This window comes from Mycolicibacter algericus DSM 45454 (assembly GCF_002086455.1).
GTDB classification, from domain to species: Bacteria; Actinomycetota; Actinomycetes; order Mycobacteriales; family Mycobacteriaceae; genus Mycobacterium; species Mycobacterium algericum.
Genome location: NZ_MVHC01000005.1, coordinates 168,601 through 225,603, shown reverse-complemented (window position 1 = coordinate 225,603; position 57,003 = coordinate 168,601). Strand labels below are relative to the sequence as shown.

The 57,003-nt window shown below is 68.6% G+C and carries 55 protein-coding genes, 1 tRNA gene and 2 riboswitches (2 of these 58 cut by a window edge); of the genes, 22 read left to right on the top strand and 34 right to left on the bottom strand.

Features of this window, described 5'->3' with window-relative positions; translation table 11 throughout:
- Together BST10_RS07685 and BST10_RS07680 are read left to right on the top strand one after the other, a co-directional pair.
- A protein-coding gene (locus BST10_RS07685) for an NAD(P)H-dependent amine dehydrogenase family protein (protein WP_083037299.1) crosses the window boundary here: on the top strand, positions 1-910 show its 3' portion. The gene continues 167 nt to the left of window position 1, outside the view; 910 of the gene's 1,077 nt are visible here — the last part of the coding sequence; its start codon lies off the left edge, out of view; its stop codon occupies positions 908-910.
- Complete coding sequence (locus BST10_RS07680; protein ID WP_041317201.1) at positions 910-2,145, top strand: Nramp family divalent metal transporter; 1,236 nt, start codon at positions 910-912, stop codon at positions 2,143-2,145. Before BST10_RS07685 ends, BST10_RS07680 begins: the two co-directional genes overlap by 1 nt.
- Positions 2,146-2,148: 3 nt before the next feature.
- Here BST10_RS07680 and BST10_RS07675 read toward each other — a convergent pair whose 3' ends face one another.
- Positions 2,149-3,066 (bottom strand): acyl-ACP desaturase, encoded by a 918-nt coding sequence (locus BST10_RS07675; RefSeq protein ID WP_013827815.1) that lies wholly within the window; start codon positions 3,064-3,066, stop codon positions 2,149-2,151.
- Positions 3,067-3,238: 172 nt separating this feature from the next.
- Entirely contained in the window at positions 3,239-3,667 is a 429-nt protein-coding gene (locus BST10_RS07670) for an SRPBCC family protein (RefSeq protein WP_083037298.1), read from the bottom strand.
- A gap of 77 nt (positions 3,668-3,744) precedes the next feature.
- On the opposite strand from BST10_RS07670, the gene BST10_RS07665 reads away from it, so the two are divergent.
- Complete coding sequence (locus tag BST10_RS07665) at positions 3,745-4,485, top strand: SDR family NAD(P)-dependent oxidoreductase (RefSeq protein WP_083037297.1); 741 nt, start codon at positions 3,745-3,747, stop codon at positions 4,483-4,485.
- 5 nt (positions 4,486-4,490) lie between these two features.
- Here the strand turns inward: BST10_RS07665 and BST10_RS07660 are convergent, their stop codons facing one another.
- Positions 4,491-5,702: an acyl-CoA dehydrogenase family protein gene (locus tag BST10_RS07660; protein ID WP_083037296.1), complete on the bottom strand. Its 1,212-nt coding sequence runs from the start codon at positions 5,700-5,702 to the stop codon at positions 4,491-4,493.
- A gap of 96 nt (positions 5,703-5,798) precedes the next feature.
- Positions 5,799-5,860: riboswitch (Fluoride riboswitch) on the top strand.
- Positions 5,861-5,887: 27 nt separating this feature from the next.
- On the opposite strand from BST10_RS07660, the gene BST10_RS23515 reads away from it, so the two are divergent.
- Positions 5,888-6,919: a PPE family protein gene (locus tag BST10_RS23515; protein WP_083037295.1), complete on the top strand. Its 1,032-nt coding sequence runs from the start codon at positions 5,888-5,890 to the stop codon at positions 6,917-6,919.
- A gap of 15 nt (positions 6,920-6,934) precedes the next feature.
- Positions 6,935-7,978, top strand: a complete 1,044-nt coding sequence (locus BST10_RS07650) for a PPE family protein (protein ID WP_371869076.1) — start codon at positions 6,935-6,937, stop codon at positions 7,976-7,978.
- A gap of 1 nt (position 7,979) precedes the next feature.
- Here the strand turns inward: BST10_RS07650 and BST10_RS07645 are convergent, their stop codons facing one another.
- The 5 genes from BST10_RS07645 to BST10_RS07625 form a co-directional block, all read right to left on the bottom strand.
- On the bottom strand, positions 7,980-8,342 hold the full coding sequence (locus BST10_RS07645; RefSeq protein WP_083037294.1) for a fluoride efflux transporter FluC: 363 nt from the start codon (positions 8,340-8,342) through the stop codon (positions 7,980-7,982).
- The gene (locus tag BST10_RS07640; RefSeq protein WP_083037293.1) at positions 8,339-8,689 is read right to left on the bottom strand and encodes a DUF190 domain-containing protein; all 351 of its coding nucleotides are present in this window, start codon (positions 8,687-8,689) and stop codon (positions 8,339-8,341) included. Before BST10_RS07640 ends, BST10_RS07645 begins: the two co-directional genes overlap by 4 nt.
- The gene (locus tag BST10_RS07635) at positions 8,686-9,135 is read right to left on the bottom strand and encodes a fluoride efflux transporter FluC (protein WP_083037292.1); all 450 of its coding nucleotides are present in this window, start codon (positions 9,133-9,135) and stop codon (positions 8,686-8,688) included. The genes BST10_RS07640 and BST10_RS07635 overlap by 4 nt, the downstream gene beginning before the upstream one ends.
- Before the next feature lie 27 nt (positions 9,136-9,162).
- A riboswitch (Fluoride riboswitch) is annotated at positions 9,163-9,223 on the bottom strand.
- A gap of 39 nt (positions 9,224-9,262) precedes the next feature.
- Positions 9,263-9,661, bottom strand: a complete 399-nt coding sequence (locus BST10_RS07630) for a nuclear transport factor 2 family protein (protein WP_083037291.1) — start codon at positions 9,659-9,661, stop codon at positions 9,263-9,265.
- 34 nt (positions 9,662-9,695) lie between these two features.
- Positions 9,696-13,928 carry a cation-translocating P-type ATPase gene (locus BST10_RS07625; RefSeq protein ID WP_371869075.1) on the bottom strand — a complete coding sequence of 1,411 codons (4,233 nt, stop codon included), beginning with the start codon at positions 13,926-13,928 and terminating at the stop codon, positions 9,696-9,698.
- A gap of 205 nt (positions 13,929-14,133) precedes the next feature.
- Between BST10_RS07625 and BST10_RS07620 the strand changes: the two genes are divergently transcribed.
- Positions 14,134-14,523, top strand: coding sequence for an ArsR/SmtB family transcription factor (locus BST10_RS07620; RefSeq protein WP_083037345.1), 390 nt, complete (start codon positions 14,134-14,136; stop codon positions 14,521-14,523).
- Between the two features lie 251 nt (positions 14,524-14,774).
- Here BST10_RS07620 and BST10_RS07610 read toward each other — a convergent pair whose 3' ends face one another.
- Positions 14,775-15,089, bottom strand: a complete 315-nt coding sequence (locus tag BST10_RS07610) for a DoxX family protein (RefSeq protein WP_235673699.1) — start codon at positions 15,087-15,089, stop codon at positions 14,775-14,777.
- 86 nt (positions 15,090-15,175) lie between these two features.
- Positions 15,176-16,390, bottom strand: a complete 1,215-nt coding sequence (locus BST10_RS07605) for a TetR/AcrR family transcriptional regulator (protein ID WP_083037288.1) — start codon at positions 16,388-16,390, stop codon at positions 15,176-15,178.
- Positions 16,391-16,472: 82 nt separating this feature from the next.
- Between BST10_RS07605 and BST10_RS07600 the strand changes: the two genes are divergently transcribed.
- The 5 genes from BST10_RS07600 to BST10_RS07580 are packed head-to-tail and all read left to right on the top strand — an operon-like array spanning position 16,473 to position 22,536.
- The gene (locus tag BST10_RS07600; RefSeq protein WP_083037287.1) at positions 16,473-17,246 is read left to right on the top strand and encodes an enoyl-CoA hydratase; all 774 of its coding nucleotides are present in this window, start codon (positions 16,473-16,475) and stop codon (positions 17,244-17,246) included.
- Positions 17,243-18,772, top strand: a complete 1,530-nt coding sequence (gene fadD5, locus BST10_RS07595) for a fatty-acid--CoA ligase FadD5 (protein ID WP_083037286.1) — start codon at positions 17,243-17,245, stop codon at positions 18,770-18,772. Before BST10_RS07600 ends, fadD5 begins: the two co-directional genes overlap by 4 nt.
- An 8-nt stretch (positions 18,773-18,780) precedes the next feature.
- A complete protein-coding gene (locus BST10_RS07590) occupies positions 18,781-20,010 on the top strand; it encodes an acyl-CoA dehydrogenase family protein (protein WP_013827794.1) in 1,230 nt (409 codons plus the stop codon).
- Entirely contained in the window at positions 20,011-21,150 is a 1,140-nt protein-coding gene (locus tag BST10_RS07585; RefSeq protein WP_013827793.1) for an acyl-CoA dehydrogenase family protein, read from the top strand. It abuts the gene before it with no gap.
- Positions 21,151-21,180: 30 nt separating this feature from the next.
- A complete protein-coding gene (locus BST10_RS07580; RefSeq protein ID WP_083037285.1) occupies positions 21,181-22,536 on the top strand; it encodes a TIGR01777 family oxidoreductase in 1,356 nt (451 codons plus the stop codon).
- 13 nt (positions 22,537-22,549) lie between these two features.
- Here the strand turns inward: BST10_RS07580 and BST10_RS07575 are convergent, their stop codons facing one another.
- The 3 genes from BST10_RS07575 to BST10_RS07565 are packed head-to-tail and all read right to left on the bottom strand — an operon-like array spanning position 22,550 to position 25,403.
- Positions 22,550-24,232: a GMC oxidoreductase gene (locus BST10_RS07575; protein ID WP_083037284.1), complete on the bottom strand. Its 1,683-nt coding sequence runs from the start codon at positions 24,230-24,232 to the stop codon at positions 22,550-22,552.
- Positions 24,229-24,654, bottom strand: a complete 426-nt coding sequence (locus tag BST10_RS07570; protein WP_083037283.1) for a hypothetical protein — start codon at positions 24,652-24,654, stop codon at positions 24,229-24,231. Before BST10_RS07570 ends, BST10_RS07575 begins: the two co-directional genes overlap by 4 nt.
- On the bottom strand, positions 24,651-25,403 hold the full coding sequence (locus BST10_RS07565) for an SDR family oxidoreductase (protein ID WP_083037282.1): 753 nt from the start codon (positions 25,401-25,403) through the stop codon (positions 24,651-24,653). The genes BST10_RS07570 and BST10_RS07565 overlap by 4 nt, the downstream gene beginning before the upstream one ends.
- A 110-nt stretch (positions 25,404-25,513) precedes the next feature.
- Here BST10_RS07565 and BST10_RS07560 point away from each other — a divergent pair, with 110 nt between their 5' ends.
- Positions 25,514-26,080 (top strand): ester cyclase, encoded by a 567-nt coding sequence (locus BST10_RS07560; RefSeq protein WP_083037281.1) that lies wholly within the window; start codon positions 25,514-25,516, stop codon positions 26,078-26,080.
- 8 nt (positions 26,081-26,088) lie between these two features.
- Here BST10_RS07560 and BST10_RS07555 read toward each other — a convergent pair whose 3' ends face one another.
- The gene (locus BST10_RS07555) at positions 26,089-26,235 is read right to left on the bottom strand and encodes a zinc-binding dehydrogenase (RefSeq protein ID WP_235673537.1); all 147 of its coding nucleotides are present in this window, start codon (positions 26,233-26,235) and stop codon (positions 26,089-26,091) included.
- Between the two features lie 455 nt (positions 26,236-26,690).
- A complete protein-coding gene (locus BST10_RS07550; RefSeq protein ID WP_083037279.1) occupies positions 26,691-28,958 on the bottom strand; it encodes a molybdopterin-dependent oxidoreductase in 2,268 nt (755 codons plus the stop codon).
- Between the two features lie 102 nt (positions 28,959-29,060).
- On the opposite strand from BST10_RS07550, the gene BST10_RS07545 reads away from it, so the two are divergent.
- Positions 29,061-29,576, top strand: a complete 516-nt coding sequence (locus tag BST10_RS07545) for a winged helix-turn-helix transcriptional regulator (RefSeq protein ID WP_083037344.1) — start codon at positions 29,061-29,063, stop codon at positions 29,574-29,576.
- Between the two features lie 126 nt (positions 29,577-29,702).
- Positions 29,703-29,778 (top strand) — tRNA-Arg (locus tag BST10_RS07540).
- Positions 29,779-29,861: 83 nt separating this feature from the next.
- Here the strand turns inward: BST10_RS07540 and BST10_RS07535 are convergent.
- Positions 29,862-30,629 carry a hypothetical protein gene (locus tag BST10_RS07535; protein ID WP_083037278.1) on the bottom strand — a complete coding sequence of 256 codons (768 nt, stop codon included), beginning with the start codon at positions 30,627-30,629 and terminating at the stop codon, positions 29,862-29,864.
- Between the two features lie 135 nt (positions 30,630-30,764).
- Between BST10_RS07535 and BST10_RS07530 the strand changes: the two genes are divergently transcribed.
- A complete protein-coding gene (locus BST10_RS07530) occupies positions 30,765-31,403 on the top strand; it encodes a TetR/AcrR family transcriptional regulator (protein WP_109559437.1) in 639 nt (212 codons plus the stop codon).
- Positions 31,404-31,405: 2 nt separating this feature from the next.
- Here the strand turns inward: BST10_RS07530 and BST10_RS07525 are convergent, their stop codons facing one another.
- Entirely contained in the window at positions 31,406-33,367 is a 1,962-nt protein-coding gene (locus BST10_RS07525; protein ID WP_235673698.1) for a hypothetical protein, read from the bottom strand.
- Between the two features lie 322 nt (positions 33,368-33,689).
- Between BST10_RS07525 and BST10_RS07520 the strand changes: the two genes are divergently transcribed.
- From BST10_RS07520 to BST10_RS07510, 3 genes are all read left to right on the top strand, one after another.
- Positions 33,690-34,703, top strand: a complete 1,014-nt coding sequence (locus BST10_RS07520) for a DUF1254 domain-containing protein (protein WP_235673697.1) — start codon at positions 33,690-33,692, stop codon at positions 34,701-34,703.
- Between the two features lie 74 nt (positions 34,704-34,777).
- Complete coding sequence (locus BST10_RS07515) at positions 34,778-35,839, top strand: poly-gamma-glutamate hydrolase family protein (protein ID WP_083037276.1); 1,062 nt, start codon at positions 34,778-34,780, stop codon at positions 35,837-35,839.
- A 10-nt stretch (positions 35,840-35,849) separates the two neighbouring features.
- Positions 35,850-36,668: a TIGR03621 family F420-dependent LLM class oxidoreductase gene (locus BST10_RS07510; protein WP_083037275.1), complete on the top strand. Its 819-nt coding sequence runs from the start codon at positions 35,850-35,852 to the stop codon at positions 36,666-36,668.
- A gap of 31 nt (positions 36,669-36,699) precedes the next feature.
- Here the strand turns inward: BST10_RS07510 and BST10_RS07505 are convergent, their stop codons facing one another.
- Positions 36,700-37,251 carry a TetR/AcrR family transcriptional regulator gene (locus BST10_RS07505; protein ID WP_083037274.1) on the bottom strand — a complete coding sequence of 184 codons (552 nt, stop codon included), beginning with the start codon at positions 37,249-37,251 and terminating at the stop codon, positions 36,700-36,702.
- Between the two features lie 115 nt (positions 37,252-37,366).
- On the opposite strand from BST10_RS07505, the gene BST10_RS07500 reads away from it, so the two are divergent.
- The gene (locus tag BST10_RS07500) at positions 37,367-38,116 is read left to right on the top strand and encodes a 3-oxoacyl-ACP reductase family protein (protein ID WP_083037273.1); all 750 of its coding nucleotides are present in this window, start codon (positions 37,367-37,369) and stop codon (positions 38,114-38,116) included.
- A gap of 16 nt (positions 38,117-38,132) precedes the next feature.
- Here BST10_RS07500 and BST10_RS07495 read toward each other — a convergent pair whose 3' ends face one another.
- From BST10_RS07495 to BST10_RS07475, 5 genes are all read right to left on the bottom strand, one after another.
- Positions 38,133-38,552: a hypothetical protein gene (locus BST10_RS07495; protein WP_083037272.1), complete on the bottom strand. Its 420-nt coding sequence runs from the start codon at positions 38,550-38,552 to the stop codon at positions 38,133-38,135.
- Positions 38,553-38,631: 79 nt separating this feature from the next.
- Positions 38,632-39,069 (bottom strand): type II toxin-antitoxin system Rv0910 family toxin, encoded by a 438-nt coding sequence (locus BST10_RS07490; protein WP_013827773.1) that lies wholly within the window; start codon positions 39,067-39,069, stop codon positions 38,632-38,634.
- Positions 39,070-39,108: 39 nt separating this feature from the next.
- The gene (locus BST10_RS07485; protein ID WP_205277363.1) at positions 39,109-41,538 is read right to left on the bottom strand and encodes an HAD-IC family P-type ATPase; all 2,430 of its coding nucleotides are present in this window, start codon (positions 41,536-41,538) and stop codon (positions 39,109-39,111) included.
- Positions 41,523-42,683 (bottom strand): MBL fold metallo-hydrolase, encoded by a 1,161-nt coding sequence (locus BST10_RS07480; RefSeq protein WP_083037271.1) that lies wholly within the window; start codon positions 42,681-42,683, stop codon positions 41,523-41,525. The genes BST10_RS07485 and BST10_RS07480 overlap by 16 nt, the downstream gene beginning before the upstream one ends.
- 69 nt (positions 42,684-42,752) lie before the next feature.
- The gene (locus BST10_RS07475; protein WP_013827770.1) at positions 42,753-43,484 is read right to left on the bottom strand and encodes an enoyl-CoA hydratase; all 732 of its coding nucleotides are present in this window, start codon (positions 43,482-43,484) and stop codon (positions 42,753-42,755) included.
- A gap of 28 nt (positions 43,485-43,512) precedes the next feature.
- Between BST10_RS07475 and BST10_RS07470 the strand changes: the two genes are divergently transcribed.
- On the top strand, positions 43,513-44,991 hold the full coding sequence (locus BST10_RS07470; RefSeq protein WP_083037270.1) for an acetyl-coenzyme A carboxylase carboxyl transferase subunits beta/alpha: 1,479 nt from the start codon (positions 43,513-43,515) through the stop codon (positions 44,989-44,991).
- Here BST10_RS07470 and BST10_RS07465 read toward each other — a convergent pair.
- The 3 genes from BST10_RS07465 to BST10_RS07455 form a co-directional block, all read right to left on the bottom strand.
- On the bottom strand, positions 44,988-45,839 hold the full coding sequence (locus tag BST10_RS07465; RefSeq protein WP_109559436.1) for an EamA family transporter: 852 nt from the start codon (positions 45,837-45,839) through the stop codon (positions 44,988-44,990). The two genes, BST10_RS07470 and BST10_RS07465, sit on opposite strands and share 4 nt — an antisense overlap.
- An 86-nt stretch (positions 45,840-45,925) precedes the next feature.
- Complete coding sequence (locus BST10_RS07460; protein WP_235673536.1) at positions 45,926-47,686, bottom strand: ABC transporter ATP-binding protein; 1,761 nt, start codon at positions 47,684-47,686, stop codon at positions 45,926-45,928.
- The gene (locus BST10_RS07455; protein ID WP_049792844.1) at positions 47,683-49,521 is read right to left on the bottom strand and encodes an ABC transporter ATP-binding protein; all 1,839 of its coding nucleotides are present in this window, start codon (positions 49,519-49,521) and stop codon (positions 47,683-47,685) included. The genes BST10_RS07460 and BST10_RS07455 overlap by 4 nt, the downstream gene beginning before the upstream one ends.
- Positions 49,522-49,559: 38 nt before the next feature.
- Between BST10_RS07455 and prrA the strand changes: the two genes are divergently transcribed.
- Together prrA and BST10_RS07445 are read left to right on the top strand one after the other, a co-directional pair.
- Entirely contained in the window at positions 49,560-50,270 is a 711-nt protein-coding gene (gene prrA, locus BST10_RS07450; protein ID WP_013827765.1) for a two-component system response regulator PrrA, read from the top strand.
- A 17-nt stretch (positions 50,271-50,287) separates the two neighbouring features.
- Entirely contained in the window at positions 50,288-51,622 is a 1,335-nt protein-coding gene (locus BST10_RS07445; protein WP_013827764.1) for a HAMP domain-containing sensor histidine kinase, read from the top strand.
- A 17-nt stretch (positions 51,623-51,639) separates the two neighbouring features.
- Here BST10_RS07445 and arfC read toward each other — a convergent pair whose 3' ends face one another.
- From arfC to pdxH, 8 genes are all read right to left on the bottom strand, one after another.
- The gene (gene arfC, locus BST10_RS07440; protein ID WP_083037268.1) at positions 51,640-51,984 is read right to left on the bottom strand and encodes a channel accessory protein ArfC, sunset domain variant; all 345 of its coding nucleotides are present in this window, start codon (positions 51,982-51,984) and stop codon (positions 51,640-51,642) included.
- Entirely contained in the window at positions 51,984-52,136 is a 153-nt protein-coding gene (gene arfB, locus BST10_RS23235; protein ID WP_013827762.1) for a channel accessory protein ArfB, read from the bottom strand. The genes arfC and arfB overlap by 1 nt, the downstream gene beginning before the upstream one ends.
- A 12-nt stretch (positions 52,137-52,148) precedes the next feature.
- Positions 52,149-53,237, bottom strand: coding sequence for a channel-forming protein ArfA/OmpATb (arfA, locus tag BST10_RS07435; RefSeq protein ID WP_264079636.1), 1,089 nt, complete (start codon positions 53,235-53,237; stop codon positions 52,149-52,151).
- A 100-nt stretch (positions 53,238-53,337) separates the two neighbouring features.
- The gene (gene arfA, locus BST10_RS07430; RefSeq protein ID WP_083037266.1) at positions 53,338-53,811 is read right to left on the bottom strand and encodes a channel-forming protein ArfA/OmpATb; all 474 of its coding nucleotides are present in this window, start codon (positions 53,809-53,811) and stop codon (positions 53,338-53,340) included.
- The gene (locus BST10_RS07425; protein ID WP_013827759.1) at positions 53,812-54,180 is read right to left on the bottom strand and encodes an FKBP-type peptidyl-prolyl cis-trans isomerase; all 369 of its coding nucleotides are present in this window, start codon (positions 54,178-54,180) and stop codon (positions 53,812-53,814) included.
- Positions 54,181-54,185: 5 nt separating this feature from the next.
- Entirely contained in the window at positions 54,186-55,481 is a 1,296-nt protein-coding gene (locus tag BST10_RS07420; RefSeq protein WP_013827758.1) for a citrate synthase, read from the bottom strand.
- A gap of 109 nt (positions 55,482-55,590) precedes the next feature.
- Positions 55,591-56,862 (bottom strand): MFS transporter, encoded by a 1,272-nt coding sequence (locus BST10_RS07415; protein ID WP_013827757.1) that lies wholly within the window; start codon positions 56,860-56,862, stop codon positions 55,591-55,593.
- A gap of 16 nt (positions 56,863-56,878) precedes the next feature.
- Positions 56,879-57,003, bottom strand: partial view of a pyridoxamine 5'-phosphate oxidase gene (gene pdxH, locus BST10_RS07410; RefSeq protein ID WP_264079637.1) — the final stretch only. Its footprint extends 535 nt past the window's final position; the window shows 125 of its 660 coding nt (coding positions 536-660); its start codon lies off the right edge, out of view — the gene reads right to left on this strand; the stop codon is at positions 56,879-56,881.

Genomic DNA, 57,003 nt, shown 5'->3' with positions numbered 1-57,003 from the left:
GTCCGCGACCACCGACCTGCAGCAGATACTCGACGCCAAACCCGACTGCGTGGTCTATACCGCGCTGGCCGACAACCGGCTCGTCGAGGCGCTGGACGACTTCCGGCGCATCCTGGCGGCCGGGATCAACGTGGCCGGCAGCAGCGCGGTGTTCCTGCAATACCCGTGGCAGGTGCTGCCCGCCGAGATGCTGTCCCCGCTCGAAGACGCCGCCAAGGCCGGCAACGCGAGCTTGTTCGTCAATGGCATCGACCCGGGCTTCGCCAATGACCTGCTGCCGCTGGCGCTGGCGGGCACATGTCAGAGCATCCAGCAGATCCGCTGCATGGAGATCGTCGATTACGCCACCTATGACAGCCCCGCCGTCATGTTCGACGTCATGGGGTTCGGCCAGCCGATCGACGAGGTGCCGATGCTGCTGCAGCCGGGCGTGCTCAGTCTGGCGTGGGGTTCGGTGGTGCGCCAGCTGGCAGCCGGTCTGGGCCTCGAACTCGACTCCGTCGAGCAGTCCCACGTGCGGGTGCCCGCACCGGAGGACTTCACCATCTCCGCCGGCGATATCACGAAAGGCACTGCGGCTGCGCTGCGATTCGAGGTGCGCGGCATGGTCGACGGTCATCCGGCGGTCGTCCTCGAGCACGTCACCCGGCTGCGCGACGACCTGTGCCCGGAGTGGCCGCAACCGGCCCAGCCCGGCGGGTCCTACCGCGTCGAGGTGACCGGGGAGCCGTCCTATGCGCTGGACCTGTGCCTGTCCAGCCCCAACGGCGACCACAACCACGCCGGGCTGGTGGCCACCGCCATGCGCGTCGTCAACGCCGTTCCGGCGGTGGTGGCCGCTGAGCCGGGTATCCGGACCACCCTGGATCTGCCACTGGTCACCGGACGGGGGCTTTACGCTCGTCCTTGATGACGCGCGTGGGCAAGCCGGTACGGCGACAGCCGGGCTGGTATCTGCTCGGGCCGGCGTTCGTCGCCGCCATCGCCTATGTCGACCCGGGCAATGTCGCAGCCAACGTCAGCGCCGGTGCGACCTTCGGGTACCTGCTGGTCTGGGTGATCGTCACGGCGAACGTGATGGCCGGTCTGGTGCAGTACCTCTCGGCCAAGCTGGGATTGGTGACCGGGCTCTCGCTGCCTGAGGCGGTCGGAAGTGTTGCCCGTCGCCCGACGCGGATCGCGTATTGGCTGCAGGCCGAGTTGGTCGCCATGGCAACCGATCTCGCCGAGGTGGTGGGCGGCGCCATCGCCCTGCACCTCATCTTCGGCCTGCCGTTGATGTTGGGCGGGATCATCACCGGCGCGGTGTCGATGGCCTTGCTGGTCGTCGGCGACCGGCGTGGGCCGCGGGCCTTCGAGCAGGTCTTCAGCGGGCTGTTGGCCGTCATCGCGATCGGGTTCCTGGCCAGCCTGGTGGTCGGTCCGCCGCCGGTGACCGACGTCGCCGGCGGCCTGGTGCCCCGCTTCGACGGAACCGAGAGCGTGCTGTTGGCGACCGCGATCCTGGGGGCCACGGTCATGCCGCATGCGGTGTATCTGCACTCCGGCCTGGCCCGTGACCGGCACGGGCGCCCGGAAGCCGGGCGAGCGCGGCAGCGCATGCTCCGGGTGACCCGCTGGGATGTCGGCCTGGCAATGCTGCTTGCCGGCGCGGTGAACCTGGCCATGCTGTTGGTGGCCGCCGCGAACCTGGCCGGGCGCGAGGGCACCGACTCGATCGAGGGTGCGCACGCCGCGGTACGCGATGCGCTCGGCCCGACGGTCGCGCTGTTCTTCGCGGTCGGGCTGTTGGCCTCCGGCCTGGCCTCGACGTCGGTGGGCGCCTACGCCGGCGCGATGATCATGCAGGGCCTGTTGCGGGTGTCGGTGCCGCTGCTGCTGCGCCGCCTGGTCACGTTGATCCCGGCGCTGGTGATCCTGGCGGCGGGCATCGATCCCACTCGAGCACTGGTGATCTCCCAGGTGGTGCTCTCGTTCGGGATCCCGTTCGCCCTGGTCCCGCTGATCCGGCTCACCAGCGACCGCGCACTGATGGGCGCGGACGCGAACCGGCGGCTGACGTCGGCGCTCGGGTGGGCCGTCACGGTCGTGATCGGCGTGCTCAACATGGCGCTGATCTACCTGACCGTCACCGGGACGGGCTGAGCGTCAGGCGGAGACGCTCTCGCGCGCCTTGGCCTTCTCCTCGTAGTGCGTGGCCCGCTCGTCGACCATCTTGAGGAACCCGTCGATCTGTTCGCGGGCCTGCTCACCGTCGGGGCCGAAGCCGTCGCGCTCGAAGACCTTCCAGAACCGCAGCACCGGCTGCACCACGTCGTCGTGGTGGATGCGCAGGTCGTAGATGCCGGCCTTGGCGATGAGCAGGGCGTTCTCCTGGAAGCCGGGCATGTTCATGCCGGGCATGGAGAAGCCGAGCACCTCGTCGCGGATGGCGCACATGGCCTCATCCGGCGCGATGTCCAGGGCCGCGTCCATCAGGTTGCGATAGAACACCATGTGCAGGTTCTCGTCCAGAGCGACGCGGGCCAGCAACTGGTCGGCGATCGGGCAGCCCGAGGCCTTGCCGGTGTTGCGGTGCGACACCCGGGTGGCGAGTTCCTGGAACGACACGTACGCCAACGCCTGCAGCGGGGTCTTGTCGCCGGAGTCGTACCCGGCGATGGTGTGCTGCATCCGCATGTTCTCGAGATTCACCGGGTCGATGCCCCGGGTGACGACGAGGTAGTCGCGCAGCGCGATGCTGTGGCGGCCCTCCTCGGCGGTCCACTGCCCGACCCAAGAACCCCAGGCGCCGTCCCGGCCGAAGCGGGTGGCGATCTCCCGGTGATAGGACGGCAGGTTGTCCTCGGTCAGCAGGTTGACCAGCAGCGCGGCCTTGGCGACCGGGTCCAGCGGCGAGTCTTCGGGAACCCAGTCCTCGCCCCCGAGGAAGGCGAAGTCGCGCCCCTTGCTCCACGGCACGTAGTCGTGGGGCAGCCACGGCTTGGCGGCCTTGAGGTGGCGGTTGAGATTCTGCTCGACAATCGGCTCCAGCTCGTGCAGTAGCGCCGTCTGGACGTTCGTCATGTTTGCTCCATCCCGGATCGACATGCGGGCAGTCGATTGGCCCCCCGGCCGAACCTACGGTTCCGTAGGTTCGGCATTCACGGTAAACATGGAGCTTGGCACATGTCAACCTCCGAATTTCGCGCTTTCGGCGCATTCGGCGTACCGCGGACGGCCTTCCGACCGGTCGCCGCTAGCTGTTGGCGCGATTCTCCGATTCCCGCTTGAGCCCGTCGGCCTCCATATCGACGTATCGCCTGATGCGTCCGGCCGCGGCCAACTTGCCCAGCCAGGCCATCGGACCGGTCAGCGCGAAGGTCAGGACCGCCCGAACACCGGAACCGGCCGGTGTCAGCTCATGGTAGCCGGTGGACCGCATTCCCGCCGCCGATGCCGTCCAGGTGAAGGACCGCTCGTCTACCAGCTCGGTAATGGTGAAGACCAACGGCCGGCCGGCGGGCTGCTGGACGCGCGCTGTGCTGCCCACTCGCAGTGGACCGGAGTCGAGTCGGGTGATCTCGCGCATCGACGCCGTCCAGTCCGGCCAGCGTTCGATATCGGCCAGGACGGCCCACACGTCGGCGGGCCGGGCGGCGATATCGACGGTGCGGGCGTAGCGCAAGCCGCTGCCTCCTTCCCGAATGTTGTGGACGTTATACGGTTGCGCCGGATATCGACAGGCTAAGGCGAGGATTCTGGATGACCGATCTGTCAGGCAAAGTCGCACTGGTGACCGGCGCCTCATCGGGGCTCGGTGCGGCCGCGACGCAGCTGTTCGCGCGGCGCGGCGCATCGGTGTTCGGGCTCGCCCGCGATGCCGAACGGCTGGCCGCGGTGTTCGCCGATGTGCCCGGTGGACGCTTCGCCAGCACCGACATCAGCACCGCGCCTGCCTGCACGGCGGCGGTAGGCCAGTGCGTCGAGCAGTTCGGCCGGCTCGACGTCTTGGTCAACGTCGCCGGAGCCCACCAGATGCGCCACACCCTCGAGGTCACCGACGACGACTGGGCCCACGACCTGGCGGTCAACCTCAATGGGCCGTTCTTTCTGTGTCGCGCAGCGCTGCCGCACCTGCTGGAGACGGCCGGCAACATCGTCAACGTCGCCTCGATCGCCGGGGTGGAGGGGCAGGCCTACTCGGCGGGCTACTGCGCGGCCAAGCACGGCCTCGTGGGGCTCACCCGGGCGTTGGCCGTGGAGTTCACCGCGGAGAAGCTGCGGGTCAACGCCGTGTGCCCGGGCGGCATGCTGACCCCGCAGGTGACGAACTTCCAGCTTCCCGAGGGCGCCGACGTCAACCTGGTGATGCGGGTGGCCTCGCCACGCGGGATGAGCACCCCGAGTGACGTCGCCGAGGTGATCGCCTTTTTGGCCAGCGACGCCGCGGCCGCGGTACACGGCGCGGTGTACCTGACCGACAACGGCAAGACGGCCGGGTAGCAGGCTCAGCGCAGCGGCAAGCCGGTCAGCGCCCGGGCGATGACCAGCCGCTGGATCTCACTGGTGCCCTCGAAGATGGTGAAGATCTTGGCGTCGCGGTGCATCCGCTCCACCGGGTAATCGCGGGTGTAACCGTTGCCGCCCAGGATCTGGATCGCCTCGTCGGTGACATAGACCGCGGTCTCGCTGGCGACCAGCTTGGCCATCGAGCCCTCCGCGTTGTCGAAGGCCTTGTTATTGCGTGCCATCCAGCCGGCCCGCCAGACCAGCAGCCGGGCGGCGTCGATGCGGCTCTTCATGTCGGCCAGCTTGAAAGCGACGGCCTGGAACTCGCCGATCTTGCGGCCGAACTGCTCGCGCTGGCAGGCGTAGTCCAGGGCGTACTCGTAGGCGGCACGTGCCACCCCGACAGCCATCGCCCCGACCGTCGGGCGGGTACGCTCGAAGGTCTTCATCGCGGCCTGGCCCCCGGCCGACGCACCGGACTTGACGCGCGCGACGCGGTCCTCGAACTTCTCCCGACCACCCAGGATCATGTCCTCGGACAGCCGGACGTTGTCCAGCACGATCTCGGCGGTGTGCGAGGCCCGGATGCCGTGCTTCTTGAACTTCTGCCCCTGACTCAACCCCGGCGTGTCAGGTCCGATCACGAACGTGGCCTGACCACGCGAGCCGAGCTCGGGGTAGACCGAGGCGACCACGATGTGCACGTTGGCGATGCCGCCGTTGGTGGCCCAGGTCTTGGTGCCGCCCAGCACCCACTCACGGGTTGCTTCGTCGAAGCGGGCGCGGGTGCGGATCGCGCCGACATCGGAGCCGGCGTCAGGTTCGGACGAACAGAACGCCCCCAGCTTGGGCTCGTCGGCGGTGCCGAACATCTCCGGCAACCAGCGGCCCAGCTGTTCAGGAGTTCCGTTGCCCGCCAAGGCGGCCGCAGCCAGTCCGGTTCCCAGAATGGACAATGCGATGCCGGCGTCACCCCAGAACAGTTCCTCGAACACCGTCAGCATCCCGATCCCGCTCGGCTCGGCGGCCTGGGTGGCGAACAGCTCCGGTGAGTACAGCCCGATCTTGGCCGCCTCGGCGATGACCGGCCACGGCGTCTCCTCGCGCTCGTCCCATTCGGCGGCGGCCGGGCGGACGACGTCGGCGGCGAACTGGTGCACCCAGTCGCGAACCTCGATCACGTCATCGCTGAGCTCTATCGAGAACGTCATGGTTTCTCCTGGGAGTTCGTGGGGCCGCCGCAGACACCGCCGGGGTCGATTCTGGCACCTCGATTGCCCTCGTTTCACCGGCCCCGTCGGTGTAGCATCCCGATAGGCGATGAAGCTCGCCATAACCGCCGCACCCGGCTAATAGCTTCTACCCCGATTTGATTCGTGGTGGGAGGCGGCGCCGGATGAGTTACCACAATATTCCGCCTATCAGAGCAGTGTTCGATTTCGGCGCTGTGGCGCCGGAGATCAATTCCGGTCGTATTTATCTCGGCGCCGGTGCTGCCCCTCTGCTGGGCGCAGCGGCGACCTGGGATGCAGTAGCGGCTGAATTATCCGCTGCTGCAAACGGTTACGCGTCGATCATCGCTGACCTGACCACGATCGCCTGGCGAGGCGCATCGGCGTCGGCGATGGTGGCCGCAGCGATGCCGTTCACCGCATGGCTGAACGAGACGGCCGGCGATGCGGCCGAGGTCGCCGCCCAGGCCCGGGCAGCGGCCGCCGCTTACGAGCTGGCCTTCGCGATGACGGTCCCGCCGCCGGTGATCGCCGCCAACCGGACCCTGCTGCTGACGCTGGTCGCCTCCAACTTCTTCGGGCAGAACACCGCTGCGATCGCAGCCGCCGAAGCGCACTACGCACAGATGTGGCTCCAGGACGCCACCGCGATGTATCTCTACGCCGAATCCTCGGCCCTCGCATCGGTGTTGCCGGCTTTCGGTGAGCCGCCGCGGACAGCCGACCCGGCCGCGACCACGGTCCAGCAGGTTCAAACGGCCCTGTCGTCACCGCTGGCTCAGATCCTCGAGCATGTGCCGAATGTGACCAACTCCGTGCTGTCATCGGCCAACGCAGTCACTTCCGGCCGCGGAATCTACGTCACCAACATGCGCCTTGCCGCCCAGCAGACGACACGCCCGCAGTTCCTGCCTCCGTTGGGGACGCGCCTGGCCGCCGCACCTCCGGTGTCCGCCGCCCGGGGGCGAGCGGGCCTGGTCGGCAGGCTCTCGGCGCCGCCGTGCTGGTTCTCCAGTGCACCCGAAGTGCGTCCGGCCGGGTTGCCGCCGACGCGCTCGGCCGTCACCGCCACTCCGGTCGATACCCCCGGCAGTGTCTTCAGCCAATCGGTGCTGGGGCCGCTGTCGCGCGACAGACCCGAAACATCGCGTACCAGAAGCAAACCGATCATCGTGCGCTCCCCGGCAGCCGGTTAGGAAGGAACCACCGCCATGGCCTTCAATATGGATTTCGGTGCTCTGCCGCCGGAGATCAACTCGGCGAGAATGTACAGCGGGCCCGGTGGCGGTCCGCTGCTGGCAGCGGCCGACGCCTGGACGCAACTGGCCCGCGAACTGAACACCACGGCCGCCTCCTACCGGTGCGCCATAGCCGAACTGGCGACCGACGGCTGGCGGGGCCCGGCGTCTGCGGCGATGGCGGGCGCGGCGGGCCATTACGTGGACTGGCTACACGCGACCGCCGGGCAAGCCGAGCAGACGGCCGTCCAGGCCAGGGCCGCGGCGGCGGCATTCCAGACGGCGTGGACGGCCACCGTGTCACCGTCGCTGATCGCGGCCAACCGGCTGCGGCTGACCACATTGATCGCCACCAATTTCTTCGGCCAGAACAGCCCGGCGATCGCCGCCACCGAAGCGGATTACGAGCAGATGTGGGCTCGGGACGCCGTCGCGATGCACAGCTACGCCGCGTCGGCATCGAGCGCGGCAACGCTGACACCGTTCGGTACTCCGCCGACCGTGACGGCACCGGTCGCCGCGGCGCAGCCGGCGGCACCGCTGGACCCGCCCACGCTGCTCTCGATCGCATTGGATGTTCCGTCGCTGACCAGCGCGGCGGCATCGACGACGAGTTCGTCGTTCTCCGGGATCGCCATCCAGACCACCAACCATGCGCTGGCGGTCAATGCGGTGCGAGACGAGCAACAGGGCATCGGGCCGTTCATCGCGGGTGCACTCGCGTCACCGGTTCCCGGAACGGCAAGCATTGCCGCTGCGCCGGTTTCGGCTTTGGCCGGCCGGGCGAGTCTGGCCGGCGGGTTGTCGGTGCCGCAGGGCTGGGCAGCTGCGGAGGCGACGAATGCCGCTGCGGCGGGCCCCCGGCTCGCCACCGCAGCACCAGCGGCGCCGTCGGCGTTATCACCCGGGGCATTCGGTGAGGCCATGATGGGCGCCCTGGCCGGGCGCGGCGTCAACAACGCGGCAACCAGGGCGCGACGCTCCAGCGTCATTCCCCGGTCCCCGGCGGCCGGCTGAGTCACGCCCAGATGGCGTGCGCCACAACGCTACCGACGTAGTAGGCGCCGAGCCCGCAACTCAACGTCAGCACCAGGTTGGCCAGCGCGTAAAGCCGTGCGCCGGCGCCGGCCAGCTGCAGGGTCTCGTAGGAGAAGGTCGAATACGTGGTCAGCGCCCCGCACAGGCCGGTGCCGATCAGCAGATGCAGCCGGCCGTCGCCGACCGCACCGGTGAGCGCTCCCAGGATGAGGCTGCCCAGCACGTTGGCCGTGAACGTGCCCCACGGGAATACGGTGTTGTGGCGGACTTGGACGAATCGGTCGGTCAGGTACCGCAGCGGCGCTCCCACCGACGCGCCCGCGATGACCAGCAGCCAGGTCACGTGCGGTCGGCGGGTCGACCGACGTGCCGGACGACCTCGACTTCGTCGAGCAGGATCAGGCCCTCGGTGACCAGCTCGTCGAGTTGCGGCAAGAAGGCGCGGATCCGCTCCTCGGTGTCGACGACGATGACCGATACCGGCAGATCCTCCGACAGCGACAGCAGCCGGGTGGTGTGGATCGCCGAGGACGCACCGTAACCCTCCACGCCGCGAAACACCGTCGCACCGGCCAGACCGGCCCGGCGAGCCCGGTGCACGATCTCACTGAACAACGGCTTGCGATGCCAGGTGTCGCTTTCGCCGACGAACACCGTCAGGCGCAGCGCGGATCCGCTGAGCTGGGTCATGATGTCCTCCTGATGATCAGACGTCTGGTCAGGGCCGCCGCGGTCCAGGCGGTGATCAGCGCCAGCACCGGAGTGGTGATCAGATAACCCAGTGCCCGCACCGGATGACCGGCTGCGGCGAGGGTGTCGACATCCCCGGCGAACGTGGAGAACGTGGTGTAGCCGCCCAGCACCCCGGTACCCAGCAGCGGGCGCAGCAGCCGGTGCCCCACCCACAGCTCGGTGATCGCCACCATCAGCGCTCCCATCAGCGCGCACCCGCTCACGTTGACAGCCAGGGTGGCCCACGGGAACCCGTCAGCCGGAGTGGGCCAGGCCAGTTCGATGCCGTAACGGGCGGATGCTCCGATGGCGCCGCCGAGAGCGACGACGGCGACCACCGGCGTCTGTTCGCGGATTGCCCAAGACCGCCGGTGCCGGACGAACAAATCAGAACCGGCGGTCATGTCCTACCTCCAACCCCGCGCGCAATTCACGTGGTAGAAGCCATTAGCCGGGGCGGCGGTTATGGCGAGCTTCATCGCCGCGCTCAACTATAACCACCGGTCGAACGGTGCGCGGCCCTGATTCGGGCTATCCGCCGTGCTCAGCGGCCTCCCGGGTGATCTGCTCGAACTGGGCCGCCATGGCCTCGGCCAGCGCGGTGGCCGCCGACAGCGGCCGCACCATCACCATGAAGTCGTCGATCTTGCCGTCGGCGTCGAGATGCAGGAAATCGCAACCGGTGAGCCGCTTGCCGGCCACCGACGCCTCGAACAGCAGGGCGTGATCGCGGCCCGCCGGGTCGCCGATCTCGCGGACGTAGCGGAAGTCTTCGAAGACCCGCAGCACCGCGCGCAAGATCGCCGCGGTGATCGGCTTGCCCGCATACGGCTTGAACGCCACCGGACTGGTGAACACGACGTCGTCGGCCAGTTGTGCCGCCATGGCCGCGGCGTCGCGGGCCTCGACGGCTTGCCGGAAAGGGTGCATGCGAGCCTCCGCGGTCCATGTTGCCTTCGGTGCACTACACCGTAGCCGCAGCAACGAGCGACGCCGTCACGGCAGCCTCGGGTCGCAGCGGCTGCACGCTGGCCATCGAGCGAGTCGCCTCGGTGTCGCGGTCCGGCGCAAGCGAGCCGCCCCGCCCGGAACGCAGCAGGTGGGGTGCCGCTGCGATCGCCAGCACCGCCGCGCCGGTCGACCCCAGGGCCTGCGACCAGCCCACCGGGCCCACCGGGGTGCAACCCAGCAGCTGGCTGATGCCGGGGAGGCTGATCATCGCCGCGAACGTCGCGAACGAGCCGGCGGCGGTGAGCAACACCAACGGTGCGTGGGAATCGACCAGTGTCTGAGCCAGCTCGGTGGTGACCAGCGTGATCAATGCGACGGTGGCGGCGCGCTGCGGGCGTCCGGTCAGCGAGGCCATCGCCCAGGCCGCGCTGGCAGCCGCCCCGGTGATCGCGCCGCGGACTGCGACGGCACGCATCAGCTTGCGTTCGTCGATGCCGTGCACGACGCGGCCGGCCGGCCCGGCGGGAGTGCTCACCGCCACAGAAGTGGCCGGCAGCGCGTCGGTGAGCATGTTCATCAGCAGCAGCTGGCGGTTGTTCAGCGGCGAGCTCCCGGTCAGGGCGCTGCCGACGACACCGAAGATCACCTCGCCGACGTTGCCGCCGAGCAGCCCGGTCACCGCCAGCTGCACCCCACGCCACAGTCGCCGGCCCTCGTCGACGGCGTCGGCCAACGCTCCGATGCGGCCGTCGGTCAGCACGATGTCGGCGGTGGTGTGCGCCGAGTCGCTGCCGCGGGCCACCACGCCGAGACCGACGCTGGCGGCCCGGATCGCCGCCGCGTCGTTGGCCCCGTCACCGACCATGGCGCAGACCCGACCGCTGCGTTCGAGGGTCTGCACGACCTGCACTTTGTTCTCCGGCGACATCCGGGCGAAGATCACTCGCCGCGCCACCGCGCGTTCCTGGTCCTTGCGCGACAGCGCATTCCATTCCGAGCCGGTGATCACCTGCGCAGCGGTGACCGGCATTCCGAGTTCGGCGGCGATCACAGTAGCGGTGACGGGGTGATCACCGGTGATCAGCCGGACCCCTACGCCCCGCTCGGCGAGGTCGGCGAGCAGTTGTGGCGCCTCGGCGCGTGGCGTGTCGGAGATACCGAGGAACCCGATCAGGCTCAACCCGCTGCGGCATAGACCGGTGATCGCGTCGGGATCGTCACGCAGCGACTGCGCCTGCGCGGCGGTCAGCCGGCGCTGCGCCACCGCGATCACCCGCAGACCGCCGGCAGCCAACGCGGCAACCGGGTTGCCGACATCCGGTCCGAGCCTCTTACAGGCGGCCAGTACGACTTCCGGGGCACCCTTGACGACCAGCTCCCGGCCCGATACCGACGCCGAGAACGCCCGGCCGGAGCGGAACGGCAGATGTGCGTCCGGAGCCGACCATCGTTGGCCGGCAATGTCGGCGGCCGCTTCGATGACGGCCTGGTCAGTGGCATGGGCATGCAGGGCGCCCTCGGCGGTCGGCGCGGCGTTAGCCGCGCACCGCAGCACGTCGTCGTCGGTGTTCCCGGCCACCGGATGCACCCGGGTCACGCGCAGCCGGTTTTCACTCAAGGTTCCGGTCTTGTCGAAACACACCACCTCGACGCGGCCGAGCGCCTCCACCGCCCGGGGTATGCGGACCAGCGCACCGGATCCGCTGAGGCGCTGGGACGAGGCGTGCTGGGCCAGGGTCGCCATCAACGGCATCCCCTCGGGCACCGCCGCAACCGCCACCGCGATCGCATTGCCCAGCGCCTGGCGAAGGCCCCCACCGCGCAGCAGGCCGAGCACGCCCACCAGCAGCCCGCCGGCGGCGCTGGCGGGGAAGGCGCGGCTCATGAGCTGACTGAGCTGGTGTTGCAGGCCGACGACGGGCAGCTCCCCGGCGGCCAGTTCCGCGGCGCGGCGCGCCTGGGTGTCGGCGCCGACCGCGGTGACCAGGGCGACCGCGGTGCCCGCGACGACCGTCGTGCCGGCGTAGAGCATGCAGCGCCGATCCGCGAGTTCGGCGCCCGGTGTCGCCGCGGTCTGCTTGTCCACCGTCAACGACTCACCGGTCAGACTGGATTCGTCGACTTCGAGGTCGGTGGTCTCGATCAGTCGGGCGTCGGCGGGCACGACCTCATTGCTGCGGACCTCGATCAGGGCGCCGGGCAGCAGCCGATCCGCGTCGATCTCGCCGTAGCCGCCGTCCTCGAGGATCCGGGCGGGCGGGGCTTGTTGCGCCAGCAGGCGATTCAGCCGGTTCTCGGCCTGCAGCTGCTGCGCGGCCGCCAGCATGCAATTGCCGATCAACACCGTGCTGACCAGCATCGCGTCTACCGGTGAGCCGAGCATCGCGGTGGCCGCCGACGACAGCGCCAGCACCGGCATCAACGGATCGGACAGCTCGGCGCGCACCGCCTTGACGAACTGCCACGCCATGGCGGGCGGCTGCTCGGCGAGTTCGGTTGCGGCCCGGGCCAGGTCGGGCGGCGGCAGGATGGCGCGAACCTCGTCGATGGACATCGTGTGCCACTCATAGGCCGGCGCGGGTCGCGGCGCTGGTGTCCGGGCCACCCCGCGGGCCAGCAGGTATCCCGAAACCAGGCCGGCGGCCGCCCCGGCGGTGACCGGCCCGGGACCCCTGCCCCGGCCGGCCCGCACCCCCGGAACCATGAGCACCGCACCGAGGGCGGTGGCGCCGGTGGACAGCGAAATGCCCCGTTCGGTGGCTGCCCGCGCCGCCGGCAGCGCATGCAGCACCCGCCAGGCGCCGGCCAGATCCGCCAGCAGCAGATCGGCGGCGAACGGCGGTGCGGTGGAGGCGGCATCGGGCATGACTCCAAGGCCGACATCGGCCGAGGCCAGCGCCTGCGCGGCGGTCGACGACAGCACCGCGACGGTGCGCCCGTCCTGCTGCAGACCGGCCAACGCGGCTGCCAGCGCATCATCGAAGGCCCCGTGGCGGGCCGGTGCCAGGTCATCGAACGCCGGGCGCAGCTCACCCAGCTCGGCAACGTCGAGGGTGATCAATTGCGCTCCGGATGCCCGCGCCTCGGCCAGCAGTGCTGTCGTCAGCGGGTGGCGTGCGCCGCCGGGGTAGAGCACCCGAGGATCGATGAGGACCGCGTCGACCCGGTCGAGTCGGCGCAGCCCCTCCGGACGCAACGGCAGTGCCGCATGCTGCTCGACCAGCGCTCGGCTCAGGGTCGCCGTGAACGCTTCGGTGGTGGTGCGCAGGGCCTTGGGCCCGGCCACCACCGCCGCGGTCGCGGCCACCGTGGCGCTGCGGCTGAAAACACCCGCCAGACCGGCGCCGATCAACTGCACGAACGCCATCCGGTTGCCGTAGCGATCGGCGGCTCCCTCCGGCAGGGGCACCGGTCGTGCGGGCAGTTGGACCTCCGCCTGCTCGGCGTGCCGGGCCAGGTGCGGCTCGTGGCGGACCCAGGCCTGCGCTCCGGCCTGGTTCTCGGCGGCTTTGATGCCCTGCAACGCCAGATCCACCGCCAGCGCCGCCGGCGACAGCGTGGCGATGCGCGCACCGGTCGAGACCAGCGACAGCACCGTGTGGGCCGGTCCGGTACCGATCCGGTCGATCAGTTGGCGGCGCAGCCACGGCTGGTAATTCACCAGGGCCGCTGCGGCGTCGACGGCGACCGGCGCCTGTGGTAACCGCAACGCCCATCCGGCGAGCGCGATGGCCAGCCCGGCGGCGTTGACGCCGACCATCGCGCCGCGGGCGGCCAGCAGCAAGCCGTCGCCGGGCAGGGCGGCCGGCGCCGGGGCAGCCGGGGTGCCGGCGGCGGCAGGATTGTCGTCCCCGCGGCAACGCCGTTCGGTCGCTGCGACCAAGCGGCACAGGTCATTCAGTGAGGCCCGGTCGCCGTCGGCCGAAAGCTCCACCACGACCCGCGACAGCGGGAGGTTCAGTCTCGCCGACAGCACACCCGGCTGGGCGCCCAGCGCGTCGAGCACGTGGCGCCCGAGTTCTCCGGTACCGGACAGTCCGCGCACCTCGATCCACGCGCGGTCCTCGCCGCTCCAACAACGTCGGGTCAGCGATGCCGTCTCGCCGGACCGCAACCGGCCGGCTTCGCGAACCGGCACCGAGGCGACCTGCAGGCCGGCCGATGCGATGACGCCGACCGCCTCGGTGGCGGCCGAGGCGCCGCGGACCGTCGCGTCGACGAGTGCGGTGGTCGCCTGAATCCCCAAGGCGACCGGGCGTAGTAGCAAGGATGTCCGGATCAAGTCGACAACAACCAATCGTGTGATCTGACGGTGGGCTCCGAGCGGCCCGGGCACTGCAACCCGCGGCAGCAACCGCCCAATACTGTCGACACTTTGATGTTTACGCAACTATGCGAATGTGTTGTTTGCCGAAGCCTGCCATGGGTGTTGGGCCAAAATGAATGCCGCCATGGCAAAACATGAAGAACGGCAACCCGAAGACATGACTTCCGCCAGCCGATCCCAAGAACCGACCCGGCCGCAGCTCGCCTCGGCGGCCAGCACGTTCGCGCTGCTCAGCAGCCCCGCGCGGCTACACGTGCTCTGGCTGGCAGCGCAGGGCGCCTATGACGTCACGACCTTGGCGGGACGAGCCGGCATCAACGTCGCCACCATGAGCCAGCATTTGACCAAGCTGCGACTGGCCGGATTGATTCACGCCCGCCGCGAGGGACGCCACCACATCTACACCGTCGACGACCCGCACATCCTGACGATGCTCCAGCAGATCTTCGCCCACATCGCACCGGACGGCACCCTCGCGCCGGACCCGCCGCTGGGACCACGCGACGATCGGTGATCCAGGCCACATGCGACGCACAGCGTGTTACCGGCCACAGACAAAAGTCCCTAATTGTGGTGACCGGCAACACTTTTCAATTTTTTACATATGCCCGCTGTATAACGTCTGGGTCCATGAGAGACCCTGTGCTGCTACTGCCCGTCGTCGCCGGAATCCTCGGAACGCTCGTCTTCGCCTTCCTGGTCTTGGAGGTCGTGTTTCACATCGGCTGAGCCCCGCGGCCACCGGTCGCGCCCAGACCGGCACCACTAACCGGCGCGCCACACCCGCAACGCGGCGGCGATCATCGGGATCTGCAGCGGCAGCCGCGCGGTCATCGCAGCCTTCAGCCAGGGCTTGTCCCCGAATAGCCGCACACAGTTGACGTTCGCCGGGAACACCGCGACGAACAGGGCGGCCGCGGCAAGTCCGGCCCCGCGGCGGGTACGCGGCGACAGCAGCAGTGCCCCGATCACCGCCTCACCCAGCCCAGAGGCATGGGTGTAGACACGCGGGTTGCCCGGCAGTTCAGCCGGGATGATCGCGTCGAACGGCTTCGGCCAGACGAAATGAGCCATACCCATACCGAGCAGCAACCCGGCGAGGCCGCGGGCAACAGTCCCGACAGCCGGTCCTGATGATGAGGCGGTCACGGTGCGATCGTAGCGAGTCAGCTTGGCTCAGCGCCGAAAAGCACGGCCTCCATCAGGGTATGAACCCGGGCCCGTTGCTCATCGGTGTCGTCGAAGTTGACCAGGCGGCCGATATCGACGACGAGGGCGAGCGCCGCATGGACCCGAAACACCGCTTCGGTCTCTGCTGACCCGACCTGCCCGAGCAGGTGGGCCCACTCGTTGACGTTCTGCCGTTGCAACGCCCGAAGATGGGTCTGGTCGCGCTCGGGCAGGTTGGCGAACTCGGCGAAGTAGATGTTGATCAAGTCGGGCGCGGCGAACGACAGCGCGGTGTAACGCTCGGCGATGCGGGTGGCCGCCTCGCGCGGATCGCTCGACTCGGCCAGCGCATCGGTGATCGCCAGCAACACCCGATCACTGGCACGCTGTAACGCGGCGACCAGCAGTGCGGCCTTGCTCGGGTAGTAGCGGTAGGCGCTGGAACCCTGCAAGCCGGCCGCGGTGCCGATCTCCTCGATGCTGGCCTCGTAGAAGCCGCGCTGCCCGAACACCCGAATGGCTTCGGTGAGCAGTCGTTCGCGTTTGGACGTGCTCGGCAGTCCCCGCTCGGATCGCCGCGGCATGGGACCGCCCGGCGCAGCGGGCAAGTCTGTGCTGGTCAGCACCGACCAGCACAGCTCAGCCAGCAAAGACTGCAGCGGCGCGGCGGCCAGGCGGGTCCGGTGCGCCGAGATGCTGCCGATGACGCTCAACGCCGCGGCGGCCAATGTCACGGTGTCGACGGCGTTGAGCCCCGGACGCAGCGCGGCCAACGGTTCGGCCAGCGCGGCGTTCAGCGCGTCGTAGCTGCCCCGGATGCGCCCGCGATCCGCCGGTTGCAGGTAGCGCCGTTCCCACCGGTAGAACGCGCCCTCGCGCCGCATCCCGATAGTGGCCTCGATCAGCGCCTCGATGATCGCGCGCAACCGGTCCTGCGGCGGCTTGTCCGGCTCGTCGGCTCGCTGCGCCGCGGTCACCAGCGCCTGCGCGGTGTACTCGGCGGTCGCGACGAGCAGCGCGTACTTGTTGGTGAAATGCCGGTACAGCGCCGGTCCGGAGATGCCGACCTCGGCGGCGATCTCGTCGACGCCCACCGCGTGATAGCCGCGGTCACTGAAGGCGCGCGCCGCGGCCCGAACGATCTGCACCTTGCGGTCCTTGGGGCGGCGCCGCACCGCGGTGGTGGCCGCGGATCCCCCGCCGGTGGTCACTGATCGCCCCCTCGTGTTGACAGTCCCGTACGATCCCCATAAGTTAACCCCAATTTACATTTTCGTCCACAGAGGAAGTGACGTGTTGCAGGCCCCGAAACTCACCGCCACCCGCGACGGCCGGATACTGCGCGTGACGCTCACCAACCCCGAGCGGCTCAACGCGATCGACTACGCGACGATGGCCGCCCTCGGCGACGTGTTCGCCGGAGCGGCCGCGGACCCCGAGGTGCGGGTCATCGTCATCACCGGTGAAGGCAAGGCGTTCTGCACCGGCGCCGACCTGTCGGCCACGGCCGGTGGAGTCACGCCCGACGAGGTGATGGATTGCGCCGGCCGCCTGGTCACCTTGATCGCCGAAACCCCGGTGCCGGTGATCGCGCGGATCAACGGACCTACCGCCGGCGTCGGAGTGGGTATCGCCCTGGCCGCCGACCTGATCTACGCCACCGAGCGCGCCTATTTCCTGCTGTCGTTCACCAACATCGGTCTGATGCCCGACGGCGGCACCACCGCCCTGGTCGCCGCCGCCGGCGGACGGGCGCTGGCCAACGAGATGGCCCTGCTCGGCGGGCGACTGCCCGCGACCGCTGCCAGGGATGCCGGGCTGATCAACGCGGTGCTGCCCGACGCGGAACTGGACGCGCGGGTCCAGGAGGCCGCCGAGAAGCTGGCCCACGGACCGCGTCGCGCGCTGGAATTGACCAAGCAAGCACTCAACGCCACCAACCTCGCATCCCTCGAGGCCGCGCTGGCCCGCGAGAAGGCCGGTCAGGTGGAGCTGCTGGGCTCACCGGACTTCCTCGAAGGCGCCACCGCGATGCTGCAGAAAAGAAAGGCGGTGTTCGCCGAATGACCGCACAACCGTTGCGTTCCCGCCGCAACCACTGGGTGAACCAGGTCGCGATCCACGCCGAGATGCGCCCCGACGCCGTCGCCTTTCGCTGCCGCGGCACCGACACCAGCTGGCGCCAACTGCACGATAGGTCGGAACGTCTCGCGGCGGCACTGTTCCGCCGTGGCATCTCCTTCGGTGACCGCGTCCTGATCGTGATGCTCAACCACACCGAGTACGTCGAGGCGGTGTTGGCGATCAACGCTCTGGGCGCCATCGCCGTTCCGGTCAATTTCCGTCTCACCGATCCCGAGATCAGCTACATCGTCTCCGACAGCGGCGCCAAGGGCGTCATCACCGACCAGCTGCTCGCGCCGCTGATCGACGCGGTCCGCAAGAACACCACCGGACTTGACGTGGCCGTCGTGCTGGGCGATGAATACGAAGCGCTGATCACCGAAGCCGGAGAACCACATCCGGGCCTCGATATCCCCGAGGACACCCCGGCGTTGATCATGTACACCTCGGGCACCACGGGAAGCCCCAAGGGCGCCATCCTGTCCCATTCGAATCTGCAGGCTCAATCGCTGACCTGCATCCAGGCGCTGCAGACCAGCCAGGACAGCGTCTATTTCTGCGCCGCACCGATGTTCCACATCGCCGGCCTGGGCAGCATCGCTCCCAACCTGGTGATGGGCACCAAGACGGTGATTCACCCGCTGGGTGCGTTCAACGCCGCCGAGACCCTCGACGCCTGGGAGAGCGAGCGCGCCACGTCGGTGTTCCTGGTACCGGCACAGTGGCAGCTGATCTGCGCGGACCCGACAGTGCGGCAACGGGATCTGGCCCTGGAGGTGATCAGCTGGGGCGCCGCACCCGCATCGGACACCGTGCTGCGGGCGATGGCGGAGACGTTCCCCGATGCGCTCAACGTCGCGGTGTTCGGCCAGACCGAGATGTCGCCGATCACCTGTGTCCTCGACGGGAAGGACGCCATCCGCAAGCTCGGCTCGGTCGGCAAGGTGATCCCGACCATCGCTGCCCGGGTCGTCGACGAGAACATGAATGATGTGGCCCCCGGCGAGATCGGCGAGATCGTCTACCGCGGACCGACATTGATGCAGGGCTACTGGAACAAGCCGGAGGCGACCGCCGAGGCGTTCGCCGGCGGCTGGTTCCACTCCGGTGACCTGGTGCGCGTCGACGAGGAGGGCTTCGTCTACGTCGTCGACCGCAAGAAGGACATGATCATCTCCGGCGGCGAGAACATCTACTGCGCCGAGGTGGAGAACGCGCTGTTCGAGCACCCGCAGATCCGGGAGGCGGCCGTGATCGGGCGAGCCGACGACAAATGGGGCGAGGTCCCGGTGGCCGTTGTGGCAGTGGCGGCTGAGTCGCAGTCACTGACACTGGGCGACCTGGAGCCCTTCCTCAACGAGCGGCTCGCCCGCTACAAGCACCCCAAGGAACTCGTGCTGGTCGACGAGTTGCCCCGCAATGCCAGCGGCAAGGTGGTCAAACCGCAGCTGCGCAAGACGTACGGCTAGGAGTGACAGTGGATCTCAATTGGTCGGCCGAGGAAGCGGCATTCCGCGACGAGGTTCGCGCGTTTCTCTCCGAACACCTGACCCCGGAGCTGCGTCGCGCCGGAACCCTGATGACAAGTGTGTACGCCGACCACGAGGCGAGCATGGCCTGGCAGGCGATCCTGCACGAACGCGGTTGGGCCGCACCGGCGTGGCCGGTCGAATACGGCGGCTGCGACTGGACGCCGTTGCAGCACTACATCTTCAGCCGCGAATGCGCGCTGGCGGGTGCACCGGCGCTTTCCCCGATGGGCATCAGGATGGTGGCGCACGCGATCATCGGCTTCGGCACCGCCGAGCAGAAGGACTGGTTCCTGCCGCGGATTCTCACCGGCGAGGTGTTCTTCTGCCAGGGCTACTCCGAGCCGGAGTCCGGCTCGGACCTGGCCTCGCTGTCCATGGCCGCAGTCGACGACGGTGATGATCTCGTCTGTACCGGCAGCAAGATCTGGACCACCCACGCCACCGAGGCCAACTGGATCTTCTGCCTGGTCCGCACGTCGCGCACCGGCAAGAAGCAGGAAGGCATCACCTTCCTGCTCATCGACATGACGACACCGGGTATCGAGATCCGCCCGCTGGTGATGACCTCCGGCGAGGAGGTGCAGAACCAGGTGTTCTTCGACGAAGTGCGGGTGCCGAAGGCCAACGTGCTGGGGCGGATCGACGACGGCTGGACCGTCGCGAAGTACCTGCTCAACTTCGAGCGGGGCGGGGCGATGGCCCCGATGCTGCAGGTGTGGGCCGACGCGGTGGCCGACCAGGCCGCCGGGCAGCCGGGTCCGGACGGCACCCCGCTTACCGACGATCCGGCGTTTCGGCTGCGACTGGCCGATGTCCGGATCCGCACCGACATCCTGGAGATCCTGGAGTTCCGCACCATCGCCGCGCTGGCCAAGGGCCACGACCCCGGACCCGCGGCCTCGATGCTGAAGATCCTGGGCACCGAACTGAGCCAGACGATCACCGAACTGGCGCTGGAGGCCGCCGGTCCGCGTGGCCGCATCTATCAGCCGCACGCCACCATGCCCGGCGGGCCGGTCCCCGACTTCGTCCCGCCGGAGAACGGCTACGTCGGTGGCCAGCCGTGGCAGGCGGTGGCTCCGCTGCGCTACTTCAACGACCGCGCCGGCTCGATCTACGCGGGCAGCAACGAGATTCAACGCAACATTCTGGCCAAGGCAGCATTGGGGTTATAGATGGACTTCTCGTTCACCGACGAACAGGAACTGCTGCGCACCACGGTCGGCAAGTTCCTCGCTGACCGCTACGATTTGGAGCGCAGCCGCGCTGCGGCCAAGACGGGCGCCGGCTGGCAGCCGAACATCTGGCGCGCCTTCGCCGACGATCTGGGCATCCTCGGCGCGACCCTGCCCGAGAGCACCGGCGGGCTGGGCGGCGGGCCCATCGAGCTGATGATCATCACCGAGGCGCTTGGGCATGCGCTGGTCATCGAGCCGTTCGTCGAGACCGTCGTGCTCGCCGGTGGCTTGTTGCAGCGCGCGGGCGGCCCGCAGGCCGAAGCATTGCTGACGCGGATCGCGGCCGGAGACGCGGTCGTCGCGGTGGCCGTAGAGGAACCCGCCTCGGCCGGGACCTGGCATGACGTGACCACCACGGCGCGCCGCGACGGCGATCACTGGGTGCTCGACGGCGCCAAGATCGCGGTGTCGTCGGGACCGCTGGCCAGCCATCTGCTGGTGACCGCCCGGACGTCGGGTGCACAGCGGGACACCATCGGTATCTCGCTGTTCCTGCTCGACCTGGACCAGACGAGTGTGGCCATGGAGCCGTTGCGCACCATCGACGACCGCCGAGCCGCCGACCTGACATTCGACGGTCTGCGGCTGTCCGCCGACGCGCTGCTGGGCGCCGAGGGCCGAGCATGGCCGGCGCTGGAGCAGACCGCCGACGAGGCCACCGCGGCGATCGTGTCCGAGGCGGTGGGCTGCCTGCGACGGGTGCTGGCCGACACCGTCGACTACACCAAGCAGCGTCAGCAGTTCGGCCAGCCCATCTCCTCGTTCCAGGTGTTGCAGCACCGCATGGTGGACATGTACTTAGAGGTCGAACAGGCCGTCGCCGCGCAGTACCTGGCGATCATGAAGCTCGGCGCGGAACCGGCGGAGCGGGCCCGGGCGGTGTCGGCGGCGAAGGCCACCGTGGCGCGCGCCGCCCGGTTCGTCGGGCAGAGCGCGGTGCAGACCCACGGTGCGATGGGCATGACCGAGGAGTTGGCGCTCGGCCACTACTTCAAGCGGCTGACCGCGATCGAATACCAATTCGGTTCCCGCGACCGGCACCTGGCCCGGTATGCGGGCCTGACCGCGGTCGGCTGACCGCGTCGTCGCTGCCGGTAGCGTCGAGACATGGGTCTGGTTTTCTCCAGCACGGTGGCGGCGCCGCAAGCGGAAGTGTTCGCCTGGCATGAGCGGCCGGGGGCGTTCACCCGGTTGAGCGCGCCGTGGCAGCGGATGCGGCTGATCGCCGAGGCCGGCTCGGTGCGCGACGGCACGGCCGTACTGGCCCTTCCGGGCGGGCTTCGCTGGATCGCCGAACACCAGGCGGCCGGCTATGACCCGCCTCGACGGTTCGTCGATGAGCTCGGTGGTCATGGCTTGGCGTCGCTGCCGACCCGGTTGGCGATGCGGTGGCGGCACACCCATGAGTTCGACGATCTCGGCGAGGGTGTAACGCGGATGACCGACGTGATCGACACCCCGATACCCGGGTCGATGCTCCGACCGATGTTCGTCTATCGGCATCGGCAACTGGCCGACGACATCGCCGCCCATCGCCGCGCCGGACAACACGGCCTGGGGCCGATCACGGTGGCCGTCACCGGGTCATCCGGTCTCGTCGGCTCGGCCCTGACCGCGTTCTTGAGCACCGGGGGCCATCGGGTGATCCGGTTGGTGCGACGTCCCGCGGGCAGTTCCGATGAGCGGCAATGGGATCCCGAGAACCCAGATCCCGAGCTGTTGGCCGGCGTCGATGCGGTGATTCATCTGGCCGGGGCTTCGATCGCGGGCCGCTTCACCGCCGGGCACCGGCGGGCGATCCGTGACAGCCGGATCGGACCGACCCGACGGCTCGCCGAGTTGGTCGCCGGGGGCACCGACGGACCGACCACACTGGTCTGCGCCTCTGCGGTCGGCTACTACGGTTACGACCGTGGCGACGAGGTGCTGACCGAGGACAGTCAACGCGGGGACGGGTTTCTCGCCGATGTCGTCGCCGACTGGGAGGACGCGCTCGCCCCGGCAGCGCAGTCCGGCAGGCGCGTGGTCCGGGTCCGCACCGGCATTGTGCAATCACCGCGCGGCGGGACGCTGCGACTGCTGCGGCCGCTGTTCTCCGCCGGGCTGGGCGGGCGGCTCGGCGACGGCCGGCAGTGGCTGTCGTGGATCGGGATCGACGACTTGATCGACATCTATCACCGCGCGCTGTGGGACACCGGCCTGTCCGGGGCCGTCAATGCCGTCGCCCCGAACCCGGTGCGCAACAGCGAGTACACCAACACGCTCGGCCGAGTACTACACCGGCCCACGATGCTGCCGGTCCCGCGGCTGGGGCCACGCGTGTTGCTCGGCGACCAGGGCGCACGTGAGCTGGCGTTGGCGAGCCAGCGTGTGCTGCCCGAGCGGCTACGCAATGCCGATCACCGGTTCCGCATGCCCGAACACGAACCGGCGCTCCGGCATCTGCTTGGCCGGGCGGGCTAGGAAACCGCCCGTCCTATCCCGACGGCGTCAGCGGCAACCGCAGTGCGCCGGGAGCGCTGTCGGGCACCGTCGGGTGCTGTGGGAACACCGGCGCAATGCGGCGATACGGCGCCCCGAGCGGTGGACGGGGGTCCGGTTCACCATAGTTGGGCCACAATGCCATGGCCCGTTCGGCTTGCGCGGTGATGGTGAACGACGGGTTGACGCCCAGGTTGGCGGTGATGGCCGAACCGTCGACGACATGCAGACCGGGGTGGCCGAAGACCCGCTGATAGGGGTCGATGACACCGGTTTGCGCGGAGTCGCCGATCGGGCAGCCTCCGATGAAGTGCGCGGTCAGCGGGATGTTGAGGGCGTCGAGGTAGGTGCCGCCGGCGAACCCGCCGACGTGGGCGGCCATACGTCGCGCCACGTCGTGCGCGATCGGAATCCAGTCCGGATTGGGTTCGCCCACACCTTGTTTCGCGGTCATCCGGGTGCCGAACAGGCCACGTTTGCGGTAGGTGGTCAGCGAGTTGTCCAGTGACTGCATCACCAGGATGATGATCGAATGCGACGATGCGTTGCGCGGGAACATGCTGTGCAACATCATTGCCGGGTGGCGTGCGATGGTCAGCATCAGCCGCGCGAAACGCCACGGGCCGCCGTCGACCAGGTGGGTGCCCATCATCGACAGTAGGTTGGACCCCTTGCCGTAGCGGCACACCTCGACGTGGGTGTTGGCCTCGGGGTGGATCGACGAGGTGATCGCCACGCCCTGGGCGAAGTCGTCACGGTCGGGTGCGAACACCACCGGCACCTCTTCGGAATTGGTGCGCGTCAGCTCCCCCAGCCGCGGGGACAGCTGCGGCAGTGATCCGGTGTCGCGCAGCTGGTGCAGCAGCCGCTGGGTGCCCAGTGACGCGGCGGCGAACACCACTTGGCGCGCGGTGAAATCCCGTTTGTGCTTGCGCAGCCACCGGCCGGTGCGAACCGTGCTGACGAGGTAACCGCCGTCGCCGTCCGGGCGCACATCGGTGACCTTGGTCAGCGGATGGATCTGCGCGCCGGCGTGTTCGGCCAAATACAGGTAGTTGGTCTCGGTGGTGTTCTTGGCGTTGTGCGGGCAGCCGGTGAAGCATTGTGCGCAGCCGATGCAGCCGGCGCGCTCCGGTCCGGCGCCGCCGAAGTACGGGTCCGCGACGGTCTTTCCGGGTTCGTCACCGAAGAACACCCCGACGTTGGTCGGGTGGTAGGTGTCGTCGACCCCGAGCTCACGGGCCACCGCCAGCAACACCTCATCGGCGGGGGTGGTGTGCGGGGTGGGCGTTACCCCGAGCATGCGCCGGGCCTGCTCGTAGTACGGCGCGAGTTCGGATTTCCAGTCGGTGATGTGCGCCCACTGCGGATCGGTGTAGAACCGCTCCAACGGCTCGTAGAGGGTGTTGCCGTAGATCAACGATCCCCCGCCGACCCCGACCGCGCTGGCGATGAACGTCTTGCCCAACACGGTCAGCCGCTGCGGGCCGTAGCAGCCCAGTTTCGGCGCCCACATGGCCTTGCGGACGTGCCAGTTGTTGGGCGGGAAGTCGGCGGGCGCCCACCGGCGGCCCATATCCAACACGGCGACCCGGTACCCCTTCTCGGTCAGGCGCAACGCCGCCACACTGCCGCCGAAACCCGAGCCGATCACCACCACGTCGTAGTCGGATGTCATGCGTGGTCCTCGGTGGCGTGTCGGCGTGCGGGGATGAGCAGAAGCACCGACAGCACCAGCAGCAGGCCCAGGCTGACGACGTTCAGTACCGCGTCGCGCGGGCCGTACATGTGCAGCATGCCGAGGTGGTAGATCAAGTGCAGCACATTGAAGACCGACCAGCTGACCGCCGTGATCACGACGACGGGGCGGTTGCGCAGGTAGTACAGCGCCAGGGCGCTGAGCACCGCGAACCCGAAGAACAAGGAGCCGACGTCCTTCACGAAATGCTCGTTATACGGGCCGAGCACCGGCAACCAGTGCATGCCCATGCCGGGAAACGTGCTGTACCAGTTCAGCGGCGCAAAGTATGCCCACCCGCCGAGGCTGATGCCGACGATGGTCAACAAGATGAGGCAAACGCGATGCACGATGAGGTTCATGTGCTCTCCGGGGTGAGGGCGGCCAGCCAGTCAGCATACGTTTGACGGCCCCTGGGGCCGGGTTGTGTCGGCAGCAGTGCGCCGCCGGCCATGGCCTTGCCGGCCGCGCCGGGCACCCGAAGCGGAAGGACGAGCCGGTGCTCACCGCGTCGCCGGATCAACTGCCGGGCCATGTCGACCACCGATTCCACGCGCGGGCCGGCCAGCTCCGGCGCCATCTGCTGGGGTTCCCCGGTGGCGAGGTCCACCAGGTGGGCGGCGACTTCGCTGACGGCGATGGGTTGCGAGCGCATTTTCGGAACCAGCGCGATCGGGCCGGGCAGCTGTGCGAGGACTTGAGCCGCGAATTCGTGGAATTGGGCGGCCCGCAGGATCGTCCACGGAACGGGTCCGGCCTGCACCACTTCTTCCTGGCGCAGCTTGCCCTGGTAGTAGCCGGTGGGCGCCCGGTCGATGCCGATGATCGACAACGCGACGTGGTGGCGAACTCCGTTGCGCTGGGCACCGGCAAGCAGATTCGCCGTGGCGCCGCCGAAGGAGGCCCGCGCCTTCTTTGCGTTCATGGTCGCGAAATCGGTGACGTCGATGACGGCGTCGACGCCGTCGAGCGCGGTATCGATGCCGGTGTTCTGGATCAGGTCGACCCCGTGGGCGCGGGCGAGAATCACCGGTTGGTGCCCCTGGTCGCGGAGTTGGTCGACAACGTGGCGTCCGGTCTTGCCGGTTCCGCCGGCAACCGCGATCTTCATGAGTGGCTCCTTCAGGCCGGGCTGCGATTCTCCGGACGGAAATCGCGTCGCCGGTCAGGATTAACCCTGCCTATTGTTGCCGCCCCGCGGGATTTTGTCTGGAGGATGCCATGACCGACCGCTTCGCCGTGCCGCCCGCCGAGGTGTTGCGGGCACGGGAGAAACTCGTCCTCGACCACTTCCACGACGAGGTGCGCCAGGACTGGGACGACGTGCTGGCCACGTTTCCCCAACCGCACTACGAGATCATTCCCACGCTGACCGTGCACGACGGCGACACCGAGGTCCGCGCCTACTACCGCAACACCCGCATCGCCTTCCCCGACCAGGACCACGAGATCATCGCGCTGCGGCACAGCGCCGACGCGGTGATCGTCGAATTCTGGCTGCTCGGAACACATCTGGGCCCCTTGGGCGGCGTTCCGGCGACCGGGTCGCGGCACCGCACCCGGATGACGGCCTACTTCGTCTTCGACGAGCACGAGAAGCTGATCGCCGAACGGATCTACTTCGACACGCTGTCGATGCTCAAGCAACTCCTCGGCGGGCTCAACCTGCGCGACCCGCGCAACTGGCCGTTGGTGATACGCGGGGTGCGCGGGCTGTTGGCGATGGCGGCCGAGCCCGATCCGCTGCTGGTCAACACCGCGGCGGCGGATCTGGCCGGCTCCGAGTAGCCACAGCCTCACTCGTCGACCACGACGACCATCTTGCCGGTGGCCTCTCCGGCCTCCATGACCCGATGCGCGTCGCGGATCTGATCGAAGGAGAAGACGCGGGCGGGCTTGGCATCCAGGTGACCGTCGCGCACCTTGGCGGCGATGTCCTGCACCGGAACATCTGACAGCGCAAAACCCGGGTCGACTCCTTCACCCCGGAACGCGGTATGGCCAATTCCGGAACGCGCCCATCCACCGCTTGGCGATGGTTATCTGCCGATGCGACGCGCGATGTCCTGAGTATGGCGCTCCAGGCGCGGAAGCAGCCGATCGACCACCTCGTGGGCTGCGGGGCTGTCGATGCTCGCGAGGACAGAACGGAACACATCCGGCGTGGCGGCCACCATGTCTGCAACACGGGTGATTCGCGCCGCAACATCGCTGCCAGCTCGGCGGTGCATGGCCCGTTACGTTCTTCGTACTTGTTTACCGGCATGCGCCCCATGGCCTGCAACGTCTTCGCTTGATTACCTGCGCCTCCGCGCCGCCACCGCGCGGGACCCGCCCCAGGGGACCTGCAGCAACTCGATGCCCAGGGTCAGGCAGCGCCCCTGCGCGGCGGCGACGATCAGATCTTCTTCAATCTCGCCGGGACGGACTTATGCCATGGGGTGCCGACGAATTCGTCGCGGTCTGCGGACGCGGTCAGGTTATTGAGGCGTACCCCGACCTGTTCGCCGTCTTGCGAGACCAGACCGAGCCCGTTCGGCAGGGAGATGTGCCCCTGCCGCATGGTGTCGACCACCGTGACCACGGCTTCGGCCGAGCCACGGCGGGTACTCACCCGCACCCGGTCGCCGGTCGCCAACGACAAGGCGGCGGCGTCGGCCTGGGATACCCGCAACGCGCCTTCGGGATCGCGTTTACGCCAGGCCGGGTCGCGGAAAATCGTGTTGGCGGTGAAGTCGCGGCGCTCCCCGGCAGAGAGCACCAGCGGATAGTCGGGCTCGGCGATGACAGCCTCGTCGTCGCCGAGTTTGCGCACCACATCGAGCAGTTCGGGTACGTCGAGCTGGATGCGCCGACCCCCCAATCGTCGCCAGGACTCGTCGTCTTCGTCGTCGGTGATGACCACCCCGTGCGGGCTGGCGAGGATCGCCTCGAAGAGCCGGTCGCCGGCCATCAGCCCCTCGCCGTAACCGGCGCGGGCAACACCGGCCGGGTTCTCCATCGCGCACATCAGCGACGCCCCCCACAGCACGGCCGCGCCCGCCGCGCCGTCCGGGAGCGTCGGGCCCAGCGTCCGGTAGAGCAGGACCGGGGCCAGTTTGGCCAGCCGTCGGTCAGCGAGCACGCCGAGCATCGCCTGGGCGAAGGCCTCCCGCCCCTGAGCCAACGCCGCCCGCAACGGCGCGTAGTCGGCCTCACCGACGGCCCCGGCCAACTCACACAGCCGGGCGTGGATCTCGGGCTCGGCCAGCTGACCGGCCGGTGCCTCCAGCAGCGGATGGCGCAGATGGAACAGGTTGCGCGGGAACTCGAAGTCGAAGAACGTCGCCTCGTACTTCTCGTACTGGGTCGGCGGCGGCAGGACGTAGTCCGCCTCGCGCGCGGTCTCGGTCATGGCGATGTCGATGACGACCACCAACTCCAGGGCGCGGAACGCCTCCGTCATCCGCACACTGTCTGCGAGCGAGTGCAGCGGGTTGCTGCTCTCGACGATCACCGCACGGAACCGGTCGGGGTGCACGGTGAGGATCTCGTCGGGGATCGAATTGCACGGAATCAGCCCGCTGACGATGGCCGCCCCGCTGACCGGGGTGCGGGGGATGTCGTCGAACGCCAGCCCGCGGTCGCGGGCGATCGGCGCGAGCCCGGAGAATACGTACTGGGTGCCGCGCTTGGCGAAATTACCGGTGAGCAGCCACACCAGTTTCTCCACATAGGAGACCACGGTGGAGTTGCGGTTCATCTGGATTCCGAGGTCCTCCAGCATTGCGACCGACCCGGCCTCAGCGATGCGTCGCGCGGCGGCGCGCACCAGGTCTTCGGGCACGTCGGCGACAGCGCAGTTTTCCGCGACCGACACCTCGCGCATCACCGCTGCGACCTCGGCCAACCCGTCGGTGTGCTCGGCCAGCCAGGCGTGGTCGATCAGATCCTCCTGCACCAGCACCGCCACCATCGCGGTCAGCAGGTGCAGGTCGGTGCCCGGGCGCAGCTGCAGGTGGAAGTCGGCCAGCTCGGCGGTCTGGGTGCGCACCGGGTCGATCACGATCATCGATCGGGACGGATCCTTGCCGATCTCCTTGAGCACCGAGCGGGCTCGGGGGAAGCCGTGGGACTGATAGGGGTTCTTGCCGACGAAGACCGCGACCTCGCAGTGCTCGAAATCGGATCGGTGCGGACGGCCGAGCATCCTGGCAGCAACCCAGAACTCGCCCGTTTTCTCCTGCGCCAGCGCGCTGGAGCGAAAACGCGCGCCATAGGCGGCCATCGTCGCCGGCGCGTAGGCCCCGCCGAGATGGTTCCCCTGGCCGCCTCCGCCGTAGTAGAAGATCGACTCGCCGCCGTGCTCGTCGCGCAGTTGCATGAGCCGCTCGGCGATCTCGGTGAGCGCGGCGTCCCACTCGACCTCCTCGAAGGTGCCGTCTTCTCGGCGCCGAAGCGGCTTGGTGAGCCGATCGTTGCGGCCGTTCTGGTAGGCGTCCAGGCGCAGCGCCTTGTTGCAGGTGTAGCCCGCCGAGGCCGGGTGCGCCTTGTCGCCGCGGATCTTCAGGAACCGTCCGGTATCGGGCTCGACGAGCACCTCGATGCCGCAGTTGCACTCGCACAGGATGCAGGCGCTCGGCTTCAACGTGGGCTCGCGCCCGGTGGTGAGGGTGACTTCGGACATGCATCGCTCCTCGGCAGTTGCATAGTGAAACTGACCCGACAGTAACCCGTCGACGCAGTCGCCACAAGTCAGTCTCACGACGCAACTGATATGCTCAGCGACGTGAAGACGACTTCGTTCGCCAGATGGCCCTGTACCATCGCGCGCACCGCGGACCTGCTCGGCGACGGCTGGACCCTGCTCGTGCTACGCGAGGCCTTTTACGGTGAAACCAGGTTCGACGCGTTCATCGCCTCCCTGGGTATCGCCCGCAACACCCTGACCGACCGGCTGCGGGTACTCGTCGACGCCGGCCTGCTCGAGCGCCGGGAATACCAAACCGAGCCGGTCAGGCATGAATACCTGCTCACCGAATCCGGCCGTGACTTCTTCCCCGTCATGGCCGCGATGAAGACGTGGGGCGACCGGTGGATGAATCACGGCAAAGAACTGCCGGTGATCCTGAGCCATGAGCCGTGCGGCCATGATCTGGAGGCCATCGTGGTGTGCACGCACTGCGGTGCCGCCGTGACGTCCGAGCAAACCCACGCCCACGCAGGTCCAGGATTCCCGGAGCACCTGCTCGACAATCCGCGGATCGCTGCCCGTTTCAACCAGACCGGGCCGTCGCAGGGCTGAACCGACCACCCACCCGAGGGGGTATTGAACTGTCAGCCGGGGATCCCGACGGGCTCACCGAGCCGAACGCCGCCCACCATCGGCGATCCACTAGAGTTTTCAACACCCATTCAGACAGGTCCCCCCGCCCCCGTAGCTCAGGGGATAGAGCACGGCTCTCCTAAAGCCGGTGTCGGCGGTTCGAATCCGCCCGGGGGCACCAAGTTCCGGGTATGACGTCGGATGATGCTTGACGTTTCGGCTTCGGCTGGTTCTTCACGGTGTTTTTCGATCGCACCGGCCGCCTCATGCCCGGAGTTGACGGATCAGCATCGCATATCCCCACGCCAGGACTAACCACGGGGCGATCAGCCACGGGCCGTTGAGAAGAACGAACTTGACGCCGAGGTCCATGAAGCTGGAGGTGTTCACCGAGGGAAACCCGCCGATGATCTCGGTGCCGTAGTAGTACCACGTCAGCACGGTGTGGGTGACCGCCGTCGACATGATCAGCAGCGTGCCTCGATGGTCGAGGAATTTCGACCGGAACAGCAAGATCAAGCCGGTCATGCCGATGCAACCGTTGATCACCGACAGCACCTCGATCATCAGGAAGCCCGGAGCGGCGTCCAGGTAGCGCATGTCACCGCCGTCGATGTAGTTCCACCACGGGTAGGCCCAGGCGGCGTCGCGGGCGGCGGGAATGGCCTTGTGCAGGATGAGCCAGCCCAACTCCCAGGTCAGATGCGTGGTGTAGGAAACAAGCGCGAACGCCAACACGACGCCCTGCAGGCGCTGGAACCGCGTCCACTGCCGCAGCGACGGGATCGGCAGGAACGCCGCGAAGATTCCCAGGAAGTACGCGACCGTTACCTGCACGACCATCGCGTTGGCGATGCCGCCGCGGTCAAACCCGCTGTGGAACGCCAAGTAGCTGTAGAGCGGAAAGCTCACGGCGAGAGAACCGAAGGCCGCGATCCACACGATCCGCAGCGCACGCGACGGCGGAAGCTTCGCCGTGATGGTCGGGGGTGTCTCGGGGTCGGCCGCTGATGTCGCTGATGTCGCCGTCATCCACGTCCTCTTTCGCCGCGTCGGACACGTACCGAGTAATGATAATTACTCTTATCAGAACAGTGATTACTGGGCGACGGTATCATCGTGAGGGCACGGGCGGACAAGAACTCAAAGGTGAGTGAGTGATCTCGGATGAACGCCGCGGAACGGAAGCGTTCGGCAACCAGCCTCGATGACGCACGACGCGCGATGTATCGTCGCCAGATCCTGGCGGCCGCCGAGTACGAATTCGGCCAGACCGGCTTTACCGGCGCGCGGGTAGGTGCGATCGCAAAGCGCGCCGGGGTGTCGCTGACAACCGTCTACCGCCACTTCTCCGGCAAGGACGAGCTGTGGGATGCGCTCAACGCCGAGCGGATGACGGAATTTGTTGCGGCCGTCCAAGGGCGCACCGACAAGAACGCCACTGCCCTCGACAACATCCTCAGCGCGGCGCGTGTCGAGGTCGAGTTCTTCGCCGGCCATCCGAACTTCCTGCACCTGCATCTTCGCGATGGCCTCAGCTGGGGCACCGCCACCACCCTGATCGATGCCGGCCGCGGCGAACAGCGTGAGGTCTGGCGTACCGGCATGGACATGATCACCCGCGCCGCCGAGGCCGCAATCGAAGCCGGCGAGATCACCCGACTACGACCAGCAGTCGTGGCCTCCCTGGTGATCTCGGCCCTGCAGATCTGGTTGACCGACTGGGTCGCCGGCGACTGCCGCCAGCCGGTCGAGGCATTGGCCGAAGAAGTCGTCGCGCACCTGCGTCGTTGCCTGGCGGCTTGAGATCAGCCCCCGAACAGGTCCGACAGGTCGAAGCTGGGGGTGCTTGCGATCAGGTCCGCCATGTTCGCCCACTGCTGAGTCGCCTGCTCACCCAGTTCGGTCGGCCAGGCGTCGGTGGCGGTCAGGATCGCCGTCGCGAAGTCGTCCCGGGCGTTGAGCAGCCCGGCCAGGATGCTGGTGTTGGGATCGAACAGCGCGTCGTTGATGGCCGGGATCAGCAGCTGCGGCATCACCACCGACAGCGCGGTCTGGGCCAGCGCCAGCGTGATCGGCAGGTTGATGTCGCTGGCCAGCAGGGGCAGGTTGTTCCACACCGCCGTCAGGCTTTCCATCGGGTGGTCCATGATGCTGTTCCACACCGCATCCCAGTTCGGGCTGAGCGCGTCGGTGAACCGCAGCGCGATCGGGGTGAAGGGCTCATGGCCGAACACGGCCTCGTAGTTCTCGTCGCCCATCAGGCCCTGCAGGCCGTTCATCAGCAGGTTCTGCAGCACCCAGTCCGGTTGGGCGTGCATCCGGGACACGTCCAAGCCGTAGCCGTAGGACAGCACCCGCTGCGCCATGTCGGCGGCGAATTCCTCCGGGCTGACGGTGGGGGTGTCGTCCGGCAGCATGCTGGTGCCGAGGTCGGCGAGCTTCACCACCTCCGTCGTCACGCCCAGCCCGAGTGCATTGTCGGGGTCGGTGACGTTCTCGAAGCGGGCGAAGATCTCACCGGTGTTGATGCCGCCGGTGTCCAGCCAGTTCGCCACACCCGGGTTCGTCCCGCTGATGACGTAATAGGTGTAGCCGTCCTCGGCGTGGTAGGTGGTGGTGTGGTTGAGCGTGGTCTGCGCCATCACGTAGGGCAGCGCGCCGCCGTAGACGTTCATCAACTCGATGCCGCTGTAGGCCGCGTCCACGGTGGGCACCTTCAGGATCAGCGCCTCGTCAGGTTCCAGCTCGAAATTGCCGCCGGTGACCACCGCGCTCTCCAGCCCGGCGCCGTAACTGGTCTGCGGACTCAAGTCGAACATGGTGTTGGCCGGAACGTTCATACCCACCGACGCCCCGCCCTCGATGGCGCGTGTGTTGAACGGGCCGATGACCTGAGCGAAGGCGCTGAACAGCGTGGTGAGCATCGAGTCGACGGAGGTGATGCCGCCCGGTTGCTCCAGCGTGGCCCCGACCGGGTCGTCGCTGGGGAAGAACCCGCCCTCGGGGATGGCGAAGAACGGCGGGCAGTCGGCCACACATTGCAGGGTGACGTGGCCGGGGCCCTTCGCCCAGTCGCCGAGCATGTCCCGGATCAGCAGCGAAGCGGCGCCGCCGACGGTGGCGTCGGTGGAATCCATGAAGTTGACGGCGCCCTCCGGCGCCTCCGGACCGATGTACACCGTGAAGGTGCCGTCGGGGTTGACCACCAGCCCGTGACCCATTTCAAGATTCTCGATGGCCTGCGCCGATCCGCCGGTGATGGCCTGGGTGCTGATCACGAAATGCTCGGTCCCCCCGCCCAGGGTCCCGTTCAGCACATACGTCGCACCGGGCGCCAAACCGGCGGTCACCCGGTAGTAGATATCGGGCGTGAAGAAGTCGAAGTACTGGCGGGGGTCGGCGGCGTTGCCCGCGATCACCTCGGGTGATTGGAAAAAGACCCCGTTGAACAGTTGGGTGACACGTGACAGCCCGGCGCTGAGCAACTGGTAGTTGGTGTTCTGCAGCATCGTCATCAGTTCGTCTTCACTGCCGGGCGCCGCGTAGTCCAATGCCATGTTGACGCCGACGAGCCGCTGCATCTCCGCGATCAGCGCATCGATCGCCGGCTGAAACCCGGCCGTCGACGTCAATGCCACCGCGGGGGCGGTCCGGGCGGTGACCGCGGGGGTTCCCACCACCATCGACAGCGCGGTGGCCAGTGCTGCTGTGGCGAACCCGTACCGCCGGATTCGGCCGGAACGGTCGCCTTCGGCGCTCCCGGTCATCTGCACGGCCACTCCTTCGGATTGGGCTCTCATCATTTGCACATCGAATTAATGGTGAACTCTCATTCGGGACCCTACGTCGGTATCCGAGGCCGTGCAACAGCTCACACGCGAATTCCGCTACTCGTGTTGCGAAACCCTTTGACGACATCGGCCGATGGCGCCAGGTAGGTTGCGCTGCATGTCCAAGCGATGGGTTTCTGCGTTCGGCGCGGTGACGACCGCCCTGGCACTGACGGGATGCGGGCTGACCGTGACCAAGTCAGGCCCGGACCCGCTGGCACACCTGGCGCCGCGCAGCACTCCCAACGGCATGGTGTTGGTGTCGCCGGACAACTTCGTGCGGGCCGTCACCGACCAGGAGTTCACCAACGTCGTCAATGAGAACGGATTCGGTCGGTTCTTCCACATGCGTGAGCTCACCCCGATCGACCGGCAGCTGGTGGTGCGATCCAACCGGGACACCCTGTATTCGGCGGCGGTGTTCGACCTGCAGGCGGCCCCGGTGACGATCACCCTGCCCGACCCCGGTGAGCGGTACATGTCGGCGCAGGTGATCAACCAGGACGAATACGTCACCGACATGTTCTACGGCAGCGGCGAGCACACGCTCGACCAAGACCACGTCGCCACCCGCTACGTGATGATCGCCGTCCGCATCCTGGCCAACCCCAAGGACCCCGATGACCTGCGGGCAGCACACCGATTGCAGGACCAGATCACCGTGACGCAGCAGGAGTCCGGAACCTTCGACGTTCCCCGGTGGGATCCGGTCAGCCAGAAGAAGGTCAGCGACGCGCTGCTGGTACTGGCCGAGACGATCCCCGACACCCGCGGCATGTTCGGCAGCTTGGCCGACACCGACCCGGTGCGGCACCTGATCGGCGCCGCAGCGGCCTGGGGCGGTAACCCGGAGACCGAGGCGTTGTATCTGAACGTCACCCCGGCCCGCAACGACGGCAACACCGTGTATCGGCTGACCGTCAAAGACGTCCCGGTGAACGCCTTCTGGTCGGTCAGTGTCTACAACAAGAACGGCTATTTCACCGAGAATCCGCAGCAGGCCTACTCGGTCAACGACGTCACCGCGACAAAGGCCGACGACGGATCGGTGACCATACAGTTCGGCGGCTGCTCGGCTGATGTCGTCAACTGCCTGCCGGTCACGCCGGGTTGGAACTATCTGGTCCGGCTCTATCAGCCCGAACAGGAGATCCTCTCCGGGAAGTGGGTGTTCCCCGAGGCGCAGCCGACGGAGACGGCCGGCACCGGCACCCGGCCCACCCCGACGCCCACGGCATCCACTCCCGCACCCCCGGCGCGTCCGCCACGCTGACGACATGGCGCCGGTCCGGCCCGGCCACCGTTAGTCTGCAGATTGTGGTGATCATCAGGCAGTCGCCGGGCTAGGTGACGGCGACACAGCACGCCTACTTCGCGTACGGGTCCAACCTGTGCGCACAGCAGATGGCGCGCCGCTGCCCCGAAGCGTCGGACCCCCGGCCGGCGACGCTAGCCGACCATGACTGGCTGATCAATCAGCGCGGTGTCGCCACCGTCGAGCCGTTCCCCGGATCGCGGGTCCACGGGGTGTTGTGGCGGGTGTCCGATCGCGACCTGGCCGCGCTGGACAGCGCCGAAGGCGTACCGGTGCGCTACCGCCGCGACCGGCTGACCATCCACACCACCGACGGCTCGTCGCCGGCGTGGGTCTATATCGACCATCGGGTGCAGACCGGTGCGCCGCGCGACGGTTATCTGGAGCGCATCATCGGCGCAGCCGTCCAACACGGGCTTCCGCCGGCATGGATCGAGTTTCTGCGCCGCTGGGATCCGATCCAATGGCCGCCGCGCACTCCCCCCGCCGACCATGCTGGGCCGCAATCGCTTTCGGCGTTGCTGGCCGAATCCGACGTCATCGAGGACAGTCGGCTGCGGTCGCGGTTCGGCTTCCTGGCCATTCACGGCGGGGGCTTGGAGCAGATGACCGACGTGATCGCCGAACGCGCCGCCGACGCGGCCGGGGCATCGGTGTATCTGGTGCGGCATCCCGACGGATACCCGCGGCACCTGCCGTCGACGCGTTATCTCGCCGCGGAGTCGCCGCGGCTCGCCGAATTTCTCGACCATGTCGACGTCGTGGTGTCGCTGCACGGCTACGGCCGGATCGGACGCAGCACCCAACTGCTGGCCGGTGGCCGTAACCGCCGCCTGGCCGAGCACCTCGCCCGCTGCCTGGTTCTGCCCGGCTATCAGGTGATCACCGACCTCGAGGCGATCCCGGCGGGGCTGCGCGGCCTGCATCCGGCGAACCCGGTCAATCAGACCCGCGGCGGCGGGGCCCAACTGGAACTGTCGCCGCGGGTCCGGGGCATCAGTCCTCGCAGCCAACCGCCCGGCCAGGACGGCCTCTCGCCGGTCACGTCGGCACTGGTGCGGGGCCTGGCCTTGGCAGCCCGGTCCTGGGATTAGGAGGTAGTTGGTGGACAAGCAGTTTCGCTTCGGCGTCGGCCTGCACGCGATCCGGTCCGCGACCGCCCTGGCCGAGACCGCGCGGCGGCTGGAAGGGTTCGGGTTCGATGTTCTCCACGTGCCCGATCACCTGGGCGCCCCAGCCCCCTTCCCCGCTTTGGTCGCGGCCGCCGCAGCCACCACCAGCATCCGGCTGGGTACCTATGTGCTCAACGCCTGCTTCTACAAACCGGCATTACTGGCCCGCGATGTCGCCGACACCGACCTGCTGTCCGGTGGGCGACTCGAGGTCGGCCTGGGCGCCGGGTACGTCCGGGCGGAGTTCGAAGCCGCCGAACTACCGTTCCCGACGGCTGCACGCCGCATCGCCTACCTGGAACACCTCACGACGTATGTGGCGACGCACCAGCCGGACGTGCCCATCCTCATCGCCGGCAGCGGCGACCGACTGCTCACCGTGGCGGCACGGCACGCCGACATCATCGGACTGACCGGGGCACGGGTGGCCGGGGCGGATGACGCACTGGCCGAGCGCGTCGCCTTCGTCCGCGCCGCCGCCGGCGATCGGTTCGACACGCTGGAACTGAATCTCGCCATCACGGCCGTGCCCACCGATGCCTCCGGGATGCCCGACCTGTCGCTGACTCGCCGATTCGCTCCGACCCTGTCGGATCAGGAACTGCTGGCCATGCCCGCCGTGCTGTCGGGGTCACCGCACGAGATGGCCGACACGCTGCGGGAATACCGCCGGCGCTACGGGGTGAGCTACTTCACCGTGCAGCAGCACCACGCCGAAGCCTTCGCGAAGGTCATCGCCGCGCTGCGGTGACCCGGAGTCGCCGCCGAGCGATGCCGCGGCGTCAGCAGGAGCCCGGCCAGCCCGTCAACGCCACGTCGGCCAGCGCGTGCAGATCGGCACGACTGACTCCGCCTCGTGCCTGGATTGCGATGCCCTGACATACCGTGGCGATCCAGCGGGCAAGCAGCAGGGTGTCGACGCCGGACAGCTCGCCGTCGGCCACCGCCGCGTCGAATCGCTGCGCGAGCCGGCGCACCGACGCCTCCCGCATTTCGGCCACTCCCGGGCCGTCGTCGATGGTGAAACAGCCGCGCGGGTCGCCGCTGACGGCGTCGGCCGCCCCGTGGACCACCGCTGCGGCGACGCTACGGGCGGTCGGCAGCGCGAGCGCCTCGACGAGGTAGCCGCCCGGCCCCGCGACGTACCGCTGCATCGCTCGCTCGTACAGCTGCTCCTTGCAGCCGAACTCCGCGTAGATGCTGCGGCGGTTGACCCCGGTCGCGGCGCTGATGTCGGAGATCGAGACGCCGTCGAAGCCGTGGGCCCAGAACAGCTTCATCGCCTCGTGCTCGACTTGATCGGGGTCGAACTCGCGTGGCCGGCCCACCGCCATCGCGCCCCGCCTCTCTGTGACTCCGACCACACCGGGAATGCATTCGCTTCGGAACGGCCTTGAGCTCATAGTACTAAGTAACACGTCGGTTCGTAATTAGCTGAAAGGCCACGACATGAGCACAGCACCCCTGACGGGACGGCGGGCACTGGTCACCGGAGGTTCCCGCGGCATCGGTGCGGAGACCGTACGACGATTGACCGCCGACGGCGCCGCGGTGGCCTTCACGTATTCGGCATCGGCGGCCGAGGCCGACAAGGTCGTCGCCGAGGTCACCGCCAACGGCGGAAAGACGGTCGCCATCCAGGCCGACTCCGGCGATCCCGCCCAGGTGGTGGCCGCGGTCGAGCAAGCCGCCACCGAACTCGGCGGGCTGGACGTGCTGGTGAACAACGCCGCCGTCGCGTACGGGGCGCTGGTCGATGACTTTCCGGCCGAGCAGTTCGACCGCCTCGTGGCGGTCAACATCGGCGGAATGTTCTGGGCGACACGCACCGCCGTGAAGCACCTGGGTGAGGGCTCGCGGATCATCAACATCGGCAGCATCAACGCCGATCGGATTCCGACCCCCGGGTTCTCGGTATACGGCATGACCAAGGGCGCGGTGGCGTCGTTCACCAGGGGCCTGGCACGCGAACTCGGCCCACGCGGCATCACCGTCAACAACGTGCAACCGGGTCCGATCGACACCGATGCCAACCCCGACAACGGCGGTGACTTCCCCGAGAGCTTGAAGAAGCTCATGCCGCTCGGCCGCTACGGGCACGTCAACGATGTCGCCGCCATCGTGAGCTTTCTCGCCGGCCCGGAGTCCGGATTCGTCACCGGCGCGAACTGGAACGTCGACGGCGGTTTCACCGTGTAGCCGCCGGTGCCGGGGCTCAGCCTCGACGCCCCGCCGACACCAGCGCCCACACCGAGCAGCCCAGTGCGCCGGCCACGCTGACCGCGCCGATGTACAGCCCGTAGCCCGCGGTGATCGGCGCGACGACGTTGAGCCGGTAGAACGCCACGCCCAATGCGACGATGCCCAGTGAGAGCACCAGTGCGACAACCGATGCCAGTCTGCTGAACAGCCCACGGCCGATCATCGCACCGGCCACCAGCAGCACGGCGGCCAACAGCACGATCAACTGGCCGACGCCGAAGCGGGGCGGCAAGGCGATACTGCCGGCGGTGCCGCCGATCGCGCTGGCACGCCCACCCCCGTGGGCCGAGGTGGTCAGCCAGGGCAGCCACGCACTGACCGACAGGATCGCAGCGAACAGTGCGACGAGCCAGCCCGGGTGTACGCGAGTCATGTTGTGACACTAGCCCGCATCGACAAGCCCGCCGTGGCCGCGACTGCCCCGGTGACGGGATGGCATGGCGCCCAACCACTCAAGCCGGCGCGAAAACCGTGACGAACTTCTGCAGCGACTCGTTGATGTCGCTCTTCAGCGCGGCGGCCACCAGCATGCCGATCGGCCCGAACAGCGCCGGCCCGCCCAGATGAACATCGAAGCTGACCTTGGACCCGTCGCCGGCTGGGGCGACCTTGGCGAGCAGCTTGATCTTGACCCCGCCCTTGCCGTCGCCGTTGAGGGTCATCCCCGTCGGCGGTTTGTAGTTCACGATCGTCCACTTGATCCGGTTGGGCATGCCTTTGACCTCGACGATCGACTCGAGCGTCGTGCCCTTCTCCAGGGTGTCGGGCAGCACGCTGCGCCACACCCGGTGGATGGTCAGCCACTCCTTGTAACGCGACAAATCCGAGGCGTGACCCCAGGCCTCCTCGGGAGGAAGTGGGACGTCGATGGAGCCGGAGAGCTTGGCCATGTGATTCTGTTTCCCTTCTTGTCCCCGGTTATCCCGTGTTCATCGCTGCGTCATTGTGGTCGTTGCCGACTCTCGCCACAACTTGGGTCGCTCGCCGAGCATGGCGCCGCGCGCCCACCACACCGCCTCGATGGCGACCGCACCGACTGCCCCGACACCGAGTGCCAGCGAGGTCAGTGCCACATTGGAGGGATCCAGCAGGAACTTCTCCCGGGCCAGCGGGATCGCGAAGATGCCCACGTAGGCCAGACCGCAGCAGGTCACCAGCGTCAGCCGCCACCACTGATACGGCCTCGCCACGACGGCCAACACCCACCCGGCGGTGGTCAGCAAGGTGATCAGGGCCGTGGTGGAGGCCTGGATCTGCTGTACCGCCGTGGCCTCGCTGCCGCGGTAGGCCAGTAGGTATGAGGTGAACGTGGCGATGCCCACCACCAGGCCGGCCGGCAGCGCCCCGCTCATCACTCGCTGGACGAATCCGGGGTGTGCCCGTTCGTTGTTGGGCGCCAGCGACAGGATGAAAGCCGGGATTCCGATGGTGAACCAGGCGGCGACGGTGACGTGGATCGGCTGGAACGGATACAGCAGCGGCTCGGTGCCGAACAGCGCCGACGCCAGCCCGACCAGGCCGACCAGCAGGGCGAGCAGAACCGAATACACCGTCTTGGTCAAGAACAGGTTCGCTACCCGTTCGATGTTGCCGATCACCCGGCGGCCCTCGCCCACCACGTAGGGCAAGGTGGCGAACTTGTTGTCCAGCAATACGATCTGCGCCACCGAGCGCGCCGCCGAGCTGCCCGCTCCCATCGCGACACCGATATCGGCGTCCTTGAGCGCGAGCACGTCGTTGACGCCATCACCGGTCATGGCCACGGTGTGGTCACGTGCCTGCAGGGCGCGCACCATGGCGCGCTTCTGATCCGGTCGCACCCTGCCGAACACGGTGTGCTCCTCCAGCGCATCGGCCAGCCGGTCCGGCTCGGCCGGCAACTTGCGAGCGTCCATTGCATCCCCGGACAATCCCAGCTCGCCGGCCACCGCACCCACCGAGATGGCGTTGTCACCGGAGATCACCTTCACCGAGACTTCCTGCGCGGCAAAATATTCCAAGGTAGGTCGGGCGTCTGGCCGGATCTTCTGCTCCAGCACCACCAGCGCAGCAGGAGTGACCTGCCCCGGCGCGTCCGGGTGATCGACGGGCAGGTCGCCGACCCCCAGCAGCAGCACCCGCAAACCCCGCGCCCCGATCCGCTCAGCCTGCTCGGCGGGCGCCGACGACGGCTCGAGCAGCACATCCGGCGCCCCGATGACCCAGTTACCGTGTTCGCGGTACGAGACACCGCTCCACTTGGCGGACGACTTGAACGGTTCGCAGGCGTTGGCCACCCAACCCGGCGACGTCGGGAACGCCTCGGCGATGGCCTGGATGCTCGCGTTCGGCCTGGCGTCGTCGGCGGCCAGCGCCGCCAGCGCCTGATGCACCGGAAGACCTGCGGCGCCGTCGAATTCGATGATCTCCGAGACTTGCATGCCGTTCTCGGTCAGTGTGCCGGTCTTGTCGGCGCAGACGACGTCGACGCGGGCCAGCCCCTCGATCGCCGGCAGTTCCTGCACCAGGCACTGCCGTCGTCCCAGCCGAATCACCCCGACGGCGAACGCCAGCGACGTCATCAGCACCAAGCCCTCGGGAACCATCGGCACCAGCGCCCCGACCATCGCCAGCACCGAGGCCCGCCAGCCCACGTCGGTGGTGAACAACTGCGTGTAGATGATCAGCAGCCCGGCCGGGATGAGCAGGTAGGTGATGAACTTCAGGATCTGGTCGATGCCGTTGCGCAGTTCGGATTTCACCAGAGTGAACTTGGTGGCCTCCTCGGCCAGCTTGGCGGCGTAAGCCTCGCCGCCGACCCGGGTAGCCCGGTAGGCGCCGCTGCCGGAGATCACGAAACTGCCCGACATCACGTGGTCCCCGATGTTCTTGGCGATCGGCTCGGCTTCACCGGTCAGCAGCGATTCGTCGACCTCCAGATCGGACACCTCGACGACGTCGCCGTCGACGACGATCTGGTCACCGGGACCGAGTTCGATGACGTCGTCGAGCACCACCTCCCGGGGAGGCAGCGCTACCGTCCCGGATTGCCTGCGCACCAACGGTTTCGCCTGCCCGACAATGGCCAGTTTGTCCAGCGTCTGCTTGGCGCGGATCTCCTGGACCATGCCGATGACACTGTTGAAGACGATCAGCAGTCCGAACAGCCCGTTGATCAGCGAACCGGTGGTGAGCACAATGGCGAACAGCACGCCCAGGATCGCATTGATCCGGGTGAAGACGTTGGCCCGGACGATCTCGTGCACACTGCGCGCGGCACGCACCGGAATGTCGTTGGTCTGGCCGTCAGCGACCCGCTGGGCGACTTCGTCGTCGCTGAGCCCCGCGGCGGCCCGCGCGACGGTCAAGACCGCCACCACGGCTCAATGTCGCCGACCGCCGGCCGGATCCGCTCGCTGGGTTTATGCGGCGGTCCCAGCTTCGCCTCTCCTCCGTCGAGCCTCACTGAACCGCCGGGACGCGGGACGACCACCGACACCCCGGCCGGCTCGGCGGCGGCCAGCAACCGTTCCACCGGCTCCTCCCAGCGATGCGGCGCCAACCGGAACGTGCACCAGTGGATCGGCACCAGCGTCGCACCGTCGACGTCCAGGTGCGCCCGAACGGCCTCCTCGGGATTCATGTGCACGTCCGGCCAGGCGGTGTTGTAGGCGCCGATCGGCAACAGGGTCACGTCGAACGGGCCGTGATCGGCGCCGATCTGCCCGAAGCTCCCGGTGTAGCCGGAGTCGCCGCCGAAGTAGACCCGATGATCGGGCCCGGCGATCACCCAGGACGCCCACAGCGTCATGTTGCGGGTCAAGAACCGGCCGGAGAAGTGCCGCGCCGGCGTGCAGACCAACGTGAGTTCGCCGAACGAAGTCTGCTCATCCCAATCGAGTTCGACGACCCGGTCAGCGGGAATGCCCCACGCCCGCAGGTGCGCACCGACGCCCAGTGGAACCACGAACGGCGCCCGCTGGCTGCGGGCCAGCGCGGTGACGGTGTCGATGTCGAGATGGTCATAGTGGTCATGGCTGATGACGATCGCATCGACCGCGGGCAGCGCCGACAACTCCACCGGCGGCGGATGCAACCGCCTGGGGCCGACGGCATCCGAGGGCGAGCAGCGCTCACTCCACACCGGATCGGTCAGCACCCGGTAGCCGTCGACCTCGATCAGCGCGGTGGCGTGGCCCAGCCAGGTGACCGTCAGCGGTTCGGCGGCGTCGGCGAAGTCGGGGACCCCCAGCGGGACCGGCGCCACCGGCCGGCTCGCGCCGCGGTCCGCGAACAGCTCCCGCAGCATCAGCCGCTGTTGTTCACGATCCATGTTGACCATCGAGGCACGCTCGACGTTGTGGAAAATCCCGTCGCGGTAATGCCTGGAGCGGGCGGCCACCGCGTCGATGGCGTGCGGTGCGGCACCAAGGGCACCGGGTGTGCCGCGCAGCGCACGAAGGGTCCATCCGCCGGCGGCCAAGGACGCGGTGGCGGCGGCCAGCCGAAGTGCACCGCGCAACATGTTGCCGAGTCTAGGGCGGTGACCGGCGGCATCCGGATCCGTGGCGTTTGCGCTCACCGCGGGCTCCGGTCAGGCGCCCTGGAACTTCGGCGGCCGCTTCTCGATGCGGGCCATCTGCGCCTCGACCACGTCCTGGCTGGCCCAGGCCCGGTCGAACAGTTCCTTGTGCTCCGGCGTCTGTTCCTGGTAGGCGCCGTCATCGTTGAGCACCCGCTTGGCGTGCTGCAGGGCAAGCGGCGCCAGCCCGGCGATCTCCTGCGCCCAGGCCTGCGCGTCGGCAACGGTGCCCAGCCGGTTGGCCATGCCGGTCAGCAGCGCCACATCGGCGGGCAGCTTCTCCGCGGTGAGCATCATCGCCCGGGCCCGGCCGTAGCCGACCAATGAGGTCAGCCGGCGGATGCTCCAGTTGTCCAACGCCAGACCGTACTTGGCGACCGGGAACTGGAAGAACGCCTCGGGGGCCACCACCCGCAGATCGCAGACCATCGCCAATTGCAGACCGGCGCCGATCGCGGCGCCGTTGATCGCGCCGATCACCGGCAGCGGGACGTCGGCGATGCTCTGGTGCAGGGCGAGCAGCTTGTCGGGGTAGTCGGCGGCGAACGCATCGCCGGACAGATCCGCGCCGGCACAGAACACGCTGCCCTGCCCGGTCAGCACGATGGCCCGGACGTCGTGGGTGGCGGCGTCCAAGACCGCCTCCCGCAGTTCGGTGACAAGCTGGGAGTTCAGCGCGTTGCGCCGCTCGGGACGCTGCAACTCGATGGTGGTGACGGCTTCGTCGCGGGTAACACCGATCATGAGGTAGCAGCGTAATTAGGCTCGTGGTGTGAGCAGGATCGGGGCCGACGAACTGCGGGACGCAATATTGGACCACGGCTCGTTCATCAGCTGGGATGACGAGCCGCTGGCATTGCCGGTCAGCGACGATTACGCCGCCGAGCTGGCCGCCGCCCGGGCCGCCACCGGCCGCGACGAGGCGGTCATCACCGGCGAGGGCCGGGTGGGCGGGCGCCGGGTCGCGGTGATCGCCAGCGACTTCGACTTCCTGGCCGGCTCGATCGGGGTGGCGGCCGCCGAGCGGATCACCACCGCGATCCAGCGGGCCACCACCCAGCGGCTGCCGCTGCTGGCCTCTCCGAGCTCGGGCGGCACCCGGATGCAGGAGGGCACCGTCGCCTTCCTGCAGATGGTCAAGATCGCCGCCGCCATCGAGCTGCACAAACGCGCCCACCTGCCCTACCTGGTCTACCTGCGCCACCCCACCACCGGTGGGGTGTTCGCCTCCTGGGGGTCACTCGGGCACATCACGCTGGCCGAGCCGGGGGCGCTGGTGGGTTTCCTGGGTCCGCGGGTCTACGAACAGCTCTACGGCGCACCGTTCCCGCCCGGCATCCAGACCGCCGAGAACCTTCAGGCCCACGGCGTGATCGACGGCGTGATCCCGGTGAAGTGGCTGCGGCGCACCTGCTCCCGGGCGTTGAAGGTGATGCTCGACGATCCCGCGCCGCCACCCGCGAGCCCGGCCTGCGAGCCGATACCCGATCTGCCGGCCTGGGACTCGGTGTGCGCGTCGCGCCGCCCGGATCGGCCCGGCGTGGGTTTTCTGCTGCGACACGGCGCCACCGAACGGGTGTTCCTGTCGGGCACCGGAAGCGCCGAGCGGGGCGCCACCATGCTGCTGGCGCTGGCCCGTTTCGGCGGTCAGCCCGCCGTGGTGCTGGGGCAGTTGCGGGGCCCGGACCGGCTCACCGACCCCATCGCGCTGCGCGACGCCCGGCGCGGCATGGCGTTGGCCGAGGACTTGCGACTGCCGCTGGTGCTGGCCATCGACACCCCGGGGCCCGCGTTGTCGGTGGAGGCCGAGCAGGGCGGGCTGGCGGGCCAGATCGCGGCGTGCCTGGCAGAGCTGGTCACGTTGGAGGTGCCGACGGTGTCGGTGCTGCTCGGTCAGGGCAGCGGCGGGCCCGCGTTGGCGATGGTGCCGGCGGATCGGGTGCTGGCGGCGACGCACGGCTGGCTGGCACCGCTGCCCCCGGAGGGCGCCAGCGCCATCGTCTTCCGCGATACCGGACACGCCCCGGAGCTCTCGGCCGCACAGGGCATCCGCTCGGCGGATCTGAAGGCACACGGGATCGTCGACGTGATCGTGGCCGAGCGCCCGGATGCCGCCGACGAGCCGATCGACTTCGCCAAACGCATGTCGCGGGCCATCGCCGTGGAGCTCGACGCGTTGCGGCGAGTGCCGGCCGAGCAGCGGATGGCAGCGCGCTTGCAGCGCTACCGCCGCATCGGGCTGGCGGGTTAGCCGGTGATCATCCCCACCGCCACCGCGGCCAGCACCATTCCGGCGACCTGACGGGGACGCACCCGCTCCCGCAGGACGGCCACCGCCAGCACCACGGTGGCGGCGGGATACAGCGAGATCAGCACGCTGGCCAGCGACAGCAACGACAGCTGCAACGCGAACAGCATCGTGACGTTGGCGGCGGTGTCCAGCAATGCGATCACCAGCGCCAGCCGTAGCGGCGTCCCCGTCGGCAGCCGCAGCTGGCGGCTGGCCGCCGCGACCACGATCACCAGCACCGTGGCGGCCCCGCGCGCGAACAGCAGGGGCCACAATCCGGCTTCCGGCGGGGTGCGATCCAAGAACACGAAGTTCAACCCCAGGGCCACCCCCGAGGCGATCGTCAACCAGATCGCTCCGCGGGTCAGCCGCTGCCGGCTGCCGCCGTCTCCGGTGTGCCAGCTGATCAACACCACGGCGGCCAATGCCACCGCGATGCCCGCACTGGCGAGCATGCCGGGCCGCTCCCCCAGCACCCGCCCGATGCACACCGGCACACTGGCATCCACCACCGCCGCCAGCGGCGAGACCACCGAGATCGGGCCGGCCGCCATCGCCGCGTAGAACCACCAGATACCCAGGGCCTGGCTGAGCCCGCCGAGCACGCCGAGCATGACGGCGCCCGGCGTGATGTGGCCACCGCCGATCATCGCGAGTGCTCCCAGCATCACCATCGAGACCGGGGTGGACACCAGCACCACCCGCAGCGCGGCAACCCGCCGCGACGCGACGCCGCCGACGAAGTCGCTGATCCCGAAACTGGTGGCTGACGCCAACGCCAGCCCCTGGGCGGCCGGCGAGCCGATCACGCGACGCCCCTATGTGTCATGGCGAGAAGCGTAAGTGTGCGGGCAGTCTCAAACCGCCGGCGTTTGCGGGATCTTTGCGACCGATCTCAGGCCAACGAGCGCCGCCAGGCGTCATGCAAGGCGGCGTAGGGCCCCTCGGCGCGGATCAAGTCGGCCGGTGGCCCGTCTTCGACCACGGTCCCGTCTTCGATCACCAGCACCCGGTCGGCGATCTCGACGGTGGAGAGCCGGTGGGCGATCACCAGCGCGGTCCGCCGGGCCAACACCGTGCGCAGCGCCTGTTGCACCATCCGCTCGCCGGGAATGTCCAGCGCTGAGGTCGCCTCGTCCAGGATCAGCACCGCTGGGTCGGCGAGGAACGCCCGCGCGAATGCGACCAGCTGACGCTGGCCCGCCGACAGCCGGCCGCCGCGCTTGGCCACGTCGGTGTCATAGCCGTCCGGCAAGGCGGCGACGAACGCCTCGGCGCCCACGCCGGCCGCGGCGGCGACCACCTCGGCGTCGGTCGCCTCGGGACGGCCGAACCGGATGTTGTCGGCGAGTGTCCCGGAGAACAGGAAGTTCTCCTGGGTCACCATCACCACGTGCCGGCGCAGCTCCGCCTGCGTGAGATCACGCAGGTCAACACCGTCGAGCGTCACCGAGCCCGATGCCGGGTCGTGGAACCGGGCGATCAGCTTGGCGATGGTCGTCTTGCCCGCACCGGTGCTGCCGACCAGCGCCACCGTCTGGCCGGCCGGGATGCTCAACGACAGTCCGGCCAGCACCGGCGCATCGGCCCGGTAGCCGAAACACACGTCGCGCAAGGCGATCTCGCCGCGCACCTCTGCAAGGGTGACCGGAGCGTCGGGGTCGGCTACTCCGGGTTTCTCGGCGAGCACCGCGGCCAGCTTCTCCAGTGCCGAGGTCGCCGACTGGAAGGTGTTGAGGAATTGGGTGATCTCCTGCATCGGGTCGAAGAACATCCGCAGGTAGAGCAGGAACGCGGTGAACGTCCCGATCGTCATGTGTCCGTGTAGGACTCGCCAACCGCCGTAGAGCACCACCATCCCGGTGGTGAGGTTGCCGACCAGTTTGACACCGGGTGAGAAGACGGCGACCAGTTTGAACGCCTTCTCGTTGACGGCACGGTAGCGGTCGGCGACTCCCGTGAAGAGTTCGGCATTGCGTGCTTCACGCCGGTAGGCCTGCACCGCCTTGATACCGGTCATGGTCTCGACGAACTGCACGATCACCCGCGCGGCGTGTTCCCGCACCGCGGTGTAGGTCTTCGACGACTCGGCCCTGAACCAGCGCAGCAACGCCACCAGCACGGGGAAGGCGCCCAGGCACATCAGGCCCAGCCGCCAGTCCAGCACGACCAGTAGCACCGCGGTGCCGGCCAGCGTCAGCACGGCACTGACCAGGCTGTCGAACCCGCCCAGCAGCATCTCCTGGATCGCGTCGACGTCGTTGGTCAGCCTGCTGACCACCCGCCCCGAGGTGTAGCGGTCGTGAAAGCCGACGTCGAGGCGCTGGAAGTGCCGGAACACCCGTCGCCGCAGCTCCAGCAGCACCCGCTGGCCGATCCTGCCCGACCACTGCAGGAACAGGATGCGGCTGCCGGCCTGCACGAGCACCACCGCACCCAGCGCGACGATGATCGCCGTCAGCACCCGCGTCGAGCCGTCGGCGGCGATGGGCGGGATTCCCCGGTCGATACCGCGCTGCGCCAGAATCGGAACCGCAAGGCGGGCAGCGTTTTCCACCACAACGATCAACGCCAGCAACACGACCGCGACGCGGTAGGGGCCCAGCAGCGACCACAGCAGGCCGCGCGCCGCGGCCCGGCCCGCGACGGCCGTCACCGCCGTGCCCACTCGACGAGGTGTTCGGCGCCGTCATCGAGCTCGTCGTCGGCGGCCAACAGGTAGCGGTACCGCGGCACCGCCGCCAGCAGTTCTGCATGGGTACCGACCGCTGTGATGGTCCCGTGCTCCAGCAACGCCACCCGGTCGGCAAGCGCCACGGTCGAGGCCCGGTTGGCCACCACGATCGCGGTGATCGGCGGCCGACCGTCGGCGCCGCGCAGCACCCGGCGCAATGCCGCCGTCACGGCGGCCTCGGTGTGCACATCCAGTGCCGACAGGGTGTCGTCGAGCACCAAGACCGCCGGCGCGGCCACCAGGGCCCGAGCCAGCGACAGCCGTTGACGCTGCCCACCCGACAGGCTCATCCCCTGCTCACCGATGCGGGTGTCGAGGCCGCGCGGCAGGTCGTAAACGAATCCGGCCGACGCCACCTCCAGGGCGCGGGCCAGCTCCGCGTCGCTCGCGTCGGGCCGACCCAGCCGCAGATTCTCGGCCACCGACATGGAGAACAGCGTGGGGTCGTCGAACGCGGTGATCACCGCCGAACGCAACGCGGCCAGCGTCAGCGAACGGATATCCCGCCCGCCGATCAGGATCTGCCCCTCATCGGCGTCGTAGAGCCGCGACAGCAGCATCGCCAGCACCGACTTGCCGGATCCGGTGGCACCCACCAGCGCGACGGTCTCGCCGGCTTCGACGGTGAGATCGACCCCGCGCAGCACCCAGGAGCCCTCGGGACCCGAATCGCCGAAGCGGAACCCGACGTCGCGCAGCTCCAGTCGCCCGGACGGCGGCACCGGATCGTCACCGTCGGTGATCTCGGTGGGTGCGTCGAAGATCTCGGTGACCCGGTCGGCGGCGGTCATCGCCTCCTGGGTGGCCGACAGCAGAAAGCCCAACGACGACACCGGCCAGACCAGCGACAGCATCAAGGTGATGAAGGCGACCAGGGTGCCCATCGTGACCAGGTGGTGTCCGGCCGCGTACGCACCGACCGCCAGCACCACGATCAGCGTGAGGTTGGGGATCACCTCCAGCAGCGTCCAGAACTTCGACGTCACCACCACCTTGTCGACGCCCAGGTCGCGCAGCCTCGTGGCCTGCGCGTCGAACCGGGCGAACACGTGGTCCTCGCGGCCGAACGCCTTGATCGTGCGCAGCCCCACCGCCGATTCCTCGACATCGGTGGCCACCTGGCCCGCCTGGTCCTGCGCCCGCCGCGACAGCCGGGTGTATTGGCGCCGGAAGTGCTGCACCGTCAGCGTCACCGGCACCATCGACACGCAGGCGACCACGCCCAGCGGCCAGTACAGCAGCAGCAGGATGGTCGTCACCGCGACGATCTGCAACGTGTTGAGCGCCAGGAACACCAGGACGAATGCCAGAAATCGGCGGATGGTGGCCAGGTCGTTCATGATCCGCGACAGCAGCTGCCCGGACTGCCAGCGCCCGTGGAAGGTCATCGGCAGCACCTGCAGCCGGGCGTAGAGGTCCTTGCGGAGGTCGGCTTCGACGCCCATCGTGGCGTGCGCGACCAGCCAGCGCCGCACGAACCACAGCACCGCCTCGCCGACCCCGAGCGCGGTGGCAGCCGTCCCGAGCACCCACAGTCCCGGCTGGTCACGGTGGGCCACCGGCCCGTCGATGACGGCCTTGGTGACCAGCGGGATCGTCACGGTGGCACCCAGGCTCACGACGGCCACCGTGATCATGGCGATCCACCTCGCCCGGTAGGGCCGCAGGTACGGCGCCAAGCTGCGCAACGCGGACGCCGGCTTCACCCAATCGACCTTAGATCGAAGGCGGATCGAAGGCGGCGACCCGCGGCGCATCCCTCGCTTGATGGCAATGTTCAGGCAAAATGGCGGCCATGAACAATCCCGCCAACGCTGCCGCCTCCCCCCGGGTACTGGTGGTCGACGACGACTCCGATGTGCTCGCCTCGCTGGAACGCGGACTGCGACTGTCCGGATTCGAAGTGGCGACGGCGGCCGACGGCGCCGAAGCGTTGCGCAGCGCCAAGGAGACCCGCCCGGACGCCATCGTGCTCGACATCAACATGCCGGTGCTCGACGGCGTCAGCGTGGTGACGGCACTGCGGGCGATGGGCGATGACGTGCCCGTCTGCGTGCTGTCCGCGCGCAGTTCGGTCGACGACCGGGTCGCCGGCCTGGAGGCAGGCGCCGACGACTACCTGGTCAAGCCATTCGTGCTCGCCGAGTTGGTGGCCCGGGTACGGGCGATGCTGCGGCGGCGCGGGTCGGCGGCCAGCTCGTCGTCGGAGACCATCACGGTGGGCCCCCTGGAGGTCGACATCCCGGGCCGGCGCGCCAGGGTCAAGGGTGTCGATGTGGACCTGACCAAACGCGAGTTCGACCTGTTGGCCGTGCTCGCCGAGCACAAGACCGCGGTGCTCTCCCGGGCGCAGCTCCTCGAGCTGGTGTGGGGTTACGACTTCGCCGCCGACACCAACGTCGTCGACGTGTTCATCGGCTATCTGCGGCGCAAGCTGGAAGCCGGCGGAGCGCCACGGCTGCTGCACACCGTCCGCGGGGTCGGATTCGTCCTGCGAACGCAGTGAGGACCACGATGAACGTCATGAACATGCTGCGGCGCGTCTTCGCTCGAACCCCGTCGCTGCGGACCCGGGTGGTGCTGGCGACCGCCATCGGCACCGCGATCGTGACGGTCATCATCGGCGCCATCGTGTGGGTCGGGATCACCAACGACCGCAAGTACTGGCTGGACCGTCGGCTCGACGAGGCGGCCGGGCTGACCGTTCCGCTCATCGGCCTGGGCGAGCTGCCCCGCGCGGCAGGTGGGACCGACGCCGTGATCACACTGCGCCGGGCAGGTGAGGTGACGTCGAACTCCGCGGTGGTGCTGCCGGAGCTGGAGGCGGGATACGCCGACACCGAGATCGACGGCGTGCGCTACCGGGTGCGCACCGTCGACATTCCCGGGCCGGGTCCGCGGTCACTGGCGGTCGGCGCCACCTACGAGGCCACCATCGCCGACACCAACAACCTGCACCGCCGGGTGCTGCTGCTGTGCACGTTCGCGATCGGCGCTGCCGCGGTGCTGGGCTGGCTGCTGGCGGCGTTCGCGGTACGGCCACTGCGCCGGCTGGCCCAGCAGGCCCGATCGATCGACGCCGGCGACGAACGACCGGAAATCGAGGTGCGTGGGGCCAGCGAGGCCGTGGAGATCGCCGAGGCGATGCGCGGCATGCTGCAGCGGATCTGGACCGAACAGGACCGCACCAAAGAGGCCCTGGCGTCCGCGCGCGACTTCGCCGCGGTGTCCTCGCATGAGCTGCGCACGCCGCTGACCGCCATGCGCACCAACCTCGAGGTGCTGACGACGCTCGACCTGCCCGAGGACCAGCGCAAAGAAGTCCTCAGCGACGTGGTCCGCACCCAGTCGCGGATCGAAGCGACCCTGTCGGCCCTGGAGCGGCTGGCCCAGGGGGAACTGTCCACGGCCGACGATCAGGTTCCGGTCGACATCACCGAACTGCTCGACCGGGCGGCGCACGACGCGATGCGGGTCTTCCCGGACCTGAACGTCTCGCTGGTGCCGTCACCCACCTGCATCATCGTCGGGCTGCCGGCCGGGTTGCGGCTGGCGGTGGACAACGCGATCGCCAACGCGGTCAAGCACGGCGGCGCCACCCAGGTACAGCTGTCGGCGGTCACCTCCCGGGCGGGCGTCGAGATCGCCATCGACGACAACGGCAGCGGGGTTCCCGAGGATGAGCGGCAGGTGGTGTTCGAGCGGTTCTCCCGCGGTTCGACGGCATCGCATTCCGGGTCCGGTCTCGGGCTGGCGCTGGTGGCTCAGCAGGCTGGACTGCACGGCGGCACAGCGACCCTGGAGGACAGCCCGATGGGCGGGGTGCGACTGATGCTGCGACTGCCGCCGCCACGCTGAGCGCACCCGCCGGGGCGTCAGGTCTGCTCGCGCCGACTGTCCCAGCGCTGGAAGCCCGCCGCCGCGGCCGTCTGCTCGTCCTTGAACCACACCTCGGCGATCGTCGCCTCATAGGACGGGCTGTCCGGGCCGTGGTAGAGCATCGAGTCCTCGTTGCCTTTGATGGTCCAACCGGCCGGCCCGCTGCCACCGCCGCCCGCCCGCGCCGATCCGTCGCCGTAGGGCGCAGCCGCGACGGCGGCACCACCGGATGGTGTCGACGTCGGCACCTCGCGTTTGACCCGCCAGATGGCGAAGGCGAATGTCAGCGTCAACCCCAGCAGAAATGACAAGCCCATCAGCCAGCAATTGACGCCATGCATCAGTCGGCTCCCATCTCACGCGAGCCGGGCAGGGCCGCAATGGCGTCCTCCCGGCTGGTGCGGCGGATCGAAACAATCGTCAGTAACCAGGCGATCGCCGAACCCACCACGAATGCCAGCAGATACCACAGCCACTGCATGACGAAATCCATCGGAGATCCTCCTTAGCTAACCGTGATCGCGACACGACGGTTCTGTGCGCGGCCGTCCGGTGTCGCGTTGCTGGCGACCGGGTCGGCCGGCCCGAACCCCTTGGCGGTGACGCTGCTCGCCGGGACACCCTGGGCGACAAGGAAATCGGCGACCGCTTTGGCCCGGTCGGTACTCAACGGCACGTTGATGCCGTCGTTGCCGGTGTTGTCGGTGTAGCCGCTTACCGTCACCTGGGCGCTGCGGCAACCCTTGAGCGTCTCCGCGACCCGACTCAGTTGTCGGCGGGTGCCCGGCGACAGGGTGTGACCGTTGGTCACGAAGGTGACGGGCGTGGCCATCAACGCGGTGACGTCGGCTTGCAGCTTGCCGCAGTCACCGGCTGGGTCAGGAGCCGGTGAAGCGCTGGGCGGCACCGGTTTCGGAGCCGGTGAGCCGGGCGCCGCGGGCGTGTTCGGGGCCTCGGGGCGCGGGACCTCTGGGCCGGGGGCCTCCGGCACATCAGGCAGGACCAGAATGTTGTTGGAGATCACCAGATTTGGCCAAGCCGCCTTCGCGGCCGCCTCGACGGCCGACTTGACCGCACCGGAAGCCGCGGTACCGATCAGCGTGACGGTGCCACCGCTGATCTTGAACTTGAAGTCCGGCATGGACACCGCGGCCTTGAACACCGATCCCAGGGCGGCGGCGTCGGGCACCTTGACACCCGGTTTGATGTTGAGGTTGTCCACCAATTGCACACCGCTGCCGAACAACCCCTTGAGCATCTCGATCAATCCAGTGCGCGTGGCGACGTCGGGAAGGTCGCCGTTGAGGGTGATGACGTTGCCGTTACGCAGAATCGACAACGGAGCAAACGATATTCCCGGCGTATTGGCCTCCGGCGCCGCCGGCATCGAAAGCGACGGCACGGGGACCTCGGGCCAGGTGGCGTCGCCCGCGGTGATGTCGATTCTTTCTCGATCCGCCACTCCCAGTCCGATCAATGCCAGTAGCAACGGAATTGCCGCCAGGGCCACCAGCCATCCGGGGCCGGGAGGTCGACGGTAAAAGCGCGATTCCGTTCGCCAGCCGGTCGCGGTCCGGTTTTCGGAGCCCGGCATGGATCCTCCTCGAAGGTCGAAAAAGCACCTCGTACCCAGGACACCGCGAGTGTAGGAGCTCTGACGGACCCTCGGAGGTCTTCAGTCGATTTTTGCGGACTTACCGCGTCCCGGGAGCGCTGATCCCGAGCTCATTGACGATGTCGATGTGCGGCCAGGCGTCGCGGGCCGCGGCCTCGACGGCGACCGCCTCGCCCGGCTTCGCCGCGGTGCCGGCCAGCGTCACGCGGTCGGCGGCGGCGTGCAACGCGAAATCCCCGATCACCGCCGCCGCTTCGAATACCGGGGCCGACGCGGCGAAATCCGGTGTCGCGGCGCCCGGCGTCACGCCGAGCCGATCGACGACGGTGACATCGTCGGCCGAGGTGATCACGGCGTCCAACAACGCCCGTTTGGCCGCCGGATCCGGCACGTCACCGCTCAGGGTGATCTCGTTGCCCTGGCGGATCACCGACAGCGGCGCCGGCATTGCGGCGCCGGGATTAGTGCCGTCCGGCGAAGCGTCCCGCAGCCCGCAGCCGGTCGCGCCGAGCAGCACCGCGACGAGCGCCGCCGCCACCAGCCGGGCGCGCACTCAGCGGGTGCCGAGCAGATCGATCATGAACACCAGCGTCTTGCCGGCGAGTTGATGACCGGTGCCGGCCGGGCCGTAGGCCAGCTCGGGCGGGATGACCAATTGGCGCCGACCGCCCACCTTCATGCCGGGGATGCCGTCCTGCCAGCCCGCGATGAGCCCGTCGAGCGGAAACTCCAGCGGTTCTCCCCGGTTCCACGAGCTGTCGAACTCTGCGCCGGAGTCGTAATCGACACCCAGGTAGTGCACGTTGACGAGTGCGCCGGGGGCGGCCTCGGCCCCGTCCCCGACAACGATGTCCTCGATGACCAACTCGGTCGGCGGCGGGCCGGCCGGAACGGTGATCTGCGGCTTGCCCGGCTTCGTCACGGCGGTTACCGCCCGCCGATGGTGATGTAGTCGCGCTCGGTGGCACCGGTGTAGAGCTGACGCGGCCGGCCGATCTTGGAGTCGCCCTCGTCGTGCATCTCGCGCCAGTGCGCGATCCAGCCGGGCAGCCGGCCCAGCGCGAACAGCACGGTGAACATCCGGGCCGGGAAGCCGATCGCCCGGTAGATCAGGCCGGTGTAGAAGTCGACGTTCGGGTAGAGCTTGCGCTCGATGAAGTAGTCGTCGGTCAGCGCGGCCTCTTCGAGATCCTTGGCGATGTTGAGCAGTTCGTCGTCGCCGCCGAGCTTGCCGAGGATCTTGTCGGCCTGCTCCTTGACGATGCGCGCCCGGGGGTCGTAGTTCTTGTAGACCCGGTGGCCGAAGCCCATCAGCTTGACGCCGTCCTCGCGGTTCTTGACCTTCTTGACGAAGTCGCCGACGTTGCCGTGCTGGTCACGGATCTGCTCCAGCATCTCCAGCACCGCCTGGTTCGCGCCGCCGTGCAGCGGGCCCCACAGCGCGTTGATGCCGCCGGAGATCGAGGTGAACAGGTTGGCCCGCGACGAGCCGACCAGCCGCACCGTCGACGTCGAGCAGTTCTGCTCGTGGTCGGCGTGCAGGATGAACAGCATGTCGAGTGCCCGCACCACCTCGGGGTCGACCTCGTAGGGCTCGGCCGGCAGGCCGAAGGTCATCCGCAGGAAGTTCTCCACCAGAGAAAGCGAGTTGTCCGGGTACAGGAACGGCTGCCCCTCGGACTTCTTGAACGCGTAGGCGGCGATGGTGGGCAGTTTGCCCAGCAGCCGGATGGTCGATACCTCGACCTGCTCGTTGTCGGAGGGGTCCAGTGAGTCCTGGTAGTAGGCGGAGAGCGCGTTGACCACGCTGGACAGCACCGGCATCGGGTGGGCATTGCGCGGGAAGCCGTCGAAGAACCGCTTCAGGTCCTCGTGCAGCATGGTGTGCCGCTGGATCTTGCCGGTGAAGGTCGCCAACTGTTCGGCAGTGGGCAGTTCGCCGTAGATCAGCAGGTAGCTGACCTCGATGAAGGTGGACTTCTCGGCGAGCTGCTCGATCGGGTAGCCGCGGTAGCGCAGGATGCCGGCATCGCCGTCGATGTAGGTGATGGCGCTCTTGACCGGCGCGGTGTTGGCGTAGCCGTTGTCGAATGTGGTGTAGCCGGTCTTGGCGAGCAGCGAACCGATGGCCAGCGCATCGGACCCGTCGGTGGCGTGGACGATCGGCAGCTCTAGCTCGCCTCCCGGGTACTTCAGGGTGGCGGTGTCGTCGGTAGCGGCCACAAGGAACCCCTTTGCACTATTCGGCTGACCAGTCGTTCGGAGCGTGTATAGGAAAAGGTAGTCGGTTCCGGGGCGGAGCGCCCGCCCGGGGCCGAGTATCACGGGCCGGTCATCGCGCCGCTGCCGGTCCCGGCCGGTGATAGCGGATGAAAGCCGGTGCCGCGAGTGCGGCGAGCAGCACTCCGACGACCACCAGCACTCCGCCGCCGGCGGCGGCCGCGGCCGTTCCCACCACCGCGCCGGCCGCCCCGTGCACGGTATCGGCAAGGCGGGGCCCACCGGCCACGATCACGGTGAACACGCCCTGCAACCGCCCCCGGATCTCGTCGGAGGCGACCTGCTGCAGCATCGTCGAACGGAATGCCGCCGACACCATGTCCGCGGCGCCGCCGACCGCCAGAAAGCCCAGCGCGACCCACAACACCGGGCCGGGATGCCCGTCGGCGCGCGCGACCGCCAGCCCGAAGCCGGCCATCGCCGCGCCCCACACCACGATCGAGATGACGATCGCCAGGCCCTGGCGGCTGATCCGCGGCAGCCATCCGGAGAACACCCCGCCGGCCACCGCGCCGACCGCCATCGCGGCGGCCAGCAGCGCCATCGTGGTGCCGCCCTCGACCGGTCCGCCGAAGTCCACGGCGGCGATCTGCGGGAACAGCGCCCGAGGCAGTCCCAGCACCATCGCGATCAGGTCCACCACGAACGACATCAACACCACGGTGTTGCCGGCCAGGTAACGAAACCCGTCCAGCACCGCCGCCACCCCGAAACGCGAGCCGTCGGTTGATCCGGCGGGCGGCATCGGTGCCAGCCGAAAGGTCGCCCAGATCGGGAAGACGCAGGTGACAGCATCGACCAGGTAGAGCGTGGGCAGGTCTACCCAGCCGAGCAGCAGCCCAGCCAGCAACGGCCCCACGATGGCCCCGAACTGCATCACGGTCATGTTCAGCGAGTTGGCGGCCGGTAGGTCGCCGCCGGCCACCAACCGCGGAATGGCGGCGGCGCGGGTGGGCGAATTGACCGCGTAGAACCCCTGCTGCACGGCGAGCAGCGAAAGCACCACCCAGACGTCGCCACCCAGCACCGCCTGCACCCAGAGCAGCAGCGAGGCGGCCGCCAGCCCGCAGGAGGCGATGATCAGCAGCTTGCGGCGGTCCATGGCGTCGGCCCAGGCGCCGCCCAGCAGCCCGAAGACCACCAGCGGCACCAGCGCGAACAGGCCCGACAAGCCGACATAGGCCGAACTGCCGGTCAGCGCGTAGATCTGCACCGGGACCGCGAAGATGGTCAGGTTCGCCCCGATGACGGTCGGAATCCCGGCCAGCCACAGCCGCCGGAAGTCCGGGTTGCGCAGCGGAGTGGTGTCGGCGAACAGCCTCACCGCAGCGGACCCGAGATCACGGCTGCAGGCGCTCGATGCGCCCGCCGCTCACCCGAATCCGATTGTGCAGCCGACCTTCTCGGCCCTGCCAGAACTCCACCACCTCTGGCGCGATGACATAACCGGCCCAGCTGGGCGCGA

Bases quoted from the DNA above. Each gene is read 5' to 3' on its own strand.
- BST10_RS07680 (WP_041317201.1), top strand. From the start codon at position 910: ATGACGCGCGTGGGCAAGCCGGTACGGCGACAGCCGGGCTGGTATCTG.
- BST10_RS07675 (WP_013827815.1), bottom strand. From the start codon at position 3,066: ATGACGAACGTCCAGACGGCGCTACTGCACGAGCTGGAGCCGATTGTC.
- BST10_RS07665 (WP_083037297.1), top strand. From the start codon at position 3,745: ATGACCGATCTGTCAGGCAAAGTCGCACTGGTGACCGGCGCCTCATCG.
- BST10_RS07660 (WP_083037296.1), bottom strand. From the start codon at position 5,702: ATGACGTTCTCGATAGAGCTCAGCGATGACGTGATCGAGGTTCGCGAC.
- BST10_RS23515 (WP_083037295.1), top strand. From the start codon at position 5,888: ATGAGTTACCACAATATTCCGCCTATCAGAGCAGTGTTCGATTTCGGC.
- BST10_RS07650 (WP_371869076.1), top strand. From the start codon at position 6,935: ATGGCCTTCAATATGGATTTCGGTGCTCTGCCGCCGGAGATCAACTCG.
- BST10_RS07640 (WP_083037293.1), bottom strand. From the start codon at position 8,689: ATGACCCAGCTCAGCGGATCCGCGCTGCGCCTGACGGTGTTCGTCGGC.
- BST10_RS07635 (WP_083037292.1), bottom strand. From the start codon at position 9,135: ATGACCGCCGGTTCTGATTTGTTCGTCCGGCACCGGCGGTCTTGGGCA.
- BST10_RS07630 (WP_083037291.1), bottom strand. From the start codon at position 9,661: ATGCACCCTTTCCGGCAAGCCGTCGAGGCCCGCGACGCCGCGGCCATG.
- BST10_RS07620 (WP_083037345.1), top strand. From the start codon at position 14,134: ATGGCAAAACATGAAGAACGGCAACCCGAAGACATGACTTCCGCCAGC.
- BST10_RS07610 (WP_235673699.1), bottom strand. From the start codon at position 15,089: ATGGGTATGGCTCATTTCGTCTGGCCGAAGCCGTTCGACGCGATCATC.
- fadD5 (WP_083037286.1), top strand. From the start codon at position 17,243: ATGACCGCACAACCGTTGCGTTCCCGCCGCAACCACTGGGTGAACCAG.
- BST10_RS07585 (WP_013827793.1), top strand. From the start codon at position 20,011: ATGGACTTCTCGTTCACCGACGAACAGGAACTGCTGCGCACCACGGTC.
- BST10_RS07580 (WP_083037285.1), top strand. From the start codon at position 21,181: ATGGGTCTGGTTTTCTCCAGCACGGTGGCGGCGCCGCAAGCGGAAGTG.
- BST10_RS07575 (WP_083037284.1), bottom strand. From the start codon at position 24,232: ATGACATCCGACTACGACGTGGTGGTGATCGGCTCGGGTTTCGGCGGC.
- BST10_RS07570 (WP_083037283.1), bottom strand. From the start codon at position 24,654: ATGAACCTCATCGTGCATCGCGTTTGCCTCATCTTGTTGACCATCGTC.
- BST10_RS07565 (WP_083037282.1), bottom strand. From the start codon at position 25,403: ATGAAGATCGCGGTTGCCGGCGGAACCGGCAAGACCGGACGCCACGTT.
- BST10_RS07560 (WP_083037281.1), top strand. From the start codon at position 25,514: ATGACCGACCGCTTCGCCGTGCCGCCCGCCGAGGTGTTGCGGGCACGG.
- BST10_RS07550 (WP_083037279.1), bottom strand. From the start codon at position 28,958: ATGTCCGAAGTCACCCTCACCACCGGGCGCGAGCCCACGTTGAAGCCG.
- BST10_RS07535 (WP_083037278.1), bottom strand. From the start codon at position 30,629: ATGACGGCGACATCAGCGACATCAGCGGCCGACCCCGAGACACCCCCG.
- BST10_RS07530 (WP_109559437.1), top strand. From the start codon at position 30,765: ATGAACGCCGCGGAACGGAAGCGTTCGGCAACCAGCCTCGATGACGCA.
- BST10_RS07525 (WP_235673698.1), bottom strand. From the start codon at position 33,367: ATGACCGGGAGCGCCGAAGGCGACCGTTCCGGCCGAATCCGGCGGTAC.
- BST10_RS07505 (WP_083037274.1), bottom strand. From the start codon at position 37,251: ATGGCGGTGGGCCGGCCACGCGAGTTCGACCCCGATCAAGTCGAGCAC.
- BST10_RS07500 (WP_083037273.1), top strand. From the start codon at position 37,367: ATGAGCACAGCACCCCTGACGGGACGGCGGGCACTGGTCACCGGAGGT.
- BST10_RS07495 (WP_083037272.1), bottom strand. From the start codon at position 38,552: ATGACTCGCGTACACCCGGGCTGGCTCGTCGCACTGTTCGCTGCGATC.
- BST10_RS07490 (WP_013827773.1), bottom strand. From the start codon at position 39,069: ATGGCCAAGCTCTCCGGCTCCATCGACGTCCCACTTCCTCCCGAGGAG.
- BST10_RS07480 (WP_083037271.1), bottom strand. From the start codon at position 42,683: ATGTTGCGCGGTGCACTTCGGCTGGCCGCCGCCACCGCGTCCTTGGCC.
- BST10_RS07475 (WP_013827770.1), bottom strand. From the start codon at position 43,484: ATGATCGGTGTTACCCGCGACGAAGCCGTCACCACCATCGAGTTGCAG.
- BST10_RS07455 (WP_049792844.1), bottom strand. From the start codon at position 49,521: ATGCGCCGCGGGTCGCCGCCTTCGATCCGCCTTCGATCTAAGGTCGAT.
- prrA (WP_013827765.1), top strand. From the start codon at position 49,560: ATGAACAATCCCGCCAACGCTGCCGCCTCCCCCCGGGTACTGGTGGTC.
- BST10_RS07445 (WP_013827764.1), top strand. From the start codon at position 50,288: ATGAACATGCTGCGGCGCGTCTTCGCTCGAACCCCGTCGCTGCGGACC.
- arfC (WP_083037268.1), bottom strand. From the start codon at position 51,984: ATGCATGGCGTCAATTGCTGGCTGATGGGCTTGTCATTTCTGCTGGGG.
- arfB (WP_013827762.1), bottom strand. From the start codon at position 52,136: ATGGATTTCGTCATGCAGTGGCTGTGGTATCTGCTGGCATTCGTGGTG.
- arfA (WP_264079636.1), bottom strand. From the start codon at position 53,237: ATGCCGGGCTCCGAAAACCGGACCGCGACCGGCTGGCGAACGGAATCG.